Here is a 56,020-nt window from a genome sequence, read left to right on the forward strand (position 1 = left end):
TGAAGGGTTTTACCTACTGATGATCGGTAATATCAGCTGGAGCGAGCTGCTGTTCCAGTTTGGCCTGCCTACGCTGGTGGGTAACGTGATCGGGGGTACCTTTATTTTTGCGTTGATCAGCCACGCACAGATCCGCGGCGACAAGGATCTTTCTTCGCGGACCTAACCTGTCTTTTCCCGGCGGAGCAGGCCGACATCTATCGATGCTCTGGCGGGCCCGCGGGCATGCTCGGGTGAATTGGCTATACTCGATTGTGAAGACCCCGCATAACAACAACGTGGCTCAGGAGGTTCTGATGACCCTAAAGCGTGCCTACTGCCTGCTGGCAGCCTTTTATAGCCTGTTACTGGTAATCGGCATTATTGCCGTGCTGATGGGGGGCGGTACGCTGCTCGCGGCGGTGTATCTGGTCGTCGGTTTTTTTGCCGTGCTGGGGCTATGGGGGATAAGCCTTCAGCGCAGCATGATGAATCCGCGCATGTGGCGACCGTTGGCGGTTGCCCTGGCCGTCGGTGCGGTCGTGCAATTCGTGGTGATGCTGCAAATGTCGGTGTCAGGCGTCACCCTGACATGGGTACTGACCAGCAGCATCTTTGCCATTCTGTTGGCGATTATGCTCTATCACTACGGTAACCGTGATCAGCCCCTGTGGGCCACGGAAGACGAGAGAAGTGATGCCAACCGATTGAGGGTCATGCTCCAGCAGCAAACAGCGCTCACCGCGGTTCACCGCGAAGGTGAGCGTGAAAACCATGCCAATGTGTTCAAGGTAGGTAACGAGTACGAGGCCAATATCACTCGCCACTCGCCGGAGGGACAGGAAGCTTTCAGCGAACGCTTCCGCCATCCCGAGTCCTTGGTGTTCTTCCTGGAAAAGTTTGCCAGTATCACAATCAACGACTTTCAGCGGCCTGCGACGCCCGGCTAATTCGGGCGTCTTCTACAGACGGCTTGCGGGTACTTATTCCACCAGTTCCAGCAGGCGGTCAGGGTAGTTGGTGAACAGGCCGTTGACGCCCATATCCATCAGACGCTCCATTTCCTCGGTTTCGTTGATGGTATAGACGTGTACCGGCAAGCCGTTTTCCTGGGCTTGCTGGATAAAGTCGGCGTCAATGACTTCCCGGCCGTCATAAATGTAGTTCGTGCCGATGCCCACGGCATAATCGGCGACTGCCTGGAAGTCTTCATCGGTAATCTCGGCGGGCCCCGGCGTCACGCCTGTCCACTCCACCAGTTTCGAATCCTCTTCTTCGCTCGGGTAATACCACACCAGCTGGATCAGCGGCACGTCATCGTTTAATGCCTGCACTTTCAACAGGCTGTCCTGCTCGAAGGACTGCACCAGGACGCGGCCGCTCTCGATCATGTCGTGTTCTTCCAGCTTTTCCACCAGAGCTTCTTCCAGGCCCGGGTTCAACTGGGGCGACTTGGTCTCGATATAGTAGCGGGCATCGTGACCAAAGTGCTCGAACAGCTCATCCAGGGTGAGCATCTCTGCCCCTGCAAAGTCATCGCTGGCGCTATCGGGGTTTGCCTCGTTGAACCAGGTACCGGTGTCCAGCGCTTTCAATTCTTCCAGGGTGTAGTCGTTGATCGCACCTTCGCCGTCGCTGGTGCGCTCAATGGTGTCATCATGAAACACCACCACTTCACCGTCGGATGAAAGCTGGGCGTCCAGCTCCAGGTAATCGACGTTCCAGTCATGGGCCATCTCAAAGGCTTCCATGGTGCTCTCCGGCGCATGGCCGCTGGCGCCCCGGTGGGCGATGACCTGGAATTCTTCCAGATCTTTTAGCTGCTGCTCCAACGGCGAGGTATCCGCCAATACGGCGGTCGTGGCAGCACCCGCGAAAAGACCTAGCGATACGGCAGACACTAGCGGAAGACGTTGCATAATTGTTTCCCTTTATTGAATGTGCGTTTAATAACACTACCCGCTTTCGAGGGTTATTCCAAATGAGTGACGTTGTGATGCCTATGCAGAATAGAAAAGTCGCTGATCTCACTGTATTAAACAGAAGCTGCTAGTCTGTGAGACTGACAAGTTATCTCATCTTCCGAGTAAATTGATGACCAAACCATCAGGCATATTAACCAGCGTTATCCCTTTTATAGTCGCGCTGCTGGTAGGCGTGGTGTTGGGTAGCGTGGTGCAAACCCAGTTCAATCTTGCCGCGCTTCAGGCGCTGGGCGTCGATATTCCCCCAGGGACGCGTATTGCCACGACCCTGCACGACCTGGCCAGCTTTGCGCCGCTGTATGCGGTGCTGTTTTCGGTGGGCTTCGTCGTGTCGCAAAGTGTGGCGGTGGCACTGTCATGCTGGCTGGGCGGCCGTTTTTCAGTGTGGTTATGCACAGGTGGTGCGGTCGTGGGTTTGTGGGCGACACTTTGGCTGGTCAATACGCTGGCCCCACCGCCAACCTTGATTGCGGCCACACGAGGAATTGCCGGGCAGGTAGCCATGCTGGCGACCGCGGGAGTAGCCGGGGTTGTCTTCGCGGGGCTGCGTCGTCATGCCCAAGACGCCAAACGTCCGCGCGGTTTTTCCGGTTTCGCGGTGTTTCTCGCTGTCGGTAGCCTGGCTGTACTGCCTGCCATAAGCCAACCGGCCCAGGCCGACCTGCCGTATCATATTGAAACGCTTGCCGACGATTTGGCGCACCCCTGGTCGCTCGCTTTTCTACCTGACGGGCGCATGCTGGTCACTGAGCGCCCTGGGCGACTTCGGCTATTGAGTAATGATGGCGAAACGCTGGTGCAATCGCTGGCTGGCGTGCCAGAGGTATTTGCCGCCGGGCAGGCAGGGCTGTTTGATGTGGCGCTTTCACCGCAGTTTGAAGACGACCGGCAGGTGTATCTCAGCTACGCCTGTGGTACTGCGCAGGCCAACCACACCTGTCTGGCCCGGGCTAAACTGGCAGACAATAGTCTGGAAAACGTCAGCGAGATATTTCGCGCCCAACCCGCCAAGCAGGGCGCTGCCCACTTCGGCGGGCGCATCGCCTGGCTGCCGGATGGCTCCCTGATACTGACCCTGGGCGATGGCTTTGATTACCGCGAGGAGGCACAGAACCTGGGCAATCACATCGGCAGCATTGTGCGGCTAAATCCGGATGGCAGCGTGCCCCAGGACAACCCCTTTGTGTACTACGGTGAGGCTCGCCCGGAAATCTACAGTCTTGGTCACCGCAACGTACAAGGGCTGGTATTCGATGACCAGCATCAGCGGCTGATCGCCCACGAACACGGCCCGCGAGGCGGTGACGAGATCAACATCATTGAAGCAGGGGCTAACTACGGCTGGCCGATCGCCACGGGTGGGCTGGATTACACCGGCGCACGGGTAACGCCGTTCGAAGACTACCCAGGTACCGAACCGCCGACGCTTGAATGGACGCCCTCGATTGCGCCTTCCGGCATGGCGCTCTACAGCGGTGAGCTGTTTCACGAATGGCAGGGCGACTTATTGGTCGGCGCGCTGGTCAATAAAGAAGTGCGCCGCGTGCGGTTATCCGATGACGCTTCAAGTGCCAAAGACGTAGAAGGGCTGTTCGGCGAGCTGGGGGAGCGCATCCGCGACGTTCGTCAGGGGCCGGAAGGGGCGATCTACCTGCTCACCGACAGCCCGGAAGGCAGGCTGCTGCGGGTGATGCCAACCCATTTATCTCCGCCAGACAATTGACGAATCTTTTATCGCCCCTGGGTTGAATGTCGTCTTTTTTGCCAGCACCTAGTCTATACAGGCAATTCACAAGGAGACGTTATGACGGCGTTAGTGATTGGCGCGAACGGACAGATTGGCAAACAGTTCTGCGAGCTGGCCCAAAAAGCGGGCACGCCCATCAAGGCGATGATTCGCAGCGAAGAGCAGGTGCCGTGGTTCAATGACAGAGGTATCGATACCGTCATTGCCGACCTGGAAGACGACTTTGAGCACGCCTTTGAAGGCTGTGACCAAGTGGTCTTCACTGCCGGTTCAGGGCCGCACACCGGGCCGGACAAGACCCTGTTGATCGATCTTTACGGGGCCATTCGTGCCGCCGATATCGCCAAGCACAAAGGTCTCTCCCGCTACCTGATGATCAGCGCAATACGTGCCGAAGACCCCATGCAAGCGCCTGAGAAGCTGCGCCCCTACATGGCCGCAAAATTCGCCGCCGATGCCCATCTGCGCAACAGCGGCGTCCCCTACGTGATCCTCAAACCTGGACGTTTGACGGATGACGCCGCCAGCCAGCAGTTCGCAAGCTCAATCGACGAGGCCGGAAACAATCAAATCTCCCGCGCCAATGTCGCCCATGCATTGCACTACGCGCTGCAAAGCAGTGTTAGCAACAAGGAGTTCGCGTTGCTGGACGGCAAGCGGTCGATTGACGAGATTATTCGGTAAATGATGAGGTGTTCGCCAACGCGGCTGTGAGTGAAGTTTCAACAGTCCCCAGTCAATATGTGTTTGCACGTCATATTTCACATGCTTCAAGTAAGTAGGAATATTATGATGTATCAAAAGGTGGCTGTTGCCACCTTTTGATACTGATATTTCAAAAATCAGGTGCTGGTGCCGAGAGCTTGAGCTGGCGAGCAGGCTGCTGCGTTGCGCATTACTAAACTCACGCTAATGAATACGGCCGTATTGACTACTAATCCGCAGAATCCAGCATGCCATCCGAATGGGGTGCTAACACCAAATTGGAATAGTAGAGTCAATGCAGCGCCTATTGCCAAGCCAGCGAAAGCGCCAGCACGGGAAGCGCGGCGCCAGAACAATGCGCCGAGCAGCATGGGCAGCAACTGCACCACGATGCCATAGGCGCCGAGCAGTAGGTCAACCAATGAGCCGGGGTTGACTAGGGCAAGTAGGTAGGCTGCAAGTGAGATTAGCACCACGCCGTAGCGAGTCAATTTGAGCGCCTTATTGTCTGGCATGTTGCGCAGTGCTGGTAAGTGCTGGCCTACGTCGCGTATCAGAATAGTAGCGGAGGTATGAGCTAGGTTTGCAGCAGTAGACATGGCAGCGGCCAGGGCGCCGGAGAGAGCTACGCCTATCAGCCAAGCCGGGAAGTCAGCTAGCTCAACTACCAGCGTTAGCAATACCCGATCGGCGGACTCAAGCGGGCTATCCTCCAGCAGTAGAACCCCAGCAAAACCAATAATTAGTAATGGTATCAACAGATAGCTGTAAAGGGGGTAGAGCACGAATACTCGCTTTAGGGTTCGCTCACTGCGCGCGCTATAGAACTTCATGAAAATATGCGGCCACATTACGCAGCCTAGAGCACTTACCAGAATAGCCGTAGAGAATGCGCCCCAGCCCATGCCGCCTGCGCCGGGCATGGTTAGGTACTCTGGGGCTTCTCTCTGTAGTTCGCGGAACATCTCGCCGACTCCACCAAAGAATTGGTCAGCCGTCGCCAAGCCCAGAAACCACGCCACAGCCACCATCATCACGCCCTGAAGTAGGTTGGTCCAACCGATACCTTGCAAACCGCTTGCATAGACATAGGCAGCTACCACGCCACAGGCGAGTAAACTGCCGAGCCAGAAAGGAATAGTGCCAGAGGTAGCAGCCTCGAAGAGAAGTCCTGCACCGGCGATCTGAATGGTCAAATAGGGAATCATTGCGAGCACGCTAACCACGCCAATAAATAGGCCCAGAAAGTTGCCGCGGGTTGGATAACAGGCAGAGAGGAACTCCGCCTGAGTCAGGAATCCATGGAGGCGGCCGAGTCGTGAGATATAGGGGGCGATCAACCACCACACGATTACGGCCAGCGCTAGGTAGGCGATAATATAGAGTGCCGGGGCTCCCTTGCTGTAGGCCCAGCCAGGTGCACCCAAGAAGGCGAAGGCAGAGAATATCTCTGCCCCAAGAATAAAGAACAGCACCAGTAAACCTATGTGTCGGCCACCGGCTACATACCCTTCTAGAGAGGAGCTCTGATTGTGGCGAGCGCTTAATCCTACTATTAGCACAATCAGTAGGTAGGCCAGGGTAATAGTCGTGATCAGCAGTGAGTCATTCATCGTCCACCTCCTGTGGGGCATCCTTGCGATAAGCAATGACCAAGCCCACAAATAGGGCAAATACCCAGGCCACATACCAGAACAGGAAAAAGGGCAAACCGATTATCATAGGTTCAATACGGTTCGCTATCAGTGCACCGGGCCAGACCATGGCCAGGGCACAGATAGCAAAGTAAATCAGCATTAATCTGGAAGGGAACGTGGGTCGAGATTTCATATGCATACCTCGTTTCTTGAAATTATGTGGGCTATTTAGTTATCCCTTTATAGCGTTATGGGTAGTGGCGTTAGCCTTAGTTACTTCGCCGCGAGAGCGTTAAGGCCTATCGTCAAAAGCAGTCGGCAACCTGTGGGAATAATGTCGTCATTGAAATCATAACGAGCGTTATGAAGTGGCGATGCGGAGCCGCTTTTCGCTGTACCCAGGAAGAAGTAGGCCCCTGGGCAGTGTTGCAGCATGAAGGAAAAGTCCTCACCGCCGAGGCTTGGATCAACGTCACGTACTAGGGCCGATTCACCGAGCGTTTGCACAATGCAGGCTTCCACATGACGGGTTTCCGCCTCGGTATTGATCGTCGCTGGAAATATGCGCTGGTAATCGATCTCAATGTCACCGCCATGGGTGATTGCCACCCCTTCACAGACGCGGCGAATCGCATGCTCCATACGGTCTTGCGTATCAGCATCAAGGCTTCTTGCTGTTCCGCTTATACGTACTTCATCGGGAATGATTGCGAAGCCGTCCAGGTCGCCACCCTGCAAACCGCATAGGCTCAAAGCGGCGGGTGAAAGTGGATTAATATCACGTGCGACCACAGAGTGCAGATTTTGAATAAGGGCGCCCGCCATGCGGACTGGATCCGTCGATAGGTGGGGGTTGACGCCGCCGTGGCCTCCTTTGCCGCGCACTCGGATATCTAGGCGGTCGGTGGCTGCCATGATCGCGCCGGGTCGAATAGCCACTTGGCCTGCAGGTAGCGAAGGCCAGTTATGTAGTGCATAGATCGCTTGCATGGGAAAGCGCGCAAATAGGCCCTCTTCAACCATTGCGCGGCCGCCACCCAGGCCCTCTTCGGCTGGTTGGAAGACGAGGTGAAGAGTGCCCGCGAAGTCACGATGTTCGGACAAATAGCGAGCGACGCCGAGTAGCAGAGTAGTGTGACCGTCATGGCCGCAGGCATGCATCCGGCCAGGCACTGCTGAGGTATAGCTGTGTTCGCTTAGCTCTTGGATAGGCAGTGCGTCCATATCAGCACGTAGGCCAATATGTCGTCCGTTGTCAGGTCGTTCACCCTTCACGGTAGCAACGATGCCAGTTTTACCGAGGCCAGTTTCAAAGGGTAAGCCGAGACGTTCTAGCTCTGTCGCGATGAGCTTTGCCGTTGCGTGTTCCTGAAACCCTAGCTCCGGGTGGCGATGTAATTCGTGTCGTATCTGAGTCAGTTCGGCGTGGTGGCGCTCGAAGAAGTTGGGATCAATGAGTCTTGTCATAGTCAATGCGCATAGCTGAGGGTGGCCTTTTCATATTGGTTGCTTCTTTCGTATAGAGAAAATAGTTTTTTTATTAGTTTTTCATACTAATATTGGATGGAATGGCGGCTAGATGTTGTGGCTAAGGGGTCCCAATGGATTTCAAGCGTTTAAAATATTTCCAGATGGTTGTGGAGGAAGGCGCTATATCATTGGCGGCCCGTCGGGTACCTCTTGCCCAGCCGGCACTGTCCCGTCAATTACAGTTGCTTGAAGACGAAGTTGGTACGACATTGCTGATCCGTTCGCGGCACGGCATTCGACTGACCGCCGCGGGTGAAGCGTTCTATCGTGATACCCGGCGCTTGCTGGGGGAGTTTGAGCAGTCTAAGCGTAATGCACGCCGCATAGCAGATGGTCAGTTCGGTCAACTGCGACTGGGAGTCACCGTCATGCATTTATGGGTGCCGCAGATCATCGGCTTGCTAAATCGCTTCCGCGAGCGTTATCCAGAAGTCACACTGAAAGTAGAATCATTGCTTTCCGGGCCCCAGATTGAAGCCATTCGACATGGTCGACTCGATGCAGGCATGCTGTTTTTTCCGCCAGAAGACGATAATAGCCTGTGTTGCCATTGCCTTTATGAAGATCATCTCGTATTGGTCACCAGTGCCACCTCCCGTCTAGCGCATAACCCTCCAAAGTTTCTTGCTGAGCTTAACGACGAAAATTTCATTTGGTTTGACCGAAGTGCCACTCCGGTCTATCACGACAAGCTAATTCATGCCTTTCAGCGAGAGGGTTTTACGCCACATGTGGTGCAAGAGGGTGCCGACAATGCGACGATGCTGTGCTTGGTGGCTGCAGGTATGGGCTGCAGTATCCTACCGGCAATGACAATGGCTGGAGCGCCAGAAGGCGTAGTGAGTCATCGCTTAGAAGACCTCAATCTGACCTTACCTCTGATGCTGGTTTGGCGGCGAGACTCGGGACTGTCCGCAGTACGCCGCCTCATCGAAATGGTAGAAACTGAATCCTTAGCGACCCATGAAGTGAAGGAATGAGGTTTTATCCTGCAAAGATGGTTTTTGCAGCCATGGGGGAAAACTCGTTCAGGTTTTCCGCCCAGCGTATGGCTTGCTGAGTTAAAACTGCATTAGCCTCGCCATTGGCTGGCTGCAACGGCAGGTGATAGTGCACTCACGCATTAACCCCTTTCATGCCTTCCGGCGTATAGCGCTCACCGGTTACCGGAAGGCGCTCGGTGGCCGCTTCAAGCCGTTGCTGCTCATCGGCGTTCAGGGTGATGGACGCTGCAGCCGCATTCTCTTCAAGGTAGCGCAGACGCTTGGTGCCGGGAATCGGCACAATGTTATCGCCTTTGGATAACAGCCAAGCTAGCGACAGCTGCGCCGGGGTGCAGCCTTTATGGGTGGCCATTTCACCAATCACGTCGGCGATTCGGCGGTTGGCATGCATGGCCTGTTCAGAGAAGCGCGGCAGGTTAGGACGAAAATCACCTTCGCCGAAGTCGGTATTCTCCTGAAGTTTGCCTGTCAGAAAGCCACGGCCCAGCGGCGAGTAGGGCACAAAGCCGATGCCGAGTTCCTTGCAGGTAGGCAATACCGCTTGTTCAACGTCCCGCGTCCAGAGCGAATACTCGGTTTGCACCGCGGTGACCGGGTGCACCGCGTGGGCACGGCGCAAGGTGTCAGCACTGACTTCACATAGGCCAATGTGGGCGATTTTTCCCTCTTTCACCAGTTGCGCCAAGCCCTCCATCGTCTCCTCAATTGGCGTGTCGGGGTTAACGCGGTGGACGTAGTAGAGATCAATCTGTTCGATGCCCAGCCGTCGCAGCGATGCTTCGCAAGCGTTGCGTGCATACGCGGCGCTGCTGTCCAGGCTACGTTGATATTCTCCAGGGTTGCGCACAATGCCAAACTTGGTGGCGATACGGACCTTAGGCTTGTGACTGGCGAGAAAGCGGCCAATCAACGCCTCGTTATGATGCGGCCCGTACATATCCGCCGTGTCGAAAAAGTCGATACCCAGTTCTACCGCCCGGGCTAATACCCGTAGCGACTCGCTGTCGTCCCGAGGGCCGTAAAACTCGCTCATCCCCATGCAGCCTAAGCCGATAGCGGAAACGGTTAGATCGATGCCCAGCGTTCGTTTTTGCATGATATGTCTCCAGAAGTGACGCGTTCTTGAGTGGCGCCTTAACAGCGTGGCACTATCCGTTAATGAAAAAAATTAACGAGTTCGATAAGCCAATTTCCGATTATGAAAAACACATGCCGCGTGGTTGGGTATGGGACGACACGCGCACCTTTCTGGCAGTGGCCCGCCACGGCACGCTGAGTGGTGCCGCCGCCGAGCTGAACCTGGGCATCGCCACGCTCTCCCGGCGTATCGAACGGCTGGAAAACGCTTTAAAGCTGCCGCTGTTTGTACGCCAGCAGTCTGGCTATCAGCTTACCGAGGAGGGAGCGGGGCTAATCGAGAAAGCTGAAGCCTTGGAGGCGGCAGCGGCGGCCTTTTCCAGCGGGGTTTCCAATGCTGCGCAACTGAGCGGCAGAGTGCGTTTAGCGACCGCTGAAAACCTGGCCACGGCTCTGATTCTGCCCGCATTGCCGCAATTTCATGCGCAGTACCCCGGCATCACGCTTGAACTGGTGACCGATATCACCACCGTCAACCTGCACCGTCGCGACGCCGATCTAGCCCTTAGAATGGTCAAGCCCGAGCGGGGCAATGTCACCCTTCGACGCTTGGGTATGCTGGGGTTCGGACTTTACGCGAGCCCCGGCTATACAGCGCAGCGCAAGGCTCATGATGACGCGGGCGATTATGACACGGATGCCTTTATCACCTGGGGGGATACGCAAGCGCACTTGCCCGCTGCCCAGTGGGTTGAGCGGATGCTACGAGGTCGCGAACCGGCGCTGACCACCACATCATTGGCGACCCAGCTAGCGGCGGCCAAAGCGGGGCTGGGGATCGCGGTGTTGCCGCACTTTCTGGCGCTGGAGGCGGAGCTCGTCTGCCTCGAGTCCGATATCGGCGTGGATCAGCCCATCTATCTCGTCATCCAGACGGATCTCACCCAATCAGCCCGTATCCGGGCCGTGGCGGATTTTCTGGCGGAACGGGTAGCCAGTAACCGCGAGCGCTTGAGTGGGTGAGTAGAGGTAAAAAGGCGGCATAAAGCTGTCTCGGCATGCTTGTTGAGCAGCATGGAAGTGTTGGGCTACCTTGCGGTTTGAGTAAAAAAGGAATAATTTATACTCATGAGCGACTTTGAGTATGATGATGACAAAAGCGTAGCCAATCGGATAAAGCATGGAATTGACTTTCTAGATGCTCAGGCGCTTTGGAATGATCCTGATTTGCTGGAAATGATGATGAGCCGTGTTTTCTGATGATAGGGCTGATTGATGATAAACACTGGTCTGCCGTCATCACCTACCGAAATGAAAAAATTCGACTCATTTCGGTAAGGCGCTCGCGTAAAAGAGAGGTAGAGCTCTATGAAAGCTAACGACTTTGACCAAAAATTTGACCAGGGTAGCGAAGACATCGTTGACGATCTTGATTTATCCACTGCACACCGTGTTAATCAAGATCCGAAGCGTATCAATGTCGACTTCCCCGCTTGGGTGGTTGAGTCCCTGGATCGTGAGGCCGCCCGTATCGGCGTTACGCGTCAATCTATTATCAAAGTTTGGCTGGTTGAACGGTTGAAAGCCGAAGCGGTTCACAAGCTTCCGGATAACACGCAGCCTCACTAATTTTTTAGATTTATCTCCCAAGCTCCCCCTTAAGCCATTCCGCCAGCGGCTCGCTTCGGCGGGGGTGGGTGAGTAAGTCCGCCTGACTGGGCAGCCACAGGCAGAGGCGGGCGGGTGTTTCGATGCTGCCCCAGGGGGCGACCAGTCGGCCACTCTTCAGGTCGTCTTCCACCAATAGCGTGGGGGCAATCGCCACGCCTAACCCCGCCACGGCCGCTTCCATCAGGTAGTAAAGGTGCTCAAACCCCTGGCCTTGGTGTAGCGCCGCTTCAAGCTGTGACTGCTCAAGCCCATGTGCGCTGGCCCAGTGCGGCCAGGCCTGAGGGCGTGAGGCGGTGTATAGCAGCGTGTTGTCGAATAGCGTTGCCGGGTCGGCGGGGTCGCACTGCGCGGCCAGTGGCGGGCTAACCACCGCGCATATCCGCTCTGGAATAAGCTCGACGACGTCCACCTCCGCGGGCCAGGGCGGCTCGGAAAACGCCAGGGTCGCACTGGCGTCCGTCTGCTTTTCAGGATGCTCACTTTCGCTGACCACCACTTTCAGCTTGAGGTCAGGCAGGTCGCGGTGAAGGCGGTCCAGCCGGGGAATCAACCAGCGGGCCAGCAGGCTGCCGGGGCAGGCGAGGGTGAAGGGCGCATCCTCCACATCACGTTTGAGCGCTGCGCAACTATCGCGCAGTTGGGCAAAAGCATCGCTCAGGCCGCTTTGCAGCTTCTCGCCGTGGGGCGTCAGCACAATGCCGCGGCCCGCTTTGGTAAACAGCGCCACGCCAAAATGCTCATCCAGGCTTCTTAATTGGCGGCTGACGGCGCCGTGGGTCACGCTCAACTCCTCGGCAGCGGCAGTCACGCTGCCCAGCCGGGCAGTGGCCTCGAAGGCGCGCAAGGCGCTAAGCGGTGGCAGGCTATTGTGCATTGATGTGTGACTCCAGATCACAGGTTGATGACATCTTATCGATTTTTATCTTCACGCGCTTGCCTTAACGTCATCACATACTCAACACGCATGCAGAGGTCGTGATGAATCAACCTGTAGACATATCTCAGAGTTTGCCCGATGCCAACGGCCTGTTTGGCAACTTTGGCGGCCGCTTTGTCGCCGAAACCCTGATGCCGCTGATTCTGGAGCTGCAAGACGAATATACCACCGCCAAAAACGACCCCGAATTTCAGCGTCAGTTGGCCTACTTTCAGGGCGATTACGTAGGGCGGCCCAGCCCGCTCTATTTCGCCGAACGGCTGACCGAGCATTTCGGCGGAGCGAGCATTTATCTCAAGCGCGAAGAGCTCAACCACACCGGCGCGCACAAGATCAACAACTGCATCGGCCAGGTGCTGCTGGCCAAGCAGATGGGCAAGAAGCGCATCATCGCCGAAACCGGCGCGGGGATGCACGGCGTCGCCACTGCCACCGTGGCGGCGCGTTTTGGTTTGCCCTGCGTCATCTACATGGGCACGACGGACATCGAACGCCAGCAGACCAACGTCTTCCGCATGAAGCTGCTGGGCGCGGAAATCGTCCCCGTCACCTCCGGCACCGGCACGCTCAAGGACGCCATGAACGAAGCGCTGCGTGACTGGGTCACCAACGTCGACGACACCTTCTACATCATTGGCACCGTGGCCGGTCCGCATCCGTACCCCGCCATGGTGCGCGACTTCCAGGCTGTCATCGGCCATGAAACCCGCGCCCAGATGCTGGAAAAGGAAGGCCGCCTGCCGGATTCGCTGGTGGCCTGCGTGGGCGGCGGCTCAAATGCCATTGGGCTGTTCTACCCGTTTCTGGATGACCCGGACGTTCATATGGTCGGTGTGGAAGCGGGCGGCAAGGGCGTCAAAAGCGGCCTGCACGCTGCCAGCCTGAACGGCGGCACCCCTGGGGTCCTGCACGGCAACCGTACCTACCTGCTGCAAGATGAAGACGGCCAGATTACCGACGCTCACTCGATTTCCGCCGGGCTGGACTACCCCGGTATCGGGCCCGAGCACGCCTGGTTACACGAGCAGAAGCGGGTCGAGTACGTCTCGGCCACCGATGACGAGGCGCTGGAGGCATTCCAGGTTTGCTGCCGTAAGGAAGGCATTATTCCCGCCCTTGAAACCGCCCATGCGTTGGCAGAAGTGGCCAAACGCGCGCCCCAGCTTCCCCGCGAGCACTTGATGGTGATCAACCTGAGCGGCCGTGGCGACAAGGACATGACCAGCGTCGCCCATCACCTTGGCGATAAATTCGGAGTGAAAAACGTATGAGCGCGATCCAGGACAACGCGATGAACACTATCGCGAATCAGACCATGCACAACCCCACGCGTCTTGACCACTGCTTCAGCACACTCAAGCAGCAAAACCGCCCGGCACTGATCAGCTACCTGACCGCCGGTGACCCGGATGCCGACACCTCGCGCCGATTGCTGCACGGGCTGCCCGCCGCCGGGGTGGATATCATCGAGCTGGGCATGCCGTTCAGCGACCCCATGGCCGATGGCCCCGCCATTCAAAAGGCGGCCCAGCGCGCCCTTAACAACGGCCAGACCCAGGCCAAAACGCTGGAGATGGTGCGCCATTTCCGAGAAGAAAATAGCACCACGCCGATTGTGCTCATGGGTTACTACAATCCCATTTACCGCTACGGCGTTGAGCGCTTCTTGACCGATGCCGCCCGTGCCGGGGTAGACGGCCTGATCGTGGTGGATCTGCCCCCCGAGCACGACGAAGAACTCTGCCAGCCTGCGTTTCGGCACGGCATCGACTTTATCCGTCTGGCCACCCCAACCACCGATGCCAAACGCCTGCCGCGAGTGTTGGCGAACGCCTCCGGGTTTATCTACTACGTCTCTGTAGCGGGCGTGACCGGCGGCAGTGCCCCCACATCGGAACGGCTGGAAGCCTCAGTTTCGCGCCTGCGGGAAGATACCGAACTGCCCATCGCCGTCGGCTTCGGCATCCGCACCGCCGAGCAGGCGGCAACCATTGGCCGCTATAGCGATGCGGTGGTGGTGGGCTCCGCACTGGTCGACTGTATTGAACACGCCACGACGCCTGATGAAGCCGTGGAGCGGGTACACGGCTTGGTGAGTGAGCTGGCGGAAAGCGTGAGGGCGTGTCGGAGGTAGATAGGCTGTGATCTTATTGGGCAGCATCACAAAGCAAAAAGAGCTAATATGGCGAAAAGATAATAGTTGAGATACCTTCAGTCTGAGCCATTCATGAGGTGAGACTATGAACATCAAAGAGCTTGTCAGCGAAGCAGAATCATTACCCGTTGAAGAGCGTGTAAGAGTCGTCGATGTGTTGCTGCGTAGCCTCAACTCCCCTGAGGCTGATATCGACAAGCAATGGGTCGACGTTGCCCGCAGCCGCTTAGACGATATACGGTCGGGTAAAGTGGCTACGGTTTCAAGTGAGCAAGTATTCGCTAACCTTCGGGCAAGGCTTGAGAGATGAGTGTTCGCTTTCACCCTGAAGCGGAAGCAGAACTAGCTGAAAGTACAGAGTATTACGAAGACATTGAACCAGGCTTGGGATGGGACTTTGCGCTTGAGGTATACTCAGCCATCGAACGTGCGCACAGACATCCAGAAGCATGGACATTACTGGAGGGGGATATCCGCCGTTCATTGGTACGCCGTTTCCCTTACGGTGTGCTTTATGCTCTTGAGAATGACGATGTTTTTGTACTTGCCGTCATGCATTTACATCGAGAGCCAAATTACTGGAAGAACCGACTATAGGTTAGGTTTCCAATTTTGGGCGCATAAATCCGATGGTTTGGAAGCTTTACGCATAGACATCAGCTCAGGACACAAGTGGCACCCACACATGCTCGACACCAATCGATATCGCCACGGCGACCAGTAGCCCCGCCATCAGCCAGTTGAAGCCCTTCACGACCCGCGTGCTTTTAATACGCTCACCCACCAGACTGCCGATGACCACATAGCTACCGGGGGCGCCCGCCGCCATGGCGGACAGCCCCAGCGCCCAGACCACCAGGCTGACGCCCTGAATACCCGCCGCCGGGAACTGAAGGGTGGCTATGGGCAAGGTCGTGACGATGGCCTTCGGGTTGAGCAGCTGCATCACCAGCCCATCGCGAAAGTTCAGCAGGCGCGGTGCATGGCCAGGCTCGTCCAAGTCCGCGTTGGCGCGGGCAATCTTGACGGCCAAGTACACAATGTAGCTACAGCCCAGCGCACTCACCAGGATCAGGGCGTTACCGCTGATCCAGGCAGCGCCCGCCCAGCCCAACACCAGCAGGTACACAAGCATGGCCGTTCCCACGCCCAGGCAGAACCCCACCGACTGTCTGGCCTGGCCATTGATGCCTACGTTCAGGCCGAGCAGATTCACAGGCCCAGGGGTGTACATGACGCCCAGGGCATAGGCGACGATTGCTAACATGTTGGAACCTCTAAGTAGGGTGTGGCTAACGGGTGATATCGCGCTGGTATTGGTGGGGCGTCATGCCGTAGATGCGCTTGAAGCGGCGATTGAAATGGCTAAGGTCGGCAAACCCAAACCTCAACGCCACCTCATTCAGCGGCGCCCCCTGATCCAGCGCTGCACGGGCCGCATTGATCCGGCAATTAATCACGTACTGGTGAGGCGTCATGCCGTAGTGCTGCCGAAACAGCCGCAAAAAGTGGTACTTGGATAAATGCGCGGCCTGGCTGATGTCGTCCAGCGACATATCGGTTTCCAGGTGGGCGTGGATATACGCCCTGGCAAGGTCCAGCAGGGCATCCGGCCGTTGCGTGACGCGGCTGGGTTGAACGTGGCCGCCTAGCTGAACGGTTCGCTCCACCACCTGATAAAGCGCATTCTCCTGGTCAATGCAGCTACCGGCGTGGGTACTCACCAAACGGGCCAGCTCGATAATGGCACGGCGCAGGGGCACATCCTGAATTAGCGTTTGGTCGGAACGGAAGCCGGCGGCGCTTGCGCGGCCAAGCACCTCGGCGAACAGCGGCGTCACCTGTTCCGGGTGGGCATACACCATCAGGTAGTCCAGCGCTTGTGCGCCGCCCGAATGCCCGTCGTGAACTTCCTCCGGGTTGAACAGAATCACGTTGCCCGGCGGGCTGCGGTGAAACTGCCCACCGCTGAAAAAGTCCTGACGCCCGGCCAGCGTAACGCCAAAGGCATACTCCTCATGGGCATGCGGGTCGTAGCTGAAATCCTCAATCGCCGCCTTCAGCACCGTCAGTGTCGGCACATGATGACTCTTGAAGAACTCAAACCGGCTAGCGTTGCTCATGCCGACCTCCCCTGATGAAACCCAACACCTCGAAACACACCCCTAGCTTATGCCGACAATGTCATTGATGCTTGTACATAATTGCTCATTGACTGTGCAATGATGGGCTATCGCTAGCGAACACCACCAAGGAGTTGGTATGAGAAAACTCTTTTCATTGATGATGGTGCTGTTGTTGACCGGCTGCGCCGTCATGGAGCCGCAAGCGGAACGTGACGCTCAGCGCGACGCCGGTCTGGCCATCCAGGAAGTCTACGAACAGGCGCTGCCGACGCTGTCCGAGGACAAGCAGCGCCACTTTGCCCAGCGGCTCTACCGCCTGACGGGCGAGCAGCGCTGGCGGCCCCTCAATCGTGCCTACGGCGAGCGTCTAATGGTGCGACTCGAGGAAGACATCGTCGGCCTGGCCGAGCCCGGGTACGCGGCTACCCGCAGCCGGGCGATCGTTGCCGACTACTCCCAGCGCACGGCCAAGCAGCGCGCTCGACGTGCCATGCTGGGGGAGTGGGGGGAAATCGCCTTCGCCCGGTCGCTGCTGTTCCGGCTGGTCCAGGCCGAGTACCACGGCCTGCTGCCAGCCGTTGAGGACTACCAGCGGGCGCTGGACTACCAGGCCGAGGTCGACTGGGAGTCCTTCCTGACCGACCCCGCGGTGATTGAGGTCTATGCCGCTCAGGTGGCCAACTATGCGTACTTCCTGCACCAGCTCGGCGTGATGGACCTGCGCCGGGAGGTGGAGGCAGCCTTCCGGCGCCACTACCCACCCGAGCGAGTCGCCGAGCTCGACGACGCCGAGTACCGTAACTGGCTCTATGGTCTGACCCACTTCGTCATCGCTGACAGCCGCTACTACCAGCGGAAGGTGGAGCCTGAAGTGCACGCTTGGGTGCTGGAAGCGCTGGAGCGGGAGGCAGACGGTATCATGGCCCGGGCCTCGGCCGACATCCAGGCCGAAGTGGCACTGGCCTTCCAGCTTGCCGGTCGCGACGACCACCCGCTGGTGGGCCGGGTGCGCGAGGCGCTGGTGGCGGCGGTGGACCCGGCCAGCGGCATCATCCCCTCGCCCTCGGGGGAAAAGGGACTGGCGGGAGGTGAACACCGCAACGTTCTGGCGATCATGGTGTTACGCTGGCCGGGCCACCTGCATCCTGGCCCCGACCTCTCGAACGAGGTGGGCAAGCGCTGAAAAGCCCTGACGCCAGCATGGTGCCAACGTCATACGCTTGAGGAATTTACATGGGAAAGCTCTTTTCACTGATTGTACTGGTAGCGCTGGGTTACGCTGGCTTGTACGTCTATTACGGCGTTGCCGTACAACAGGAAGTTGAACAGCAACTGGAAGATCGCGGGCTGTCGTCCATCAACGTCGATGACGTGACGTACGGGCTGACGGCGCCGGTCAGCACCTCAGCCAATATCGCCATTGCCCTTTCGTATCAGGGCGCTCAAGCGACCGTGGATATGGCCGTTCAGGGGCACCCGGTGTTCTCTGACGAAGTCAGTGTCGAATTTGACGGTCTCCAGGCGCTGCGCCTGGGGATCAACTTTGGGCAGTAAAGGAGCCTTCATCATGTTGACCGGCCTGAGCGCATTTCCGCTAACCCCCATGAACGAGCAGGGCATTAACGAGCATGAGTTTACTCGCTTGGTGGCGCGCCTGGCGGAAGCCGAGGTGGACTCCATCGGTGTGCTGGGCTCGACGGGCAGTTACGCCTATTTGAACAGTGCCGAGCGCGCCCGCGTGGTCAAACTGAGCGTGGAAAGGGCCGCCAGGGTGCCCGTCATCGCCGGTATTGGCGCGCTACGCACCCGCGATGTGCTGATCAATGCCGAACATGCCCAGCAAGCAGGCGCAAGTGGCGTATTGCTGGCGCCGGTGTCGTATCAAAAGCTCACCGATGAGGAAGTCTTCAGCCTGTACGAAACGGTCTGCCGCTCGCTGAGCGTGCCGCTCTGCGTTTACGACAATCCCGGCACCACGAACTTTCACTTCAGCGACGAACTGCACGGGCGCATCGCCCAACTGCCCCAGGTGCGCTCGATCAAGATACCGCCGGTGCAAAACGACCTGGCCGCTGCCAAGGCACGCGTTGCAGGGCTGCGCGGGGTAATCCCTTCTGATGTGACCATCGGTATCAGCGGCGACCCGGCCGCCGCTACCGGGTTGCTCGCCGGGTGCGATGCCTGGTACTCGGTGATCGGCGGGCTCTACCCGGACATCGCACTGGCGCTCACCCGCGCCGCCCAGGCAGGCGATGCCGAGCAAGCGATGGCCCGCTCCCAGGCACTCGAGCCGCTATGGGCGCTCTACCGTGACTACGGCGGCAGCCTACGAGTCGCCGCCACCATCGCCGAACTCACCGGTAACGTCAGCCAACCCTGTTTGCCCCAGCCGCTGAACACGCTGCAAGGCGAAGCCCGTGAAAGAGTCAAAGCCGTTGTGGAAACGCTTGCGTTAAGCTGAGGGTATTGGCGCCTTCAACGAAACCGTTACCCAGTGAGAGCTTTATAAATGCACTACAGTACCTGCTGCGCAACCTCGGCCTGAGATTTGTGGCAGAAGTGGAAGGGCAACTGATAGGCACGATCATGGCGGGCCACGACGGCAAGCGTGGCTATGTCCAGCACTTATCGGTGGCAGATTCCCATCGCCGCAAAGGTATCGCCACACAATTGGTAAGCCTTTGCCTGAAGCTACGTGAAGCCGATTGAAGGGATGGAGGCGATCGCTGATCGCTGACAAACGAACCCAAGAACTCTACTCCAGGGGCAAGTCAAAGAAATTTCCTGCGGATGTTGCACCGAGAGCCGCTAGAAAACTTGAATACGTGGATCTGGCCGTACAGCTTGAGGATTTGAAAGTGCCGCCCTGCAATCGCCTTCACCCACTTTCCGGAAACAGGCAGGGGCAGCACGCAATCTCAATCAATGATCAGTGGCGTATTTGTTTTCGTTTTGAAGACGGCGATGCTTATGAAGTCGAAGTGTGTGACTACCACTGAGTGAGGTGATAACTATGGCTATTCTTAATACTGCCGGTATGCAGCGCAAACCGACTCATCCTGGCGAAATGCTGAGGGAAGACTTTCTTCCTGACTATGGCCTTACCGTTTCTGGGTTGGCTGAATCTCTGGGCGTCTCTCGTCAGTCAGTTAATGAATTACTGCGCGAGCGTCGTGCTGTAAGTCCTGAAATGTCGCTCCGGCTTGCTCGTTTGTTTGGTAATTCGCCGGAATTCTGGCTGAATGCGCAGCGATCTGTTGATCTTTGGAAGGCAGCTCAGTCGGTCAAGGAAGAAGTGGATCGAATCAAGCCGCTACATGCTGCATAACCAGGCCGGATACCAAAACCTCCACTTCGCTCTGGTTTTGCCACCGGTGATGGCGGGCGTTAATCAGAACTCCCGCAACGTCAGCTTCAGGCCGATTTCTGTCTATATCGGGGATGTTTACCTGACAGATGCAGCCATTCCCTTCAGAGCTGAATACTGTTTGTTAGTAAGGAAAAACGTCTTCCGCTTCACCTTGGTCGGTAAGACAGGTGGGAGGTTACTTTTGCTTCTTTGACTCCGCCATGCGCTCTAAGGTGCTGTTTGGAGACTATAAAAATGAAGTATAAGAGGCACAGTTAAGCCGTACTCACGAATTTTTTGTTTAAGTTGCTTCAAGAACGCCATCCTTGAAGCAACGGCTATGTACTTATTGTTGTTCGATGTCGGAACAAATGGCTCGGGTCATATCCTGCGTGGTCGCAGTACCTCCAAGATCCATTGTTTGTTGGCCTGAGGCGGTTAATCGCTCTATAGCCGCCATAAGTCTCTCAGCTGCCGTCAATTCCCCTAAGTGTTCCAGCATCATGGCTGCCGTCCAGAAGGCACCCACGGGGTTGGCAATGCCTTGGCCTGCAATATCAAATGCTGATCCATGAATCGGCTCAAACATGGAGGGAAACGCTCTCTCTGGATTAAGGTTGGCTGTGGGTGCTATGCCTAAACTGCCTGAAAGAGCGGCGGCCAGGTCCGACAAGATATCGGCATGGAGGTTAGTCGCCACAATAACATCCATCGTCTCGGGTTTAAGTACCATACGGGTAGTGGCTGCATCGACAAGCTCCCTATCAATCGTCACGTCAGGAAAGTCTTTTGCAACCTCGAAGAACACTTCATCCCACAGCACCATGCCGTATCGCTGAGCGTTGGACTTGGTGACCAATGTGAGTTTTTTCCGCGGGCGACTTTGGGCGAGTTTAAAAGCGAAACGGTGAATGCGTTCTATCCCTCTTCGGGTAAATATCGCCACCTCCGTGCCGACCTCTTCGGGAAGACCGCGATGAGCACGGCCACCGTTACCTGCATATTCACCTTCACTGTTTTCTCTAATGATCACCCAATCAATTTTCTCGGCTCCCTTTAAGCGGCTATTAACACCAGGGAGCACACGGGCAGGGCGTACATTGGCATATTGATCAAACCCCTGACAGATAGCGAGCCGAAGGTCCCAAAGCGATACATGGTCGGGAACCTCTTGGCTACCTACTGCACCGAAGTAGATAGCATCAAATGTTGAAAGCTTCTCTAGTCCGCCCTCTGGGATGTATTCACCCGTCTCAAGGTAGCGCTTAGAACTCCAATCAAAATCTTCGAATTCAAACTGAAAATCGTCACTTTTCTGCGATAACGTTTCCAGTACCTGCTTACCCGCTTCAATAACTTCAAGGCCTATTCCATCACCCGGTATAACAGCGACACGGTGATTACGCATATCGTAAGCTCCTGCTTTTATAAAAAGCTTTGTTGTAAATTGTTGTGTCTGAGTGGCTAGGGAGTTAACAGTACCGCTCAGCGGAGATGCTTATCGAAGACTTTCATGAGCTCTCTTTTATCCTCGAAACCAATGCCGGGCATCGCCGGGATGGCAACATACCCTCTCTCGATGGGTGTCGAGTCGGCGAAGCCGCCGAACGGCGCAAAAACTCTCGGATAGGACTCATTTCCTCCCAGCTTGAGGCCGGACGCGATATTGAGAGCGAACTGATGGCCACCGTGCGGAATACATTGTCTCGATGACCAGCCATGTTGCTTCAGCACCTCGAGCATGCGCAGGTATTCCACCAGCCCGTAGCTGAGGACGGGATCCATCTGCAGAATGTCGCGATCAGCGCGCATGCCGCCGTAACGCAGCAGGTTGCGAGCATCCTGATGAGAAAATAAGTTCTCGCCGGTGGCCATGGGGGGCGCATAGTGCTCACCCAGTTGCTGCTGCAAGGCGTAGTCGAGCGGGTCGCCAGCTTCCTCATACCAACGAACCCCATAGGGAGCCAGGCCTTCGGCGAAGGCCAGCGCGGTCTTGAGATCGAAGCGGCCGTTGGCATCGACGGCAAGTCGTGAAGCGTCACCGACGACGTCGATCGCCGCCTCGACCCGTTGGAGGTCTTCGGCCAAGGGCACCCCGCCTATCTTCATCTTGGTGCAGGTATAGCCAAGGTCGAGATAATCACGCATCTCGTCCTTGAGGGCACTGACCTGCTTACCTGGGTAGTAGTAACCGCCTGCCGCATAGACCGATACTTTCGCATCGGCCGTTCCATCGCCATGACGCTCGGCCAGTAGCTGTGCCAGGGACTTGTTCTCCGTCTTGGCAACGATGTCCCACACCGCCATGTCGATGATGCCCACCGCCACCGAACGTTCACCGTGCCCGCCGGGTTTCTCGTTGGCCATCAATACGTTCCAGACCCGGAAGGGGTCGAGATTGGCCCCGCTGTCATCGACCAGGGCCGTGGGGTCGGCTTCACGCAGGCGAGGCAGGAAGCGCTCGCGCAACAGGCCACTCTGCGCATAGCGGCCATTGGAATTGAAACCGTAGCCCACTACCTGACGGCCATCGACCCAGACATCGGTATAGATCGCCAGGACCGATACATCCATCTTCGCGAAGGAGATATAGGCGTTGGCAATGTCCGAGGCGATTGATACCCGCGCCTCACGAATATCGGTGATTTTCATGCATCACTCCTACTAAAAGAACAGACCCGTCGGCAGGCGCACATTGAGCACCTCCGTGAAGGTCAGGTAAAAGACGCCGACTAGCACCACAATGATGGGGCTCCACTTCAGCATGCGCTGCCAGCTAACCACCGTCTCGACCCTGGCGAGGTACCAGGTAAGCGCGAAGAAGGCGATCAGCGTCGTGAGCAGAAACCCCAGCAGGTCGACCAGGCCCCACCAGAGAAAGAAGCCGATGATCACCGTGACCAGGCGCAGTGGGCTGCCGGTGATCTCGACTTGGCGGCCACTCGGCTTGACGAAGCCCTTGACGATCAGGGCGACCGAAATGAGAGTGAGGATCAGCAGGACGGCACGCGGAAAAATGATGCTCAGTCGGCCGATATCCGCCCGCGGGAACCACAGCGCGGCACCAAAAGTCAGGCCGAGAGCGCCTGCGGCGATGTCGGTATTGAGGCGCACGATCATGACGAGCCTCCGCTATCCTCTTCGACCTTGTCCAAAAGCCCCTTGCGGGCCAGCCACATGGGCACCAGTGCCGTGGCGGCGCCCAGCAGCACCATGCAGGCCAACACCATGGAAAGCGGATTGCTCACCAGCCGCAGCCAGGGAATCGGGTCGACGACCGCCGCCATCAACGTCTGCACATAGCCCTGTTCGGCAATGCCTCCCAGGATCAGGCCAAGCACGATGGGGGCCGCCTGGATGCCGATCAGCCGCAAGAAGTAGCCAGCCGTGCCCAGGATGAGCATGATGCCTACATCCAGCATGCTATTGCGCAATGCAAATGTCCCAAGGATGGTCACCATGGCGATGCTCGGCACCAGGAAATAATAAGGCGTGCGAATGACCACACGATGGATCAGGCGCCCGCCCAGCAGCCCCACCGGCAACAGCATCAGCGCCGATAACCCCATGGAGAGAATGAAGCCGTTGGTCAACACCCCAGACTCGGTGAACAGGTCGAGGCCCGGACGCAGCCCATGCATCAGCAACACCCCGAGAATGATGGCATCGGGAGGCGCCCCGGGAATGCCCAACGTCAGCAGCGGCACCATGCTGCCAGCGACCATCACGTTGTTGCTCGACTCCGAGGCCACTACGCCATCGATGTTGCCCTTGCCGAAACTCTTGGGATCCTTGGAGAAACGCCGTGCCTCGTTGTAGGCCACCAGGCTGGTGACGTTTCCTCCGGCCCCCGGAATGATCGCGATAATCTGCCCGATCAGGCAGGAGCGGATCAGGTTGACGGGCTTGATGAAGATATGCCGGGCGATCCTGGCGATGGAAACCTCTTTCTTGCGCAGCTCGCCACCACCGGGCAATGCCCCGCGCCCCTCAGCCGCCATGGTCAACAGTTCGGGGACCACGAACAGCCCGATCAATGCGACGATCAGCTCGATGCCGCCTTGTAACGGCGGATAGCCAAAGGTGAAACGGCTCTCTCCCCCGACCGGCGACACCCCGATCGTGCTAAGCAGAATGCCAATACAACCCGCCAATAACCCTTTCAAGAGCGAGTCGCTGGACAGGCTGGCGACCAGCGTCAGCCCTAACATCGCCACCCAGAACATCTCTGAGGGGCCGAAAGCAACCGCCAGCCGGGCAAGCGGCGGCGCGAGAATCAATAGAAAGATGACCCCGATGATGCCGCCCACCACTGAGGCAATGGTCGCTGCTGCCAGGGCCTCATAGGCTCTGCCCTGACGTGCCATGGGGTAGCCGTCGAACGTGGTGGCAATGGACGATGGGGTACCGGGGGTATTGATCAGGATGGCCGTAAAAGCACCGCCATAGATAGACCCCATGTAGACCGCCCCCAGCGCGATCAACCCCTGCAGAGCTTCCATTGAGAACGTGAAGGGGAGGAGCATGGCAAGCGCCATCGTGGCCGTCAGTCCTGGCATGGACCCAATGAAGAGTCCCGCTGAGACGCCCAGCAGTACTGTGAAGATACTTTCAAAGGTAAGGAGGGAGGTCAGCGCCTCCAGTAACATCTCCATGAGTCACCCTCCCAGTGGCCACGCGTGTGGCCATCATGGTTCAAGAAAAAGGGGCCCACTCAGGAGCCCCACGGAGGGAAAGGTGTTACTCGGCCTCTTCGAGGATGGGGCCGTAGGCCTCACGCAGCATGGCCATGACCTCGTCAACTTCATCACCGGTGATGTATTCCATCACGAAGCCCAGCGGCTCCTGTTTTTCGGTGATCTGACGGTTGGCCTCTGCGAAGGCTTCTTCGAGGGTTGCAACCACCTCGTCAGGGGTGTCCTTGGGCACCGCAACGCCGCGATAAGCACCGCCCACGATGTCGTAGCCCTGCTCCTTGAAAGTGGGGGCATCAGGCAGCGCCTTGACGCGCTCTTCGGCGGCCACGGCCAGGACCTTGACGCTATCGGCCATCTCGGTGCCCAGCATGGTGTAGTTAAAGATACCGGCGACATGGCCACCTTCCAGCGCCCCTTTCAATGGCCCGGTCCCCGAGAAGGGAATGTAGGTCAGATCGATATCGGCTGCTTTCTCGAAGCGCAGCATGTCCAGGTGATTAGCGCTGTAGGTACCACTGCCGCCCAAGGTAATCGCCTCTGGGTTCTCCTTGGCGTCCTCGACGAGATCTTCCAGCGTGTCGTAAGGGCTATCGTCGGAGACGATCAGCGCGTTGGGAGTTGAGTGGAAGAAGGTGACGATTCTCCAGTCGTCGGTCTCGTAACCGGCGTCATTGCGCTGGATCGGCTGGCCGATGATATGCGGAATATTGACCCCGATGATCTCGTAGCCGTCAGGCTCTGCGCTGTTCTGGAATTCACTCCAGGCCACGGCACCCCCGCCACCCGGCCGGTGAGTCACATTGACCGACACGCCAAGCTCCTCTTCCAGGATCGGTTCCTGGAAACGCGCCGTCACATCGGATTCACCGCCTGGATCGAAGGGAATGATGTAGGTGATGTCTTCTTCCGGGTACTCAGCCTGGGCCATTCCGGCAAGGCCCATGGTGGCGATTGCCGTTACGGACATCGCGAGCGTCTTGTAGGTAAATGTCATAAAGTGGTGCTCCGAAGTAGTTGTATTATTTTATCTACGTTTCTTCGTCGTTATGGGCAGTGACGCGAATCAGGGCCGTGGTGTTTGTTTTTATATTTCTCGGCCTGCGTCCTACGGGGCCGTTACACACCTTCATTCGCCAGCGTGAACGACCTTACAGTTCAAGCTAGTCGAGTTGTAAAAGTTGTCAAATCCCTATCCTTCGAAGACGCGCCGACGCGAACTGCTCAAGTGATGCTGCATACAAAAAGCGGCACGCTCAGGGTCTTCCGCAAGGATGGCGTCGTGGATGTCACGGTGTTCGACCTGTACTTCGGGGACATGGCGCTCTGGGCGTCGCAAGCCCAGGCCGCGGGCCATGTTTTGGCCATACGTGATGGCGGGCTTAAGCGACAGCAGGGTATCGGAGAAAAACCGGTTATGCGTGGCGTGAGCGATGGATAGATGAAAATTGAAATCGGCATCCACGCCCAGCTCATTGTCGCGGATACGCTGCTCTAGCAATGCCAGCGCTTGAGCCAGTGCCACGCGTTCTTCGTCTGTTGCCTTGATGGCCGCGAGTCGTGCGGCCTCGGTTTCCACGGCGATTCGGAACTCAAAACAGCGTTGGATATCGGCCAGGCTTTCCAGCGGAGCGAACTCAAGCATGGCACGCTCGGGGCGCCGCTGGACGAAACTTCCCGCCCCACGTTGTGAGCGAATTAATTCATCATCGCGCAGCCTGGCCAACGCTTCGCGCACGATTGGACGCGACACACCGTAATAGGACGCCAACTGTTCCTCTGATGGAAGCCGCTCACCCTCACCGAATTCACGCTGAATAATTCGGTCGACAATATCGCCGTAAACCCGGTCGCTAAGCTTCTGGCCCTTGCCATCTGGCATCTCCCTGGAAGGGGGCGCTGGCGAGACTTTTTCCATGGATGGAGGCATGCACTTTCCCCAAAACTGTTAGTCGTCACTGTTTATTCAATACCAGCATACGCCAGCAAAGTGTTGTGCCTCCATCTTCAGCGCGGTTCAACCGTTATCTGGAGAACCCGAATAAGGATCTGCACCCGGATGCTGACGTTTGCACAGGCTTCAAGGAAAGCTTCAGCCGCCAGCCGAGGATTCATTTCATCGGTATATGGGATACCGTTGGCGCGCTGGGCGTGCCCGGCACCAACCTGTTTAAAAGCCAATACGATTGGCACGATACGGAGCTTTCCAGCATTGTCGACCACGCTTACCAAGCGGTGGCGCTGGACGAGCACCGGGAGACCTACAACGTCTCGCTCTGGACCAGCAAGGACGGCAAGCCCAAAGCCGGCAACCGCGACGTAGAGCAGCGCTGGTTTATCGGCGCCCACGCCAATGTAGGCGGCGGGTACGGCGCGAATGACACGCTGCCCGACATACCCTTGAACTGGATGTTAGGCAAGGCGGAAAAGGCTGGCCTGAAAGTGAATCCATTCGACGTTGCCGAGGATGCCTGGAAGACAGTGCCAAGAGATTCTTTCGCCGAATTTCTGAAGGGGTTCTACGCCAGATTCAAACGCCTTGGAAAGGAAGGTGACGGCCGATTCTACCGGCAATATTCCCAAGGGATGCAGGGACAGCCTGCGGTCAATATTTCAATCGATGACAGTGTCTGGAAGCGTTGGGGCGATACAACGTGTGATTACCGGCCACGCACCTTAACCGATGCCAAACTGACCCCACCGGATCAATAGGCAGGGCGGGCAATCTTCATTGGCACCATTCGCCAAGGCCGCCAGGGCGCAGTATCATAGGCTGCTAATCAAACCACTGAAGCCACTACTATGTCGTGCCCACCTTGCCCCCGTTGTCAGTCCGAATTTGTCTACCAGGATCGAAGCCTGCTCATCTGCCCGGAGTGCGCCCATGAATGGAACCCCGAAGAGGCCGCCGCTGAAGACGCGGTCACCGTCAAGGATGCCAACGGCACCCTGCTGGCAGAAGGCGACAAGGTCACGCTGGTGAAAGACCTCAAGGTGAAAAGCAGCTCTATCGTGCTCAAGATTGGCACCAAAGCCGTGATCAAACGGCTCAAGGAAGGCAAGGACCACCAGCTGGACTGCAAGGTCGACGGCGCAGGCGACATGATGGTCACCGCCCAATTCGTGAAGAAAGCTTGAACCCTACCACCAATCCATCCGCTACCGACTAAAAGCTAAGCTGCGAGGGTGTGTTTAACCTAAGTTAACTGCTAGGCTAATTTTACTAGAGCGAAAATCGCCGCAGGGAACAACTTAATGCCACATGCCCCACGCATCGAGCTTCATCCCGTTAACCAGCGCGTGCAGGTGCATGTGGATGGCAAGTTAGTTGCCGAGTCTACCCAAGCCCTCGAACTCCGCGAAACCGGCTACCCGCCACGCCATTACATCCCACGTGAAGACGTGCGGATGGATTTGCTTACCACCTCAAAAACGACCACCCACTGCCCGTTTAAAGGGCATACGGTGTATTTCTCGCTGGGCGATCACAAAGATATTGCCTGGAGCTATGAGCAGCCGATTGAAGGGATGGAAGCGATAGCGGGTAGGGTGGCGTTCGAAGAGAAATGATACAATTAAATTATTCACGAGCCTGTCTTGTCGAATTCTTGATCTTAAAGTTAAAAGCTTTTTATTTATGTTTGTTTGCTGTAATTAAGTAGTGAAGTCCATTGTTGTTAAAATTTATAATAGTTATGTTGTTTCTTGCAGGGGTTTAAATGCTTAGCCAATCTTTCACATCTAAAAATTTACGAATTATCTACGATAAAGAGAATCGAAAAGGGGACTATATTGAAAAAGGGTTTCCGGCTGAAGTAAAAGAATATTCTTTGATTATAAAACGACTTCGTCGTGTTAGGAGTAATTTGAATAAAAGAAAGGAAAAGTATTCAGAGGAAGTTTTTAATTACCGTTTCCATAAGTTGAAAGAGTCAATAAAGGAGAACGATTCTAAACGTGATGAGGTAATTGATTCACATTTGGAAAAGATATCTCAGGCCATTGCTAAGAGAACTTTCAAAATAAGCATTGAAAGAAATAACTCGCCTCATCATCATAAAGAAACTTATAGAATTAATAGCGAATTAGAATCTTTTTTTGCAGAAAAGAAAATACAGCAAAATATTAAATCCACATATAATGTAAAACAGGCTAATAGAGATATTGTTATATCACAGTTGAAGTCTGTTCTTGATGATGCTTTTCCAAAGCAAATAATTAAAACCGATATTTCTGGGTTCTATGAAAGCATTGATAGTGATATTTTAAAAAGCAAAATAAATAGCAATCCTAAGCTTTCATTAGCTTCTAGGAAAATTATTTCACAGATATTAAATCAGTATAGATCTATCACTGGCAGTAGTAAAGGAATTCCAAGAGGAATTGGTATAAGTGCTTATTTGTCAGAGTTATATATGAGCGAGTTTGATGAAAAAATTAAATCCATGCCTGGAGTTGTATATTATACAAGATATGTAGATGATATTATTGCTGTTTTTACTCCTTCTGATTTTTTTACTGCTGACGATAGGCAGAGAGAAATTGCTGAGCTAATGTTAAATATTGGTCTTTCATTAAATAAAAATAAAACGAAAATAATTAATTACAACAAGGGGGTAAGTTATAGTATAGAATATTTAGGGTACATAATTCGACAACATGGAGGTAAACTAGGTATCTGCGCAAGTGAAAGAAAAGTAGATAAGTACAAAGATAGATTAAACACAGCTTTTGATAAGTATAGTAAAAGCTATGGATCAGATAATGATAAGAAACTGTTGTTAGCTAGAGTTAGAATGCTTACTGGAAACACTAAGCTAACAAATAATAAAGGTGGGGCGTTTGTTGGCATCTACCATTCCAATAAATGGGTTGATAACCTTGAGTTCTTAGATCAGCTTGATCATTGTTTGAATATAAGAGCCTTAGATTTGAACTGTGATACCTTGAAGAGAAAAGTCATGAAATTTTCTTTCAAAAGAGGTTTTTTGAATAAAGAGTTTAGGAAGTTCTCTACTCAAGACTTGAAAGAAATCACTCGGGTTTGGAATCAATAATATGAAAAAAAAGGTAAAATTAACTACCGATAAAGAAAGGGCTGTAATCTCTGATGTATTACCTTATGAAATACCCTTAACTTTTTCAAATCGCTATTTTTATGATTTTTTAAAAGAAAATAGTGTCGAATATAAGGAAGGTGGGTTTGAATGGTATCCAACTTCAAGTGGAGCACATTTGGCGATACAGCTCTTTTTAGGAATTGAAGAGCCGAATATTGAAGGTTTTGAGAAAAAAGAAAAAAATAAATTGAAATTTCAAAAAGGGCTTACTACAACTATTCCATTTACTTATGGAATTACCCATAAGATGGATGAGTTAAGAGTTTTATCTTTTGCGCACCCCAGGAACCAAATTAGGCTAGTGTCCTTTTACGATAATTATAAAGATTTATTAATTTACCATTGCCAGAAAAGTAAATTTAGTCTTCGTGCTCCTTACAAGCCTGCCCGTCTTATCTATTGGGAGTCTAGGAATAAGCTTGCAAAAAATGAGGATCATGAGCCATCTGGTTTGATCGAAGAATACAAAAAAGAATATAGCAGTCTGAAATCTTTTTTCGTTTATAAAAAGTACAGTAATATATTTAAATTTTTTGAATCCGTTGAATATCATCAGTGCGAAAAAAAATACAATAACTTAGCCAGATTAGATATTTCAAAGTGTTTTGATAGTATTTATACACACTCAATTGCTTGGTCAGTTTTTGGGAAAGAAACTGTAAAAGATGTTATGGCTGGAACTATAAAAGGAGGATCTTTAAAGGGATGCTTTCCAGAGGAATTTGATGAACTAATGCGTTCGGAAAACTATGGTGAAACTAACGGTATTCTGATTGGTCCAGAAACATCAAGAATATTCGCAGAAATAATCCTTCAGAATATAGATAAAAATGTTTATGAAGAACTAGATTTCCAGGGTATTTTTTATGGGGTGGATTATGAGATCTTTAGATATGTAGATGATTACTTTGTTTTTTATAATAAGGAAGATATATATAGAAAAATACTTAGCCAGCTACAGGCTAGTTTGAAAGAATATAAGCTTAACCTAAACACTGAAAAAGAGAAAATTTACCAAAAACCTATTATAACAGAAATAACTATAGCAAAAAAACAAATTTCTAACTTGCTTAATGAGAAGTTGAAATATGAGATAGTCGAAACTGAAGTGCTCCAAGACGACGTTAATGCTAAAGTTAAGCATGGGCATATATTTATCAAGTCTTCACCTTTGATTACAGAATTTAAAAAAATAATTAAAACTAGCGGTGTGGAATACAAAGATATACTTAATTATTCTCTGGCAATTGTTGAAAGCAGATTGAGAAAAATTATCGAGAACTTCAAGGAGGTTGATAAGGAAAATAGATCTTCAAAATCACTTTATTATGCCATTATATCAATAATAGAGTTTTCTTTTTTTATATACTCAGTCTCTCCAAGAGTAAACACTACTGTTAAGTTAGTCAGGGTTTTGTACGTTATAATTTCTTTTCTCAGAGAAAAGAATTCTGATAGAGATTATATGGATGCTGCATTCAAGCAAATTTTTGAAAATATCTATTTCATAGCAAATAAAATTACTATTCAGAGGCATACGCAAGTTGAGACTTTATACCTTCTTACAGTATTGTCTGAGCTAGGTAAAGACTATAGGGTAGAAGAGCAGGTGTTAGCAAAATATTTTGGCGGAAAAAAAGAGGAAGCCGACAGCTTTTACGTTTTTGATAATAGTTTAAATCTTTTTTCTATTACCGTTGCGTTGTTCTATGTTGGGAACAAAAAAAGATATGATTTGTTTCGATATTCGATAGAGAGATATATTTTAGATAAGATGAAAGATAATAAAAACGTTCTTTCTAAAGATACTGAAAAAACTATTTTACTTTTCGACTGTTTAGCATGTCCCTATATTCGTGAAAGCTTAAAGAAAGAGTTGTTGTCATTATTTGGCGTAAAAAATGAGGAAGATCAAAAAGCTCTCATAAACCTTAGGACTGAATGGTTTACGACCTGGATTGACTTTGACTTTGGTAAGGAGCTTGACGCTAAACGAAGCTTCGAAGTATATTAAACGTTCCCATGCATCATCCAGCCGCTAATAGCTGTAGGCAGCCCACACACTCGCATGGGGGTTATCGCGGTCCAATGCACGGAGGCGATGACTGGGGTGGTCCGGATGAGCCACCCACCCATTATTTATAATAATTAAGTTTTATAAATGATCATATGAATATAACTTCACTAATTTAGATATTTTTTTAGTACCGTGTTGTCTTAATCTAGCCCACTCACCCTCATCACCTCCCTCGTCACTGCATCATTCAATATTCCGCGTTTGGCTTCCATCACTGTGAGCCATTCGCGGGTGCGGGTGATGCCGGTTAGACCAGCTCGCGTGTGAGTATGGGGTTGGGCGTGGGTGGTATTAGTGGGGCGGTGTGCTGAGACTCCAAACCTTGGGATATCGTGAACACGGGTTCAATGCTTGCAGCTAGCAGAGTTTACGGTTTGACGGCTATCATTTGCGATCACTGGGTTTATAAAGTGGGCGTGCGATAGCGACTATTCTGTCACTATCGATTCAATAGGAAGAACGCAAATGTCATTAACGCAACTGCTGGTTCCCACCTATACACAAATGCTTGGTGCGCTTTCGAACTGGCTGACAAATGCGCAGGCTCAGATGCCTGAAGCTAACGCACATGCGCTGCTTTCTGCACGTCTCGCACCAGATATGTATCCGCTGTCGACTCAGGTTCGGGTTTCTTGTGTACAGGCTCAAGAGGCGGTCTACCGGCTTCAAGACAAGGCGCTGCCACCCACTATCACGATACTGCTCGATGAAGGGCGAAACGCCGGAGAGCAACCCGGCTCACTCGCGGACGCGCAAGCGCGTATTGATGAAACTATTGCGTTGCTCGACGACCTTTCCCACGATGCGTTGGATGTAGACGCGGAAAAGCCCTTGGTGCACGAGCTTCCCAACGGCATGGTTCTCGATTTAACGGCTGAACAATATGCGCGGGATTGGACACTGGCTCAGTTTTATTTTCACATCATGACCGCCTATTCCATATTGCGCAGCGAGAAGGTCGAACTTGGAAAAGCCGATTATGTAGCGCACCTGTTTCCGTATATTTGCCCGGAAACGATTCCTAAAGCTTAAATGCTTGGTTATGAAGTGCAGTATGACAGCGTAAACGTTGAGTGAGCTCTGCATACAGCCAGCGAATGTTCTCTGCTGGTTTTACTCCGCGGACCCACTCACTCTCAAAACCTCCCTCGTCACTGCATCATTCAATATGCCGCGTTTGGCCTCGATCAGCGTGAGCCATTCGCGGGCGCGGGGAATGTCGGTAGAGCGCTTGCGTGTGAGGATAGGTTGGGTGTGGGCGGAAGCAGCAGGGCGATGTGCAGGGAGTCCGAGCTCTGTGATTTGTGTACCGACACCGTAAAGATGGTTTCCACTGCATGCATGCAAGGAGGCAGTATTCAACAGATGGGCTTTTTCGGGTTGCTGCTTCGCTAAGATATGGGCGACCTAATAAATCGCTGACCTTATTGCGTGCGGCTTATGAGACGTCTTCTCAAATATACAACAATCTAATATATTAAATGTAGGCACGGGTTTAAAGGTTCACAAGCATGATAGGCGGGTATTAGCATGGAAATTAAAGATGATGTGGATCGCCAGATTATCGAAATTCTCAAAATCAACGCCAGAGAGAGATTTTCTGATATTGCGCGTCGTGTCAATCGGTCAAGGACTGCAGTAGAAAAACGGATTGAGCGCTTAGAAGCGGATGGAATTATCCAAGGCTATAATGTTGTATTGGCCAGTGATAACGTGAAATCAGAAAAGCTCGGTGGCTTTGTTATTATTACCCACGTAGATGGTGCGCAATGTGAAAACTTGTTAGATGATCTGTCGATCTTCGGTATTATTAAACGAAGATTATCGGTATATGGAGAAATGGACCTGGTTCTGGAGATAGAGTACAAAACACTCGAAGAGATGATGGAGCTAAAGTACTATCTTATGGAACATGCCAAGGTCAAGACTGTGACAATTTTACCTGTAATCAAGGAGTGGGTGTGACTCCACTCCTAACGTCATTAATACACCCTGGCTTTTTTTTGCCTAGCTTTTAGGAAAAATGTCGATACAGAAAGAGCCAAGATAATAAGTGGGTAAATGATGCTGAAGCCTTGCAGGGTTACAATGGCCATGCAAACGAATATCCCAAGAAAAGCAATCATTTTTTCGAGGAGCCTTTCCGCCAGCTTGACCAGGACTAAGGCAGAAAGCCCATAGAGAATTATGAAGTTTTGTCCTGCTAACGACAAGAGATTGTCGACTCCCATGAATCCTAGCCAATCTAAAATAACAACAAGGCTAAAGATAAAAATAATGCTAACAAGCGAATGATAGGGTTGACCCTTTGTCAGCCTCAGTAGAAAGGGTGGCGCAATGCCTTCTTGAGCTAGGGAGTAAAACATTCTCGAAACTCCCCATCCGGCCGCACTGAGATTCGCAAATATTAAGGTTATAGCGACAACTCCAACCACATTTTTTCCGTATGCGCCCAAATGGTTATTTATGATAGTTGCAAAAGGTGATTCATAGGCGTTACCGAGGTCTGCGCGTTGAACAACGTAAGCCATTACCAGATAGAGTGCTACAGCAATGACGAACGAAAGCCACATTGCTAATGGAAGGTCTTTCTTAGGGTTCTTAAACTCACCAGTAATACTTGCCCCCACCTCCCAACCGGTGAATGCAAAAAAGATCATAGGAACAGCGACCCAAATCATTTTCATTTCACTGAATGAGCTGGGCATTGCAAAGGAGTGTGTGGTGGGTTCGTTTGAAACGAGGAATAACGATAAAAGAGCCAGTCCAGTAAGAAATGCTACAAGAACCCAGGAAAGCCATTGGTTCAGCTTACCTGCCGCCTCAACTGACTGTAGATTAAGTAAAAGTACTGAACCAAGGATCAGTAGCGCGTGCATGTGTGGCTGACCACCAAAGGTATTGCTTGCATAGTATCCTCCAGTCAATGCAATCGCTGGCAACCCGAGTAGTACCGCTCCAAGGAACATCAATGAAGCAATTATGTAAGCAAGCCTACCGTAGGCTTGCTTTACGTATGATGCTATCCCTCCCGGTCCAGGGTACCGGCACCCCAGAATGATGAATATGATGAACAAAGGAGAAGCCAGGACAGCACAGAGAATCCAGGAGATCATCGAAAGGTCACCGATCTTCTGCACCGTCAGTCCTGGAAGCACCAATAATCCTGCGCCAAGAACGATATTTATAAAGAGTGCTGCTCCCCGCCATGCGGAGAGAGTTTTCTGTAATTCAGCCATATGAGTTTCTCCGTCCAGAATTTAGCTAAGCCAGTTAAGAACATCCCGAAAGCAGATCGTGTAGACGCACCCTTCATTTGAAGCCGTTGACTTATGCAACGTTCCAGCAGGAAGAACCACATACTCTCCAGGACCGCAGGTTACTTCTTTAGATTCGATACCAAAGGTGATGTTTCCTTGAATAATAATTAGAGTTTCATCTGTCTCATGTTTGTGCCAATTATGAGTGTGTTTTGGACCGTCCCTCTGAAGCTCAACGCACCCTTGCTCAGGAAGAAGAGAAATTAACTTCGAAAGACTGATATTCTCAATTGATCCACTAATGAATTTTTTCATTGCTAGTCTCCCAGATGCTTAAAAGGACATTCTTTTGTCTTGTTTATATCGTCTAAGAAGTATTGCCGTGATTCTAAAATACCTGGGTCACCATACATGCCTAAGTCAGGCGATAAAGGTGTTGCATCATACTTTTTAAGTATATTGCGAACTTTTAAGAAAGCTTTTTTGGCTTGTTCTGGTGAGCCAAGAATATTGTCGAAAACCCAACGTGGCTGAAAAGTTAACATGAAGTGTGTTGAATGCCTGCTATACCGCATAACATGTGATGGCGTATTACAAACAACGAATATCGGTTCTCCTGCAAAGCAAAATTCCCATTTTGGGTCGTCGGTTGCTTTCGGTATTTCAGCAGGCCATGGTTGAGAGTCGTTTTCGGTTAGACCTTTAAGGGTGTCCCAAAAAATACTGTGATATTCATCTATTTCGAGTCGCTGGTCGATATTCGTGAAAAGGACCAAAGAGGTGTTGTTTCCAAAGTTTCGGGAGTTTTTTACATATTCCCGTAGTTGTTGGCTTAGTAATGCTATCTCAATATGACTATGAAATAAAAACCTCAAATGTCCCTGCTTAAGACCATGTGCGCCAAATACGCACGGAAAAGGCGACTCTTTGTTAGTCATTGTCTCTTCGAAATCATTAAAGGCCTTCCTCTGCCAAGAGCCTTTCTGGTAGATTTCAGTGACGGAGTGTTTGTCATGTATGGCATGATCAGTATTTATTAAATCCATTGTTTCCATGGTATCCATTCCTCCCGCCGAAATATGATGATTAAGCCAGAGAGCTATATAATAGCTAACCAAAAAAACAATGGAATTTTTAAAGTGATAAATTAAGTTTTTGTTTTCTGCTTTTTAGGAAGGAAAGTGCCGCATGCATCGTTAATATTAAAAGTCTATGGTGTGTTTTTTACTAATTCATATGTCGTATTTACTACTCGTGCTTGAATGAGAGAAGCTCCGATAAAACCATCGATATTGCCTATACTGTGGCAGTGCCCCCTCTTGGGGCTCATTCCAGCTGCAGAACTCTCTATAGGTACCGTTATTTCCTTGGTATGAGAGTAAAAAGTAGGAAGCAGACCACTATTGAACGTCTTGGTAGCCAGTTTGCTAGTGCAAAGGGGGCGGCTGGAGCAATTGTTTGCAGACTGTAGGTCTTTGGCCCTTTCAAGGAGAGAGACTTGGCGACCTGCTAACTCTCAGTTTTTATAGTTGTTTACTCCCGGTGCTACACCCGAGCGTTAAAGCTTCGTTCTAAGCCATAAGAGGAAAGGAGGAACTTTGCTTCTCAGCGGTCGATTTATAGGTGAATACAGCCACATCTCGCAATCTCCTTTGCTAACCCCCAACCCCACTTACTCTCATAACCTCCCGCGTCACCGCATCATTCAAAATCCCGCGTTTGGCCTCAATCACCGTAAGCCATTCACGAGCGCGGGTGATGCCGGTATAGACCAGCTCTCGAGTGAGGATGGGGTTGGGTGTTTGCGGTAGCAGCAGGGCGGTGTGCAGGAACTCCGAGCCCTGGGATTTGTGTACCGTCATGGCGAATACGGTTTCTACCGCGTGCAGGCGGGAGGGCAGCACCCAGTTGATGGGCTTTTCTGGGTCGCTGGTTGGGAAGGCGACGCGGAGTAATGATTTACCCGGCGTGCGCGGGTCCGGCACCGCCAGGGTGATGCCGATATCGCCGTTCATCAGTTTCAGGCCGTAGTCGTTTTGCGTCACCAGCACCGGGCGGCCTTCATACCAGCCTTTTTCCAGCATGTGGTCGCTGCCGAACAGCAGCTTTTCGCTGCGCAGCGTTTTGGCGATGCGCAGGTTCAGGCCTTCTACCCCCCAGGGGCCTTTGCGCAGCGCGCACAGTAACTGAAAGTGGCTGTAGGCTTTGAGTACCGCGCCAGCCCAGTCGTTATACGCCTCTTTATCTTCCTCAAACGCCAGCCCCTGCGGGCGCTGCGCTTTTAGCGTGTTCAGGTAGTGGCGGTAGCCTGTGGGCGGGGCGATGGGCGTGCCTTCGTGGTCGGTGCGGCCTTCGCCCGCGTTCGGAAACGCATCGGGGCTGCCGTGAATTACCAGCTTGTCCAGCGCGGTGTCTTCCTCGCGGCTTTTGGCGTGACTGCCTAGTACGAGGTGGTGCAGGTCCGGGTAGCCGTGGCGCAGTACGCCATGCACCGCCTGGTGCTTTTCGCGTTCGCTTTGGGCGTGGCTTGGCTGGTTGATCGCCTGGGCCAGTTGGCCGATGCCGCTTTCGGCGTTAAAACGATGGCTGACACGCAGCATGGTAATCGCCTGGTCGAGCGGCTGGCCGTTGGCGTCCAGGTAGTGCTTGGGCAGCGGCTGGCCGGTGGCGTTTTCCAGCCATTGGGCGGTTTCCGGGGTGTAGTGGGCGGCCTCGGCGCGGCGGCACAGGTCGCCGAGCACGGCACCGGCTTCCACCGAGGCCAGCTGGTCTTTATCGCCCAGTAGTACCAGCTGCGCCTGGGCGGGCAGGGCGCTGAGCACGGCGGTCATCATTTCGATATCCACCATCGAGGCTTCGTCGATCACCAGCACGTCCAGCGCCAGCGGGTTGGCGGCGTTGTGGCGAAAGTGGCGGGTGTCGGGGCGTGCGCCTAATAAGCGGTGGAGTGTAGTGACTTCAGTTGGGATCGAGGTTTTTAAAGACTCTGTGCCGCAATCATCGCCGATATGTCGGACCACCAATGAATCGGGCTCCAACAAAGTGCTTAAAGACTCGAATGGCAAGAGGCTTACCTGTCCGGCGATGGATTCATTCAGCCTTGCGGCGGCTTTGCCGGTGGGCGCGGCGAGGCGAATGCGCAGCGGTTGCGTGGGCGCTTTGGCCAGCTGCAGGGTTTGCAGCAGGGCGAGCAGGCGCACCACGGTGGTGGTTTTACCGGTACCGGGGCCGCCGGTAATTACGCCGAAGCGGTTGCGGGCGGCTAAGGCGCAGGCGGTTTTTTGCCAGTCGAGGGTGGTGGTTTTTTTAAATAGAACGTTTAGGGCTTTGGGGAGTAGATCGGGATGACTGGCGTCATCCATCGCCCGATGAATCGGGCTCCTACAAGTGCCAGTAGGCTCCGTGCCGGTATCCATCGCCCAATGAATTGGGCTCCTACAAAAACCCTCTTCGCCGGAGAGGCGGTTGGCGATTTCCTGGTGCAGGGTTTGTTCGTATTGCCAGTAGCGGCGCAGGTAGAGGCGGGTGGTGTGTTCGCTGTCGCTGCGCACTAGTGGCGTGTTGCCGGGGCCTTGGCTGATCAGCGTGGGGTGATCAAGCGCGGCTTGCCAGTCGGTAAGGGTGAGCGTTGCCAGCACCTCGCTGGGCAGCGGCGGCGGGTCGGTGAGGTCGTCGCCTTCCGGGGGTAGCGAAAGCGCGAAGTCCGGCGCGTTGAGCGTGGCGTTGATATCCAGGCATACGTGGCCGCGGCCGAGCTGGTGGCTGGCCAGCGCTGCGCCTAGCAACAGCAGCGGCGGGGCGTCCGGTGCTTCAGTGGCCAAAAAGCGCACCAGGGCGCGGTCCAGGTCGCGCAGCCAGCCTCGGGCGACCCAGTGCTCGCATAGCGCCAGTAGCTCGCCGGTATCGCTTAGCGCGGGGTGAGCGTTCACTTGCGCTGGGGCGCTTGGCTGGTCGGCTTCGGGGGTGTCGCCGAACAGGTCGGGCGTGTGGTGGTCGTGTGGTGAGCCGCTCATGCGGTGGCCTCCTGTGCCGTACCTGTAAACAGGCCATCCAGTGCTTCAATCAATGCCACGGGGGCGGCTTCGGTATACACGCCGCGTCCTGGGCTGCGGCTGCCGCGCAGGAACACCGTCATCGAGCCGCCCAGGTGCTGGTGGGGGTCGTAATTGGGCAGGCGCGCCTTGAGCAGCCGGTGCATGGCCAGCAGGTAAAGTGCGGCCTGCAGGTCGTAGCGCTTGGCGAGCAGCGCGTGGCGCAGGGCGTCCGGTTCGTAGGCGCTGTCGTCCGGCCCCAGGTAGTTGGATTTCCAGTCGAGTACGTAAAAGCGCCCCTGGTGCTCAAAGGCGAGGTCGATAAAGCCCTTGAGCATGCCGTTCAGGCTGTCGGCATCCAGCGCGGGTCGTTCGTAGCCCGGCAGTAAGTGCTTGCTAACAAGCGCATCGATGGCCTGGGTGCTCACCTGCTTGGCGGCCAGCCAAAACTCCAGTTCGACCTGGTAACTGGCAAGCTCGGTGAGCGCGACGCTCTGCTGAGAGGCCAGCGTCAGCGGGGTGGTGAGCAGTGCGGTCAGCCAGCCGGAAAGCGGCTCCTGCCACTTCTGCCAGCCGCGCAGTTGCACCCGACGCCAGAGCATATCGTCGAGGCTCTCAGCGTCGCTCGCGGCGGCGTCAAAACCTTGCTTGCCCGCCCATTCCAGTAGCCCGTGCAGGAAGGTGCCGGGGCCGGGGCCTCTGGGGAATTTATGCAGATGAAACGCCTCCGGCTGGGCGAGATCCTGGGGTTCGTCCAGCACCTCGAACGCCGTGGCTTCCTGGGCGGTGGTGGGTTCCAGCGGCGTGGTGACCGGGGCGGTCAGCGTGCCGGAAAGGCGCAGCGCCGAGTAGCTGGCAATCCACCAGTGTTCCTTGGCCGGGCGCAGCGGCGTGCGGGCGTGGCCCAGGGCGGCGGTGTCCTTGGGGGGCGTCAGCCGCTGAGCGGTGGGCGCGGGCGGTTCGCCAACGCGGATCTTGCTGCCTGCGGCAAGGTCGGCAAGTTTTGCGCTGAGCGTGTCCGGCGCCATGGCTTCGCCGCCGTTGATCAGGTGGCCGATGGCGCTGTTCTCGAGGCCTTTGAGCGGCGCGAGCCCCAGCCAGGTGGCGTGGCGGGCGCGGGTCAGCGCGACGTAGAGCTTGCGCAGGTCTTCACCCAGGCGTTCGCGGTCGGCGGTGGCAAGCGTGGCCTCGTCGGCCTCCAGGCTAAGTTGCAGGTTGCCTTCGCCGTCGTGCCAGCGCAGCGGTACGTCGCCGGCTTTCACCGGGCGGTGGTTGGCGATAAACGGCAGAAACACCAGCGGGTACTCGAGCCCCTTGGATTTGTGGATGGTCACTACCTTGACCAGGTCGGCGTCGCTTTCCAGGCGCAGCTTGTGGCTGTCGCCGTGGCTGTCAGGGTCGGCGATGGCGTCGTACAGGAAGCGAATCAGCGCGTGTTCGCCGTCCAGCTCCTGGCTTGCCTGCTGGAGCAGTTCGCCCAGGTGCAGTAAGTCGGTTAGCAAGCGCTCACCGTCCTCGAACTCCGCCAGCAGGCGGGCGGGGATATCGAAATCCACCATCATGCGGCGCACCAGCGGCAGCACGCCCTGGCGCTGCCACAGCCGGTGGTAGTGGCTGAACTGCTCCACGCGTTCTTCCCAGGCCAGCTCGCTTTGTTGCAGGTGGTCCAGGTCGGCCAGCGTCAGGCCCAGTACCGGCGTGGCCAGGGCCGCGCGCAGGTGGGCTTCGGCCTGGCGGGAGCTCGCCAACGGCTCGGCGCAGGCGCGCAGCCAGCGTTCTACCTGGGCGGCCATGGGTGAGCTGAATACCTTGTCGTGGTCGGAAAGGTAGACGCTTTTGACGCCACGGCTGGCCAGCGCCAAGCGAATCGCGCGCGCTTCCTGCAGGCCGTTGACCAGCACCGCCATGTCGGAGGGCTTGAGCGGTGTGAGGGCGTCGCCGTCTTGAAAGCCGCTTTCTGCCTGCTGGCCTGCCTCGAGTAGTTCCGTCATGTACGAGGCGCAGCGCTCGGCCATTTCGGTCTGGTAGGCGGTCTTGGAGAGCGGCTCGTCGCTTTCAAGCGGCCAGAGGGTCATGGCGGGCAGCGGCTGCCCCTGGTGCACCAGCTGTTCGTCGCGGCCTTTGGCGCCCACCGGGTTGAAGGGCAGCGGGTTGTCGTCGCCTTCGCGGAACAGGAACGCCCCGGCGGAGTGCCGATCGGCGTAGCGGAAGCAGTGGTTGACCGCCTCGACCATGGCGCGGCTGGAACGGAAGTTGGTGCCCAGCGTGACGTGGCGACCGGCGGTGTCCTGGCGGGCCTGCAGGTAGGTGAAGATATCCGCGCCGCGAAACGCGTAGATGGCCTGCTTGGGGTCGCCGATCAACAGGATGGCGGCATCGCGCCGGGGCTTGGCGACCTCGAACACCGCGTTGAAAATGCGGTACTGGATGGGGTCGGTGTCCTGGAATTCGTCGATCAGCGCCACGGGGAACTGGCGCAGAATCTGCGCGGCCAGGGCTTCACGGTTGGGGCCTTGCAGGGCGCGGTCCAGGTGGGTGAGCAGGTCGTTGGGGCCCATTTCGGCGCGGCGTTCCTGCTCGCGTTCCAGGCGCACCTTGCACCACTGCACGGCGTGAATCAGCAGGTCGTTGCGTGGTTCCGGCAGGGCGTCGAGGGCGGCGGGCAGTTCGGCCAGCGCTTCCCAGGCCGCCGGGCAGGGCGGTGCGCCGTCTTTCCAGATCTCGGCCATGCCCTCCGGGGTGAGGCGTTTCCAGGCGGCGGGCGTCAGCGCGGGGCGTTCCAGGTCGCTTTCGCTCCATTCGCGCAGCGCGCCCAGCCAGTTGGCGCGGCTGCGGGCGTTGAAGCTCTGGCCTTTGAAGGCCTTGCGCTTGGCGGCGTCTTCCAGTGCGGGCACCAGTTCGTCCAGCCAGGCGGGCCAGGGGGCTTTCAGGGTGCTGAGGGTTGCCTGGCGTTCGGCCTCGGCGGCGCTCAGGGTGTCCGCCGGGTCGGGGCGCTGGCTGCCCAGGGCCTCGCTTTCGGGCAGCAGCCGGGCGACCTGGGCGTGCAGTTCGCCGGGGGATTTCCAGTAGCGGGTAATGTGGCCGAGTGCCTCGGCGTCCAGCGGGTAGTAGAAGGTGCGCCAGTAGTCGCGCACCACTTCCTGTTCCAGTTCGTGCTGGTCGTTTTCCAGGTCGAGGGAGAACAGGCTGCCGCTGTCGAAGGCGTGTTCGCGCAGCATGCGGTAGCACCAGCTGTGGATGGTGGAGACGGCGGCTTCATCCATCCATTCGGCGGCCAGTTCCAGGCGGCGGGCGCAGGCGGGCCAGGTGGCCGGGTCGTATTGGTCGCGGAGCTGGAGGAGCAGTGAATCAGCTTCCTCGTCGGGAGTGTCAGCCCGAAACACCCCGGCAGCTTCTACCAGCCGGTTGCGGATGCGTTCGCGCAGTTCCTGGGTGGCGGCGTTGGTGAAGGTGACGACCAGGATTTCCGGCGGCGTGAGCGGGCGCACAAAGGCGGTCTCGTCGTCGCTGTGTTGGCCGCCCAGTACCAGGCGCACGTATAAAAGCGCAATGGTGAAGGTTTTGCCGGTGCCCGCGCTGGCTTCTATTAGCCTGCTGCCGTGGAGGGGGAGACGTAATGGATCGAGTGGTGCGGGCTGGCTCATAAGAAGATACTGTCAAACTCGGTGGAGAAATCCTGGCTCATGCTGCTTCCTCACCATCAATTGGCGTCGACTGGCTCAGGGCTATCGCCTGGAAGGGCGTTGGCTCATCCGTCGAGACGTAGGTCACGATATCCACAGGTAGTTGCAGCCGCTCCTCCAGCGCCATTTTGAGTTCGGCAGAGGCGAGCAGAGGAATCGCTGTCCTGGAGATCAGTAGCAGGTCGATATCACCGCCTCGCTTTGTGTCGTCCAGACGCGAGCCAAATACGTGGACGTTGACGGAAGGCCCAATGAACTCACGGACACCAGAGACGATCGTGGAGCGCTGTGATTGAGTGAGTCGCATGGAGGCCTCTCCTTTCCTTTGAGCCTGTTTATAAAGTCTAGCACTGTATCGAGTCTAACCCTTTACCGCATAAAACAGCGGGGCGTAGAGCGCCTCGGTGAGCGTAGCGAAGCGGTGGCCGTGTTGGGTTTGCTCGTTGAACAGCCGTTCGAAGCGGGGCCACTGGTGGCCGAGGTAGGCGCTTTGGGCGACTTCGCCGGTCTGGAAGCGGCCGCCGTCATAGGCGCCTTCGGCGGCGGCGTAGGCGTCGCTTTCCCGGCCTTTTTCTTCGGCGATTTCCGGCGTGCCTAGCTTGGTCAACCAGGCAAACGCCGCCTGGGGGGCCAGCGGTAGCGGGGCTTCAAGGCCTGCTTGCCAGGCGGTCATCTGGGTGTCCAGGTGGGCGCGGGCGGTGTCGGCGGCGATGGGGTCCAGCGTGATGTTGCCCGCCTTGGAAAGTAGCTGGGTGGTCATCGGGCCGCTGAGGTTGCCCGCCAGGTGGGCGACCCAGGGGCGCAGCAGGTGGGTCCAGCGGTACTGGCCGCGCCCGCTGCCCTGGCTGATCAGGCTGCTGCTGAGCAGCAGCAGGCGGCAGCGGTCACCGGCCTCGTTCTGGCGCAGCTCGTTCAGCCAGTCTTCCAGCACGATGCCGTCGGCACTTTCTACGCGAACCGGTTCCGGCGCGGGCAAGGCGATGGGCCACTGGGCCAGCGCGTCCTGGTAGGCGCTGAACAGGTCGTCCATGGGCTCGGCCAGGGCGTTGCGCATGCGCTCGCCAAAGGCCCCCATGGCGAGCACGCCCTGGCCCTGGAAGCGTTCAAGCTGGGCGTCGAGGGCTTCCAGGCGTGGCTCGCCGTTGTCCACCGCGTGGCGCTGGGCGGCGATGAGCCGGTCCTGCAGCTGCCAGTTCTGCAGGCCGTCCAGGGCGAAGGGTTCGGCGTCTAGCTCGGCAATGGCTTCCTGCTCGAAATACACTCCCAGCCGGGTATTGAAGAAGGTACGCACGGGTTCGCGTAGAAAGCCGCCCAGTTGGCCGAGGGACACGCTGGTGGGGGCGTTTTCCGGCGGGGGGAGCTTTTCTGGCTGAGACCGTGGCGCTCTTGGGGCTTGATCGTCTCGCCATTCATGGATCCCACGCCACTCATGGATATAGGTGAATAGCTGGAAGGACTCGGTGCTGTCTTCGAAATAGCGGCGGCTGAACGGTTGCAGCGGGTGTTCGGTGGTCAGGGCGTCGAGCAGCGGGGCGCCGTGTTCAAAGTGCCAACCGGCGGCCAGGTGGTCGCGCAGCTGGCCGACCAGTACCGAGGGCGGCAGCGGCGTGTTGTCGATCTGGCTGCGGCCAACCCAGCTGACGTAGAGCTGGTCTCGGGCGGAGAGCAGTGCTTCGAGAAACAGGTAGCGGTCGTCTTCCCGGCGGGAGCGATCGCCGGGGCGGTAGTCGCTGCCCATCAGGTCAAAGTCCAGCGGCGGCTGGGAACGGGGGTATTCGCCGTCGTTCATGCCCAGCAGGCAGACGCGCTTGAACGGAATGGCGCGCATGGGCATCAGCGTGGCGAAGTTGACCGCCCCGGCCAAGAAGCGCTGGGAGAGGCTGTGCTCATCGATCTGAGCGAGCCAGTGTTCGCGCACCATGGAAAGCGGCAGCGGGTCTTCCAGCTGGGCTTCGCGGCTGCTTTCGAGGATTTGCTGCAGGCCGTTTTCCAGCTTGGTGAGCATCACGCTTTCCTGGGCGTCATCGGTCAGGAAGAAGGTTTCCAGCAGGGTGCGGAGTCGTTCCACCCAACTGGCGGCATCGGTGGGCTGGCGGAAGGTCTCCCAGGTGGCTTCGAGCTTTTCCAGCAACGTCGCCAGCGGCCCGGCAAGGCCCGCTTCCAGCCCGCCGATATCGTCGAACGGCTCGATGCCCTGCCAGGCGTCGCCTTCGCCAACGGTGTAACCCAGCAGCAGGCGGCGCAGGCCAAAGGCCCAGGTGTTCTGGCTGAGCCCGCCGGGCAGTTCGAGCGTTTGGCGCTGTTTGGCGTTGAGCCCCCAGCGGATGCCCGCGCCTTCCATCCAGCGCTCCAGCACCGGCAGGTCGCGCTCTTCCAGCCCGAAGCGCTGGCGCAGGGCGGGCACGTCGAGCAGGTCCAGCAGGTCGCTGACGGACAGGCGCAGCTCCGGCAGGCGCAGCAGCTTTTCCAGCGCAATCATCAGCGGCAGGCGGTGGCGGCTGGCCTGGTCGGAAAGCGTGTAGGGGATGAAGCGCGGGTCGTCGCCTTGAAGCTGGCCGAATACTGCGTCAATGTGCGGCGCGTAGCGGTCGATATCCGGCACCATGACGATGATGTCCCGCGGGCGCAGCTCGGGGTCGGCGCTGAAGGCGGCCAGCAGCTGGTCGTGGAGGATCTCGACTTCCCGCTGGGGGCCGTGGGCGATATGAAACACCAGGGAGTCATCCGCCGGGGCGAGGGCGGGCCAGTGGGTTTGTGTCTCGGCCACCGGGCGCAGCTCGCGGATGTCGTCCTGCAAATGGCTGAGCAGGCAGCCGCGTTCGCCGGAGAACGGCTCGAACATGTCGATGCGCAGCGCCTGCTGCTCGAACAGGGTCTGGTAGTCGCCGGTGTCGTCGTGCTCGTCCAGCAGGCGCAGGTAGTCGCGGCCCTGTTTGCCCCAGGCGGCGAGCAGCGGCTGGGCGTGGAGGTGCAGGGCATCGTCAGCGTCGCCGGTGCCCAGCACGTCCAGCGCTTCGGGCATTCCGGTCTTGCGCCGCTGGCGGTAGCGGCTGGCGCGGAGTAGGTCCTTGTGCTCGATGATATCCGCCCAGTAGAACTGGCAGGGGTTGTGCACGCAGAGCACCACCTGGCAACAGCGCGAGAGCGCCGCCAGGGCTTCCAGCGTCTGCTGGGGCAGCGACGAGATGCCGAAAATGATCAGCCGCCGGGGCAGGCCCGGCGGGCAGGTCTGGCCGTCCAATTGCTCGGTGGCGTTCAAAAAGCGCCGATGCACCTGGGCGCGGCTGCTGTCGAGGCCCGCATCGCCCTGGGTGGCGGCCACGTCGTCGCGCAGAATGCGCCACAGGGCGGGCTGCCAGCGCTGGTGGTCTTCCAGCGGGCGGGACTCGCCGCGGGCGGTGATCAGCACGTCGTCGCCGTTGGCCCAGGCGTCCAGCCAGTCGGCGCGGTAGACCTGATACTGGTCGAACAGGTCCGCCAGCCGCTCGGCCAGCTGGTAGTGCTTGCGCTGGTCGCGGTCGACTTCCAGAAACTGCGCCAGCGGGGCAAACACGTCCTGCTCCGCCAGGGTGGGCAGCAGGCGGAGTAGCCGCCAGACCAGGCGCGATTTATCGAACGGCGAGGTTTCCGGCACGGCGTCTTCGTTGTTCGATACGTGAGTCAGCACCGTGCGGTAGGCCTGCCACAGGAACCGCGCGGGAAGCATCACGTCCAGCGCCGCCGCGATCCCCGCGCCGCCGTTGTCCGGGTCTTCCGCCAGCGCCAGCTTCAGCCACTGCCCGATGCCGTTGCTCTGCACCAGAATGGTTTCGTTCTCCAGCGGCCCCAGCGGGTGCAGGCGCATCCATTCCACCGCCAGCCCGCGCAAATCTTCCAGGCGATTGCCATGCACCACCATGAACCCGGGCGTTAGCGATGTTGGCGAAAGCAGCGAATTGGCGGGCATGCGCGAGATTCCTTCACGGCGGTGGTGGTAGCTAAAGGTATGGTGCCATAAGTGGTTGTCCAAAGCTCAATGCGTTAGCATCTTGGTTTTTAACTGCTATGATGAATATATGTTGTTTTTTGGTTGCATAAGCGCAGCAGGAGGCTTGTCATGGCGACGGCAATAGAAGAATCACATAGCGAACCGATGGGCTATCAAGCACCAGACTCCTTCGCGCGATTTCTTGCTGACTTGAAAGGCGTCGCTCGAGAAGAGCGCCAGCCGCTCATCAATCCTAAGCTGTTTGCCAGCGCGCTGAGCATGGATATTCAAACGTTGGCCAGTCACGCGCACGTGCATCGCACTACTATCTCCAGGGCGCAGGGCGCGGAGAAGCTCCAACGCTTTCTGCGTGATGCACTTCGGGTATTAGGTGCGGCGGCTGATATTAATGGCGACTTCCACGATGCATTGTTTTGGTTTCGCAATGAGCCTATCGGTGCCTTTGATTATAAAACGCCTGAGCAATTAGTGAGCGAAGGCCGCGCCGATGACCTTCTTCGTTATGTCAAAGCGCTGCAAGCGGGTGTGGTGGGATGATTGTACTGCCAGAGTTAAATACTCAGGCTTATCGAGTGCATGTACCGAAATGGGCATTCTCACCCACTAGCGGCGCTGGAGCGAGAGAGCATGGCGGTCGATTAAACCGCCCCGGCGTGGCTGCTTTGTACTTAGCGCTTGATGATCAAACAGCATTGGCCGAGTACAAACAGCTGTCTGCCTTGATGCCGCCAGGCCTAATCGTCAGCTATACAATAAGCGTTACTCAGCTTGTCGATTTTCGTAACGGTTATGGCATGCAATGGGATTCACTCTGGCAGGAACTTTATTGCGACTGGCGCAAGCTTTGGTTCGATGAACTTATTGAGCCACCTTGCTGGCTATTAGGCGATATGGCGTTAGCACAAGGGGCGAAAGGCGTTCTGTTTCCTTCTTTAGCAAACCCGTCAGGTATGAACCTTGTGCTCTATACCGATAATCTGGCAGAAAGTGATGTATTAGAAGCCTACGATCCGCGCGGTGATCTGCCTCATGATGCTCGCTCCTGGCAATAATGGGCATAGGATAATGAACTTATGTCCTTTTTAGCCTTGCGCGAAAGTGATGGCATCGCCAAGCTATGCCGATACCGTGAACAAAGCTGAGAGATCTATCCCCATGACCGAGTCATCACAAAATTCCCGCCGTCATTCTTCCGCCGTGGTCGATGGCCCAGGTAAAGCCGCCAGCCGCGCCATGCTGCGCGCGGTGGGTTTTAACGACGACGATTTCAAAAAGCCCCAGGTCGGCGTTGCCTCGACCTGGAGCATGGTGACCCCCTGCAACAGCCACATTGGCGAGCTGGCTGAACATGCCCGCGACGGCGCGGACGCGGCGGGTGGCAAGGGTGTGATCTTCAACACCATCACCATTTCCGATGGCATCGCCAACGGTACCGAGGGCATGAAGTACTCGCTGGTGTCCCGCGAGGTGATCGCCGATTCCATCGAGACCGTGGCGGGCTGCGAAGGCTTTGACGGCCTGGTGGCGATTGGCGGCTGCGACAAGAACATGCCCGGCTGCGTGATGGGCCTGGCGCGGCTCAATCGCCCCAGCGTGTTTGTCTATGGTGGCACCATCATGCCCGGCGAAGGGCATACCGATATCGTCTCGGTCTTCGAGGCCATGGGCGCCCACTCCCGCGGCGATATCGACCTGATCGAGCTCAAGAACATCGAGGAAACGGCGATTCCCGGCCCGGGGTCCTGTGGCGGCATGTACACCGCCAACACTATGGCCTCGGCGATTGAAGCCCTGGGCATGAGCCTGCCAGGCAGCTCGGCCCAGAACGCCATTTCCCGGGACAAGCGCGACGACTGTGAGGCGGCGGGCGAAGCCGTGCTGGCGCTGCTGGCCAACGATATCAAGCCTTCCGACATCATGACCCGCGAGGCGTTTGAAAACGCCGTGACCGTGGTCATTGCCCTGGGCGGCTCGACCAACGCGGTACTGCACTTGATTGCCATGGCGCGCACCATTGGCGTTGAACTGTCGCTCAAGGACTTCACCGAGATCGGCAAGCGCGTGCCGGTCGTCGCCGACCTGCGCCCCAGCGGCCATTACATGATGAGCGAGCTGGTGGCGATTGGCGGTATTCAGCCGCTGATGAAGATCCTGCTCGACGCAGGCCTGCTGCACGGTGACTGTCTGACAGTCACTGGCAAGACGTTGGCGGAAAACCTCGCCGACGTTGAGCCGTACCCGCTGGACCAGAAAATCATCGCGCCGCTGGGTAACCCCATCAAGGCCGAAAGCCATCTGCGTATTCTCCATGGCAACCTGGCGCCGGAAGGCGCGGTGGCCAAGATTACCGGCAAGGAAGGCACGCGGTTCAGCGGCTCGGCGCGGGTATTCGGCTCCGAGGAAGAAGCCCAGGCGCGGATCAACGACGGCACCGTGGTCGCCGGGGACGTGATAGTGATTCGCTACGAAGGCCCCAAGGGCGGCCCCGGCATGCGTGAAATGCTCACGCCGACGTCGGCCATCATGGGCCGTGGGCTGGGCAGCGACGTGGCGTTGATTACCGACGGCCGCTTCTCCGGCGGCAGCCACGGTTTCGTGGTGGGCCACGTGTCCCCCGAGGCGTTCGAGGGTGGTCCGTTGGCGCTGGTGGAAGATGGCGACACCATCACCATCGACGCAGTGGCCGATACTATCGAGGTAGCGATCTCCGATGATGAGATGATTCGCCGCCGTGCCGCCTGGCGCCAGCCGACACCGCGTTACCGCCGTGGCGTGCTGGCCAAGTACGCGCGACTGGTCAGCTCCGCGAGCACAGGCGCGGTCACCGACAACGAAGAGTAAGCCTAGCGCTGTCATCTGCTTGTCAAACGCCAGGGATAACCTGGCGTTTTTATTGGCGTAAAGGAAACGTTTCAATGACGACGCAAGCGAACTCCAAGACGTCACGGGTCAGCGAGGTCTTCAAGGCGTTTCTGCTGCTCGGGCTCACCTCCTTTGGGGGGCCGGTGGCGCATCTGGGTTACTTCCGCACCGAGTTTGTCGCGCGCCGGAAGTGGCTGACGGAAAGCGCCTACGCGGATCTGGTGGCGCTGTGTCAGTTTCTACCCGGCCCGGCCAGCAGCCAGGTGGGCTTCGCCTTGGGGCTGATGCGGGCGGGCCCCTGGGGTGCGGCCATGGCCTGGCTGGCGTTTACCCTGCCGTCGGCCATTGTGCTGGTGCTGTTTGCCTTTGGCGCTGCGGTGCTGGAGGGGCCGATTGCCAGCGGTATTATTCATGGCTTGAAGGTCGTCGCCGTGGCCATTGTTGCCCATGCGGTGTGGGGTATGGCGCGCAATCTCTGCCCGGACCGTACCCGTGCGGGTATTGCGCTGGTCGCCGTGTTTGCCGTGGTGGCCATCAGCGGGCCGCTGGGGCAGGTGGGCGCCATTGTGTTGGGTGGCATCGCCGGGCTGTTGCTGTGCCGCGGTGTGGCCGCGACCGCTGAGAGTGAGCCGCTGCATTTCCCGGTGTCGCGCCAAGTCGGCATCATCGCCCTCGTGCTGTTTGGCGGGCTGCTGGTATTGCTGCCCCTGCTGGCGGGCATGGCGGCCTGGCTGGATATCACCGATGCCTTTTACCGCTCAGGCGCGCTGGTGTTCGGCGGTGGTCACGTAGTGTTGCCGCTACTTGAAGCCGAGGTGGTGCAGTCGGGCTGGGTTTCCGCCGACGAATTTTTGACCGGCTACGGGGCGGCTCAGGCGATTCCGGGGCCGCTGTTTACCTTTTCGGCCTACCTGGGCGCGCTGATACCGTCAGGCGGTAGCTTGCTGACCGCGACGCTTGCGCTGCTGGCGATTTTCCTGCCGGGGTTCTTGCTGTTGGTGGGCGTACTGCCGTTCTGGAATCACTTTCGTCAGTGGCAGTGGGCGCAGGCGCTGATGCGTGGTGCCAATGCGGCCGTGGTCGGGATATTGGGTGCGGCGCTTTATGATCCGGTATGGACGAGTGCGATTGTTGGCGCTCCCGAGTTTGCGCTGGCGCTTACCGGCTTTCTGCTGTTAACCGTCTGGAAGCTTCCTGCCTGGGCGGTAGTGATCGTGGTGGCATTCGGCGGTGTGTTGATTGCGCCCTGATACTGTTGCATGAAGCGGACATAAAAACGGCCGCTGCAAGGGCGGCCGGTGATAGCGATAAAAAGTAATCCGATAGGAGAGGTAAAGGATCTATTCGCTATGGCACCTCCACTTCCAGGGTGCGACGCAAAACGTGGAGCTCATCCACGTTAAGGTGCTCAAGCTTTCCAGCGAGCAGGTCGCTGACCTTCTGAACGGGTAACCCCGCTCGGCGGGCGATTTCACGGCTTCCCATGTCTGATACCGCAATCAGGCGCGTGATAATACGCATCAAGCGCGTACGTCTTTCGAGTTCCCTGACATCGAGGTCAGGGCTGCTTCGCGGAGGGTCGTGCAGATCCGCGTGGGCAGTTGAGCGTGCCGTACTCATGAGGCTCCATCAGTCTGAAATGACAAGGACACAATGCCGCCAACCGAGGGGCATTTCAATACCTTTTTTGAGGAAAATTTCATGGTACGCAAGGCCCCCCGCAAAGGGCCTGGCTCTGGTAGACTAACCCCTTAATTTTTCGCCTGTCCTCTTGCATGAGGCAGGGTATATTGAGCGTATTGATAAGGCCACGGGCCGGGGAGTGATGGCATGTCATCGAACAGCGCACCCAAAGTGGGTGTGATTATGGGGTCCAAATCGGATTGGCCGGTCATGGAACACGCCGTCTCCATGCTGGAGCGTTTGGGCGTGGCCTATGAAACCCGCGTCGTGTCGGCGCACCGTACACCTGATCTGCTGTTCGACTATGCCAAGGGCGCTGCCGAGCGCGGCCTGCAAGTCATTGTGGCGGGCGCGGGCGGCGCGGCTCATCTGCCGGGCATGGTGGCCTCGCAAACGCCGCTGCCGGTACTGGGCGTGCCGGTAGAATCCAAGTCGCTGAAAGGTCTGGATTCGCTGCTCTCGATTGCGCAGATGCCGGGCGGCATTGCGGTCGGTACCCTGGCGATTGGGAAGGCGGGCGCGACCAATGCAGGGTTGCTCGCGGCACAGATCGTCGGCTTGCAGGACACCGAGGTGCGCAATGCGGTGGAAGCGTTCCGCGCCGAACAGACCCAGAAAGTGCTCGATAACCCGGACCCACGCCCCGACCCGGAAGCCGAATAAGGAGGCCTGCGATGACGTCTACCATTCCAAGTAATATCGGTGTACTGGGCGCAGGCCAATTAGGCCGCATGCTGGCGCTGGGGGGCTACCCGCTGGGCAATCGCTTCACCTTCCTGGATACCACGGGCAACCCCAGCGCGGGCATCGGCGAGGTGATCGTCGACCCTGACAATCAGCACCTGGCGGCATTTCTTGAAAAGGTCGACGTGGTGACCTACGAATTCGAGCACCTGCCGGTTCAACTGGTGCGCGACATTGAACAGCACAAGCCGGTGTACCCCAGCAGCCGCGCCATCGAAGTATGCCAGAACCGGGTGGAAGAGAAGGCGCTGTTTGACCACTTGGGGATTCCCACGCCCGCTTACCGCATCGTCGAGAGTGCCGAGCAGCTTGAAGCCGCCGCCCGTGAGCTGGGCTGCCCGGTGGTGGCGAAGTCCGTCACTGAAGGCTACGACGGTAAAGGCCAGGCGGTGCTCAAACAGCCCGAACAGGCGGGTGACGCCTGGCGCGATATCGGCCACCGCCAACTGATTGTCGAAGCCTTTGTCGACTTCGTTCGTGAAGTGTCGATCATTGCCGTGCGTGGCCGGGATGGCGAGGTGGTGTTCTACCCCATGGCGGAAAACCAGCATGTGGATGGCATTCTGCGCTACTCGGTCGCGCCGCTGCCGGACATCGACGATAGCGTTCAGCAAACCGCTGACCGCTACATTCGTTCGTTGCTGGATGAGCTGGACTATGTGGGTGTGCTGGCGCTGGAGCTCTTCCAGGCTCGCGATGGCAGCCTGCTGGCCAATGAAATGGCCCCACGGGTGCATAACTCGGGCCACTGGACCATGAACGGTGCAGTGACCAGCCAGTTTGAAAACCACCTGCGCGCGGTGCAGGGCCTGCCCTTGGGCAGCCCTGAGGCGATTGCGCCTACCTGCATGATCAACGTCATCGGACAGGAGGGCGATAGCTCGGCTTTGCTGGCGTTGTCTAACACCCATCTGCACCGTTACGACAAGACCGAGCGGGCCGGGCGTAAGCTGGCGCATCTCAATATAGTGGCGGATACCCACGCCGAGCTGCTTGAAAAAGTGCGTGCCTGTCAGGCCCTGTTGCCGGGGGCGCCGCCTGTCTCGTGGAGTTTTGAATCAACTCTTTAAGCCGAATCGCCGCCTTTCAAGGCGGCTTTTTTATGCGCAAACGCGCCAATCGCTAACTTCAGTCGCAAAGCACTAGAAAATCGGCTAAAAAGGGTGAGACTGATTAGGCAATAAGACTGGCAGGCAAGCCAGCTCGGCAATTTTCAAGGGATTTTGTAATGCCACAGCCTTTTAATGCGGCTATCGCGTCAGGTCTGCGAAGCCGTTTTAAGCGTGACCACCATGTCACATTGAAAAGCCTGCGCAGCGAAAAAGTGCGCTTGTTATATGACAACTTGTGGTCGCCTGTGCTTGCCAGCGTGCTGGCTGGGATATTGCTGGTGGCTGCGCTCTGGCCGGTCGTGGCGCACTGGAAATTAATCGGCTGGCTGGCACTGTTAGTCGCGGTCTCGGGCTTTCGTCTGAGCCTGGCCTATCGCTTTCAGCGCTTACCGGCCTTGGAGCAGCGGCGCCAGCGTTGGCTGCGATGGTTTAGCATGGGCGCCATCTCCGCGGGTGTCGTATGGGGCCTGGGCAGCTTTGCACTGTTCACCGGCGACCACCCTGGCCAGGTGGCGGCGCTTTCCATTGTAGTGGCCGGTATCTCTGCGGGTGGGGTGACGACGCTTTCAGCTATCTGGTGGGTAGCGCTGGGGTTTGTTTTGCCTATCATGCTGCCGTTGATGCTGCAGTTTTTGCTGCTTGGGTCGTCGCTGTCGTTACTGATTGGCTCGATGCTGACGCTGTTCCTGGGGCTGATCGTCGTGACCAGCCGCCGTTTAAGCCGCATCATCCACGATAATATTTCGCTGCGCGTCAACATGGCGTCCCGCGAGGCGCAGTTGATGGAAAGCGAAGACCGCTACCGGTCGATTTTTGATCAGTCGCCGCTTGGCGTGCTGCACTTCGACGATCAGGGCACCATTACCGACTGTAACGGCAAGCTACTGGAGATTCTTGGCGTTGAGCGTGGTCAACTGATTGGTTACTGCATGCTGGCGCCAAGTGCGGATAAAGCGGTTGCCCGGGCAGTCAGCGACGCCTTGAGCCAGGGCACCGGCTACTACGAGGGGACTTATCAACTCCCCAACGCCTCTGCAGGCACGCCGCTGCGCGCCTTTTTCAACGGGGTGCATAGTACTCGCCAGGAAATGGTCGGTGGGGTGGCCATGATCGAAGACTTCACCGAGCGCAAGCAGCACGAGGCGATTATTTACCGCCAGGCCTACTACGATGCGCTGACCGATCTGCCCAATCGGCGCATGTTTATTGAACGCCTGGAAACGCTATGCGCTGATGATCAGTATGCCAGCGGGCTGCTGCTGTTCATGGACCTGGACCGTTTCAAACTGATCAACGATACCCTGGGTCACGCTGCCGGTGACGACTTGCTGATCCAGGTGGCACGCCGCCTGGAGGGATGTCTACACGAAGGCGACATGGCCGCACGGCTGAGCGGCGATGAGTTCGTGCTCTTGGCCTTGACCAATACCACCATGCCCAAGGCGCTGGATGACTGGGCTGAAGACTATATGCAGGCCGTCCAGTTAGCCCTGTCAGCGCCTTATCGGTTGGAAAGCCACTCGGTAGAGGTGACACCGAGCATGGGTTACACCTGCTTCCAGGCCAGCGGCTGCGACCATGGTGAGTTGCTGAAAGAGGCCGACCTGGCCATGTACCAAGCCAAGACGGAAGGGCGCGCGCAACGCCGACGCTATCAGCCCTGGATGCTGGATGAAGTGCAACGGCTGGCCAGTTCCCAAGCGCCTGCTGGCGAATCGACGAGTTGAATGGCCCGTTGAATTCAGACACTAGTTTTTATCGCCAAGCATTCACAAATCCCTTAAAAAGGAGAGGGTGGCCGATTGATAACATAGGCTCGATAGCCAAGTCGGCAATGTAGGGGACATTTTTAAATGCCACAGTTGTCTAGTGCGGCGATCCTGGCGGGGCTGCGCCGCCGGTTTGAGGGTGAAGATCCCGATAAGGACTGGGCCCTCACCAGCGAAAAAGTGCGCATCCTCTACAGCAATCTGTGGCAGCCCGTCTACGCCGGTATTCTAGGGGCAGTGCTGTTAGTCAGCATTATGTGGGAGGTCGTCGCCCCCGCCGTTTTAATCAGCTGGCTCGTGGCCATTATCGCCATCTCCTTGGTTCGCTTGCGTCTGGCTTCCCTGTTTCTGCAGTCCGACGCATCATCGCAAGCGCACCCGAAATGGATATTCGGATTCGCGTCCACCGTCTTTGTAGCCGGATGCGTTTGGGGAACTGCCGGTGCGCTTATGTTTTCCCCGGAGCATCCTGAATATGTCGCAGCGCTGGCGATTATCCTGACGGGTGTTGCGGCGGGCTGCGTGACCATGATTTCGGCTATTTGGTGGATAGTACTCTTATTCATATTGCCGATTGCCCTGCCTCTGCAATGGAGGTTCGTGACGTCCGAGGTGCCTACCCATACCATGATGGGCATCATAATGACGGTGCTTTTAGGACTGTTGATTGTCACCAGTCGGCGCCTGGGGCTGATCATTCACGACAATATTTCACTCCGGGTCAGCATGGCTGCCCGCGAAGCGACGATTTACCACCAGGCCTACTACGATGCATTGACCGACCTGCCAAACCGGCGCATGTTCATCGAGCGGCTTGAGACGCTTTGCACCGATGAAAAGTCCGCCAGTGGCCTGCTGCTGTTCATGGATCTGGACCGTTTCAAACTGATCAACGATACGCTTGGCCACGCTGCCGGTGACGATTTGCTGATCCAGGTGGCGCGCCGTCTGGAGGGGTGTTTACACGAAGGCGACATGGCCGCTCGACTCAGCGGTGATGAATTCGTACTGCTGGCGTTGACCAATACCCCCACGGCAAAGGCGCTGGACGACTGGTCTGAAGCTTATATGCAGGAGATACAGCATGCGCTTTCG

At 56.3% G+C, this 56,020-nt stretch carries 56 protein-coding genes and 1 pseudogene (2 of these 57 running past the window's edge); 34 read left to right on the top strand and 23 right to left on the bottom strand.

Features of this window, described 5'->3' with window-relative positions; all coding sequences use genetic code 11:
• Positions 1 to 166, top strand: partial view of a formate/nitrite transporter family protein gene (locus ADS46_RS15750; RefSeq protein WP_082926115.1) — the 3' portion only. Its footprint begins 752 nt before the window's first position; 166 of the gene's 918 nt are visible here — the last part of the coding sequence; the start codon falls outside the window, past its left edge; it ends in the stop codon at positions 164 to 166.
• A gap of 130 nt (positions 167 to 296) precedes the next feature.
• Positions 297 to 929, top strand: coding sequence for a hypothetical protein (locus tag ADS46_RS15755; RefSeq protein ID WP_066321611.1), 633 nt, complete (start codon positions 297 to 299; stop codon positions 927 to 929).
• Positions 930 to 962: 33 nt separating this feature from the next.
• On the opposite strand, the gene ADS46_RS15760 is transcribed toward ADS46_RS15755, so the two are convergent.
• Positions 963 to 1,898 carry a glycerophosphodiester phosphodiesterase family protein gene (locus ADS46_RS15760; RefSeq protein ID WP_066321613.1) on the bottom strand — a complete coding sequence of 312 codons (936 nt, stop codon included), beginning with the start codon at positions 1,896 to 1,898 and terminating at the stop codon, positions 963 to 965.
• Positions 1,899 to 2,073: 175 nt separating this feature from the next.
• On the opposite strand from ADS46_RS15760, the gene ADS46_RS15765 reads away from it, so the two are divergent.
• Positions 2,074 to 3,687 carry a PQQ-dependent sugar dehydrogenase gene (locus ADS46_RS15765; protein WP_082926116.1) on the top strand — a complete coding sequence of 538 codons (1,614 nt, stop codon included), beginning with the start codon at positions 2,074 to 2,076 and terminating at the stop codon, positions 3,685 to 3,687.
• Positions 3,688 to 3,768: 81 nt separating this feature from the next.
• A complete protein-coding gene (locus ADS46_RS15770) occupies positions 3,769 to 4,395 on the top strand; it encodes an SDR family oxidoreductase (RefSeq protein WP_066321615.1) in 627 nt (208 codons plus the stop codon).
• Positions 4,396 to 4,553: 158 nt separating this feature from the next.
• Here the strand turns inward: ADS46_RS15770 and ADS46_RS15775 are convergent, their stop codons facing one another.
• The 3 genes from ADS46_RS15775 to ADS46_RS15785 all read right to left on the bottom strand — a co-directional run bounded on the left by ADS46_RS15775 (position 4,554) and on the right by ADS46_RS15785 (position 7,520).
• Entirely contained in the window at positions 4,554 to 6,029 is a 1,476-nt protein-coding gene (locus tag ADS46_RS15775; RefSeq protein WP_066321616.1) for a sodium:solute symporter family protein, read from the bottom strand.
• Positions 6,022 to 6,246 (bottom strand): DUF3311 domain-containing protein, encoded by a 225-nt coding sequence (locus ADS46_RS15780; protein WP_066321617.1) that lies wholly within the window; start codon positions 6,244 to 6,246, stop codon positions 6,022 to 6,024. The genes ADS46_RS15775 and ADS46_RS15780 overlap by 8 nt, the downstream gene beginning before the upstream one ends.
• An 80-nt stretch (positions 6,247 to 6,326) precedes the next feature.
• Complete coding sequence (locus ADS46_RS15785) at positions 6,327 to 7,520, bottom strand: M20 aminoacylase family protein (protein WP_066321618.1); 1,194 nt, start codon at positions 7,518 to 7,520, stop codon at positions 6,327 to 6,329.
• Between the two features lie 134 nt (positions 7,521 to 7,654).
• On the opposite strand from ADS46_RS15785, the gene ADS46_RS15790 reads away from it, so the two are divergent.
• Positions 7,655 to 8,563: a LysR family transcriptional regulator gene (locus ADS46_RS15790; RefSeq protein ID WP_066321619.1), complete on the top strand. Its 909-nt coding sequence runs from the start codon at positions 7,655 to 7,657 to the stop codon at positions 8,561 to 8,563.
• 136 nt (positions 8,564 to 8,699) lie between these two features.
• Here the strand turns inward: ADS46_RS15790 and ADS46_RS15795 are convergent, their stop codons facing one another.
• Entirely contained in the window at positions 8,700 to 9,683 is a 984-nt protein-coding gene (locus ADS46_RS15795; protein ID WP_066321620.1) for an aldo/keto reductase, read from the bottom strand.
• A gap of 62 nt (positions 9,684 to 9,745) precedes the next feature.
• On the opposite strand from ADS46_RS15795, the gene ADS46_RS15800 reads away from it, so the two are divergent.
• The 4 genes from ADS46_RS15800 to brnA all read left to right on the top strand — a co-directional run bounded on the left by ADS46_RS15800 (position 9,746) and on the right by brnA (position 11,293).
• The gene (locus ADS46_RS15800; RefSeq protein ID WP_066321622.1) at positions 9,746 to 10,687 is read left to right on the top strand and encodes a LysR family transcriptional regulator; all 942 of its coding nucleotides are present in this window, start codon (positions 9,746 to 9,748) and stop codon (positions 10,685 to 10,687) included.
• Positions 10,688 to 10,792: 105 nt separating this feature from the next.
• Positions 10,793 to 10,924 (top strand): hypothetical protein, encoded by a 132-nt coding sequence (locus tag ADS46_RS19105; protein ID WP_267886962.1) that lies wholly within the window; start codon positions 10,793 to 10,795, stop codon positions 10,922 to 10,924.
• Positions 10,924 to 11,043, top strand: coding sequence for a BrnT family toxin (locus ADS46_RS19060; protein ID WP_234346856.1), 120 nt, complete (start codon positions 10,924 to 10,926; stop codon positions 11,041 to 11,043). Before ADS46_RS19105 ends, ADS46_RS19060 begins: the two co-directional genes overlap by 1 nt.
• A complete protein-coding gene (brnA, locus tag ADS46_RS15810; protein ID WP_066321624.1) occupies positions 11,033 to 11,293 on the top strand; it encodes a type II toxin-antitoxin system BrnA family antitoxin in 261 nt (86 codons plus the stop codon). The genes ADS46_RS19060 and brnA overlap by 11 nt, the downstream gene beginning before the upstream one ends.
• Positions 11,294 to 11,303: 10 nt before the next feature.
• Here the strand turns inward: brnA and ADS46_RS15815 are convergent, their stop codons facing one another.
• Positions 11,304 to 12,209 (bottom strand): LysR family transcriptional regulator, encoded by a 906-nt coding sequence (locus ADS46_RS15815; protein WP_066321625.1) that lies wholly within the window; start codon positions 12,207 to 12,209, stop codon positions 11,304 to 11,306.
• 104 nt (positions 12,210 to 12,313) lie between these two features.
• Between ADS46_RS15815 and trpB the strand changes: the two genes are divergently transcribed.
• The 4 genes from trpB to ADS46_RS18635 all read left to right on the top strand — a co-directional run bounded on the left by trpB (position 12,314) and on the right by ADS46_RS18635 (position 15,024).
• Positions 12,314 to 13,543, top strand: coding sequence for a tryptophan synthase subunit beta (gene trpB / locus ADS46_RS15820; RefSeq protein ID WP_066321627.1), 1,230 nt, complete (start codon positions 12,314 to 12,316; stop codon positions 13,541 to 13,543).
• 44 nt (positions 13,544 to 13,587) lie between these two features.
• A complete protein-coding gene (trpA, locus tag ADS46_RS15825) occupies positions 13,588 to 14,406 on the top strand; it encodes a tryptophan synthase subunit alpha (RefSeq protein ID WP_066321803.1) in 819 nt (272 codons plus the stop codon).
• A 106-nt stretch (positions 14,407 to 14,512) separates the two neighbouring features.
• Positions 14,513 to 14,737, top strand: a complete 225-nt coding sequence (locus ADS46_RS15830; RefSeq protein ID WP_066321629.1) for an addiction module protein — start codon at positions 14,513 to 14,515, stop codon at positions 14,735 to 14,737.
• Positions 14,734 to 15,024, top strand: coding sequence for a type II toxin-antitoxin system RelE/ParE family toxin (locus tag ADS46_RS18635; RefSeq protein ID WP_082926117.1), 291 nt, complete (start codon positions 14,734 to 14,736; stop codon positions 15,022 to 15,024). Before ADS46_RS15830 ends, ADS46_RS18635 begins: the two co-directional genes overlap by 4 nt.
• Positions 15,025 to 15,088: 64 nt before the next feature.
• On the opposite strand, the gene ADS46_RS15835 is transcribed toward ADS46_RS18635, so the two are convergent.
• Together ADS46_RS15835 and ADS46_RS15840 are read right to left on the bottom strand one after the other, a co-directional pair.
• Positions 15,089 to 15,694 (bottom strand): LysE family translocator, encoded by a 606-nt coding sequence (locus tag ADS46_RS15835; RefSeq protein WP_066321631.1) that lies wholly within the window; start codon positions 15,692 to 15,694, stop codon positions 15,089 to 15,091.
• 25 nt (positions 15,695 to 15,719) lie between these two features.
• Entirely contained in the window at positions 15,720 to 16,550 is an 831-nt protein-coding gene (locus ADS46_RS15840; RefSeq protein ID WP_066321632.1) for a helix-turn-helix transcriptional regulator, read from the bottom strand.
• Positions 16,551 to 16,689: 139 nt separating this feature from the next.
• On the opposite strand from ADS46_RS15840, the gene ADS46_RS15845 reads away from it, so the two are divergent.
• Genes ADS46_RS15845 through ADS46_RS15865 form a run of 6 tightly spaced genes read left to right on the top strand, consistent with a single transcriptional unit; the run spans position 16,690 to position 19,881 of the window.
• Positions 16,690 to 17,736 carry a DUF3541 domain-containing protein gene (locus ADS46_RS15845; protein ID WP_066321634.1) on the top strand — a complete coding sequence of 349 codons (1,047 nt, stop codon included), beginning with the start codon at positions 16,690 to 16,692 and terminating at the stop codon, positions 17,734 to 17,736.
• A 50-nt stretch (positions 17,737 to 17,786) separates the two neighbouring features.
• Positions 17,787 to 18,107, top strand: coding sequence for a hypothetical protein (locus tag ADS46_RS15850; protein WP_066321635.1), 321 nt, complete (start codon positions 17,787 to 17,789; stop codon positions 18,105 to 18,107).
• Between the two features lie 13 nt (positions 18,108 to 18,120).
• The gene (locus ADS46_RS15855) at positions 18,121 to 19,014 is read left to right on the top strand and encodes a dihydrodipicolinate synthase family protein (RefSeq protein ID WP_066321636.1); all 894 of its coding nucleotides are present in this window, start codon (positions 18,121 to 18,123) and stop codon (positions 19,012 to 19,014) included.
• A gap of 5 nt (positions 19,015 to 19,019) precedes the next feature.
• The gene (locus tag ADS46_RS15860) at positions 19,020 to 19,262 is read left to right on the top strand and encodes a GNAT family N-acetyltransferase (protein WP_234346857.1); all 243 of its coding nucleotides are present in this window, start codon (positions 19,020 to 19,022) and stop codon (positions 19,260 to 19,262) included.
• Positions 19,259 to 19,552, top strand: coding sequence for a type II toxin-antitoxin system RelE/ParE family toxin (locus tag ADS46_RS18640; protein WP_234346858.1), 294 nt, complete (start codon positions 19,259 to 19,261; stop codon positions 19,550 to 19,552). Before ADS46_RS15860 ends, ADS46_RS18640 begins: the two co-directional genes overlap by 4 nt.
• Positions 19,553 to 19,566: 14 nt before the next feature.
• Entirely contained in the window at positions 19,567 to 19,881 is a 315-nt protein-coding gene (locus tag ADS46_RS15865; protein WP_066321638.1) for a HigA family addiction module antitoxin, read from the top strand.
• Between the two features lie 367 nt (positions 19,882 to 20,248).
• Here ADS46_RS15865 and ADS46_RS15875 read toward each other — a convergent pair whose 3' ends face one another.
• From ADS46_RS15875 to ADS46_RS15900, 6 genes are all read right to left on the bottom strand, one after another.
• The gene (locus ADS46_RS15875) at positions 20,249 to 21,310 is read right to left on the bottom strand and encodes a tartrate dehydrogenase (RefSeq protein ID WP_066321640.1); all 1,062 of its coding nucleotides are present in this window, start codon (positions 21,308 to 21,310) and stop codon (positions 20,249 to 20,251) included.
• Between the two features lie 77 nt (positions 21,311 to 21,387).
• Entirely contained in the window at positions 21,388 to 22,554 is a 1,167-nt protein-coding gene (locus ADS46_RS15880) for a mandelate racemase/muconate lactonizing enzyme family protein (protein ID WP_066321642.1), read from the bottom strand.
• Between the two features lie 12 nt (positions 22,555 to 22,566).
• Positions 22,567 to 23,022, bottom strand: a complete 456-nt coding sequence (locus ADS46_RS15885) for a tripartite tricarboxylate transporter TctB family protein (RefSeq protein ID WP_066321644.1) — start codon at positions 23,020 to 23,022, stop codon at positions 22,567 to 22,569.
• A complete protein-coding gene (locus ADS46_RS15890; RefSeq protein ID WP_066321645.1) occupies positions 23,019 to 24,557 on the bottom strand; it encodes a tripartite tricarboxylate transporter permease in 1,539 nt (512 codons plus the stop codon). Before ADS46_RS15890 ends, ADS46_RS15885 begins: the two co-directional genes overlap by 4 nt.
• 85 nt (positions 24,558 to 24,642) lie before the next feature.
• Positions 24,643 to 25,593: a Bug family tripartite tricarboxylate transporter substrate binding protein gene (locus ADS46_RS15895; RefSeq protein ID WP_066321646.1), complete on the bottom strand. Its 951-nt coding sequence runs from the start codon at positions 25,591 to 25,593 to the stop codon at positions 24,643 to 24,645.
• Between the two features lie 195 nt (positions 25,594 to 25,788).
• Entirely contained in the window at positions 25,789 to 26,526 is a 738-nt protein-coding gene (locus ADS46_RS15900) for a FadR/GntR family transcriptional regulator (RefSeq protein ID WP_082926119.1), read from the bottom strand.
• Positions 26,527 to 26,591: 65 nt separating this feature from the next.
• On the opposite strand from ADS46_RS15900, the gene ADS46_RS15905 reads away from it, so the two are divergent.
• From ADS46_RS15905 to drt3b, 5 genes are all read left to right on the top strand, one after another.
• Positions 26,592 to 27,308: a T6SS phospholipase effector Tle1-like catalytic domain-containing protein gene (locus ADS46_RS15905; protein ID WP_199825252.1), complete on the top strand. Its 717-nt coding sequence runs from the start codon at positions 26,592 to 26,594 to the stop codon at positions 27,306 to 27,308.
• 90 nt (positions 27,309 to 27,398) lie between these two features.
• Entirely contained in the window at positions 27,399 to 27,734 is a 336-nt protein-coding gene (locus ADS46_RS15910) for a zinc ribbon domain-containing protein YjdM (protein WP_066321650.1), read from the top strand.
• Between the two features lie 117 nt (positions 27,735 to 27,851).
• A complete protein-coding gene (locus ADS46_RS15915) occupies positions 27,852 to 28,166 on the top strand; it encodes a DUF427 domain-containing protein (protein WP_066321651.1) in 315 nt (104 codons plus the stop codon).
• A 149-nt stretch (positions 28,167 to 28,315) separates the two neighbouring features.
• Positions 28,316 to 29,653 carry an antiviral reverse transcriptase Drt3a gene (gene drt3a, locus ADS46_RS15920; RefSeq protein ID WP_066321652.1) on the top strand — a complete coding sequence of 446 codons (1,338 nt, stop codon included), beginning with the start codon at positions 28,316 to 28,318 and terminating at the stop codon, positions 29,651 to 29,653.
• 1 nt (position 29,654) lies between these two features.
• Positions 29,655 to 31,730 carry an antiviral reverse transcriptase Drt3b gene (gene drt3b / locus ADS46_RS15925; protein ID WP_066321654.1) on the top strand — a complete coding sequence of 692 codons (2,076 nt, stop codon included), beginning with the start codon at positions 29,655 to 29,657 and terminating at the stop codon, positions 31,728 to 31,730.
• 203 nt (positions 31,731 to 31,933) lie between these two features.
• Here the strand turns inward: drt3b and ADS46_RS19205 are convergent.
• Positions 31,934 to 32,145: pseudogene (locus ADS46_RS19205) on the bottom strand (hypothetical protein); the annotation flags it as partial.
• Between the two features lie 113 nt (positions 32,146 to 32,258).
• Here ADS46_RS19205 and ADS46_RS15930 point away from each other — a divergent pair.
• Together ADS46_RS15930 and ADS46_RS15935 are read left to right on the top strand one after the other, a co-directional pair.
• Positions 32,259 to 32,825, top strand: coding sequence for a DUF1993 domain-containing protein (locus ADS46_RS15930; RefSeq protein ID WP_066321655.1), 567 nt, complete (start codon positions 32,259 to 32,261; stop codon positions 32,823 to 32,825).
• A 498-nt stretch (positions 32,826 to 33,323) separates the two neighbouring features.
• Positions 33,324 to 33,758 carry an Lrp/AsnC family transcriptional regulator gene (locus ADS46_RS15935; protein WP_066321656.1) on the top strand — a complete coding sequence of 145 codons (435 nt, stop codon included), beginning with the start codon at positions 33,324 to 33,326 and terminating at the stop codon, positions 33,756 to 33,758.
• 17 nt (positions 33,759 to 33,775) lie between these two features.
• On the opposite strand, the gene ADS46_RS15940 is transcribed toward ADS46_RS15935, so the two are convergent.
• From ADS46_RS15940 to recC, 7 genes are all read right to left on the bottom strand, one after another.
• Complete coding sequence (locus ADS46_RS15940) at positions 33,776 to 35,032, bottom strand: APC family permease (RefSeq protein WP_066321657.1); 1,257 nt, start codon at positions 35,030 to 35,032, stop codon at positions 33,776 to 33,778.
• A 21-nt stretch (positions 35,033 to 35,053) separates the two neighbouring features.
• Positions 35,054 to 35,368: a cupin domain-containing protein gene (locus ADS46_RS18645; protein WP_082926120.1), complete on the bottom strand. Its 315-nt coding sequence runs from the start codon at positions 35,366 to 35,368 to the stop codon at positions 35,054 to 35,056.
• Between the two features lie 2 nt (positions 35,369 to 35,370).
• Entirely contained in the window at positions 35,371 to 36,108 is a 738-nt protein-coding gene (locus ADS46_RS15945) for a YqcI/YcgG family protein (RefSeq protein ID WP_199825253.1), read from the bottom strand.
• Positions 36,109 to 36,708: 600 nt separating this feature from the next.
• Positions 36,709 to 39,066: an exodeoxyribonuclease V subunit alpha gene (gene recD, locus ADS46_RS15950; RefSeq protein ID WP_066321658.1), complete on the bottom strand. Its 2,358-nt coding sequence runs from the start codon at positions 39,064 to 39,066 to the stop codon at positions 36,709 to 36,711.
• Entirely contained in the window at positions 39,063 to 42,728 is a 3,666-nt protein-coding gene (gene recB, locus ADS46_RS15955) for an exodeoxyribonuclease V subunit beta (RefSeq protein WP_066321660.1), read from the bottom strand. Before recB ends, recD begins: the two co-directional genes overlap by 4 nt.
• 37 nt (positions 42,729 to 42,765) lie before the next feature.
• On the bottom strand, positions 42,766 to 43,074 hold the full coding sequence (locus tag ADS46_RS15960; RefSeq protein ID WP_066321661.1) for a nucleotidyltransferase domain-containing protein: 309 nt from the start codon (positions 43,072 to 43,074) through the stop codon (positions 42,766 to 42,768).
• 54 nt (positions 43,075 to 43,128) lie between these two features.
• Positions 43,129 to 46,713: an exodeoxyribonuclease V subunit gamma gene (gene recC / locus ADS46_RS15965; protein WP_066321663.1), complete on the bottom strand. Its 3,585-nt coding sequence runs from the start codon at positions 46,711 to 46,713 to the stop codon at positions 43,129 to 43,131.
• A 150-nt stretch (positions 46,714 to 46,863) separates the two neighbouring features.
• Here recC and ADS46_RS15970 point away from each other — a divergent pair, with 150 nt between their 5' ends.
• The 4 genes from ADS46_RS15970 to chrA all read left to right on the top strand — a co-directional run bounded on the left by ADS46_RS15970 (position 46,864) and on the right by chrA (position 50,867).
• Positions 46,864 to 47,292, top strand: a complete 429-nt coding sequence (locus ADS46_RS15970; protein WP_027338149.1) for a hypothetical protein — start codon at positions 46,864 to 46,866, stop codon at positions 47,290 to 47,292.
• Positions 47,289 to 47,807: an RES family NAD+ phosphorylase gene (locus tag ADS46_RS15975; RefSeq protein ID WP_066321664.1), complete on the top strand. Its 519-nt coding sequence runs from the start codon at positions 47,289 to 47,291 to the stop codon at positions 47,805 to 47,807. The genes ADS46_RS15970 and ADS46_RS15975 overlap by 4 nt, the downstream gene beginning before the upstream one ends.
• Positions 47,808 to 47,910: 103 nt before the next feature.
• Positions 47,911 to 49,596, top strand: a complete 1,686-nt coding sequence (gene ilvD, locus ADS46_RS15980) for a dihydroxy-acid dehydratase (protein WP_066321665.1) — start codon at positions 47,911 to 47,913, stop codon at positions 49,594 to 49,596.
• Between the two features lie 74 nt (positions 49,597 to 49,670).
• On the top strand, positions 49,671 to 50,867 hold the full coding sequence (gene chrA, locus ADS46_RS15985; protein ID WP_066321666.1) for a chromate efflux transporter: 1,197 nt from the start codon (positions 49,671 to 49,673) through the stop codon (positions 50,865 to 50,867).
• A gap of 97 nt (positions 50,868 to 50,964) precedes the next feature.
• Here chrA and ADS46_RS15990 read toward each other — a convergent pair whose 3' ends face one another.
• Positions 50,965 to 51,237 (bottom strand): XRE family transcriptional regulator, encoded by a 273-nt coding sequence (locus ADS46_RS15990; RefSeq protein WP_066321667.1) that lies wholly within the window; start codon positions 51,235 to 51,237, stop codon positions 50,965 to 50,967.
• A gap of 210 nt (positions 51,238 to 51,447) precedes the next feature.
• Here ADS46_RS15990 and purE point away from each other — a divergent pair, with 210 nt between their 5' ends.
• From purE to ADS46_RS16010, 4 genes are all read left to right on the top strand, one after another.
• Positions 51,448 to 51,963, top strand: a complete 516-nt coding sequence (gene purE, locus ADS46_RS15995; RefSeq protein ID WP_066321668.1) for a 5-(carboxyamino)imidazole ribonucleotide mutase — start codon at positions 51,448 to 51,450, stop codon at positions 51,961 to 51,963.
• Between the two features lie 11 nt (positions 51,964 to 51,974).
• Entirely contained in the window at positions 51,975 to 53,114 is a 1,140-nt protein-coding gene (locus ADS46_RS16000) for a 5-(carboxyamino)imidazole ribonucleotide synthase (RefSeq protein WP_066321670.1), read from the top strand.
• Positions 53,115 to 53,272: 158 nt separating this feature from the next.
• Entirely contained in the window at positions 53,273 to 54,883 is a 1,611-nt protein-coding gene (locus tag ADS46_RS16005) for a sensor domain-containing diguanylate cyclase (protein ID WP_066321671.1), read from the top strand.
• Positions 54,884 to 55,009: 126 nt separating this feature from the next.
• Positions 55,010 to 56,020, top strand: partial view of a GGDEF domain-containing protein gene (locus ADS46_RS16010; protein ID WP_066321672.1) — the 5' portion only. 231 nt of this gene lie beyond the right edge of the window; the window shows 1,011 of its 1,242 coding nt (coding positions 1-1,011); the start codon lies at positions 55,010 to 55,012; its stop codon lies beyond the right edge, outside the window.

It is taken from the genome of Halomonas sp. G11, assembly GCF_001663515.1.
GTDB lineage: Bacteria > Pseudomonadota > Gammaproteobacteria > Pseudomonadales > Halomonadaceae > Vreelandella.

Coding starts and splice junctions, on each gene's coding strand:
- trpA (WP_066321803.1), top strand. CDS start 13,588: ATGCACAACCCCACGCGTCTTGACCACTGCTTCAGCACACTCAAGCAG.
- ADS46_RS15800 (WP_066321622.1), top strand. CDS start 9,746: ATGAAAAAAATTAACGAGTTCGATAAGCCAATTTCCGATTATGAAAAA.
- ADS46_RS19060 (WP_234346856.1), top strand. CDS start 10,924: ATGATAGGGCTGATTGATGATAAACACTGGTCTGCCGTCATCACCTAC.
- ADS46_RS15850 (WP_066321635.1), top strand. CDS start 17,787: ATGGGAAAGCTCTTTTCACTGATTGTACTGGTAGCGCTGGGTTACGCT.
- ADS46_RS15960 (WP_066321661.1), bottom strand. CDS start 43,074: ATGCGACTCACTCAATCACAGCGCTCCACGATCGTCTCTGGTGTCCGT.
- ADS46_RS15755 (WP_066321611.1), top strand. CDS start 297: ATGACCCTAAAGCGTGCCTACTGCCTGCTGGCAGCCTTTTATAGCCTG.
- ADS46_RS15945 (WP_199825253.1), bottom strand. CDS start 36,108: ATGGAAACAATGGATTTAATAAATACTGATCATGCCATACATGACAAA.
- ADS46_RS18645 (WP_082926120.1), bottom strand. CDS start 35,368: ATGAAAAAATTCATTAGTGGATCAATTGAGAATATCAGTCTTTCGAAG.
- ADS46_RS15780 (WP_066321617.1), bottom strand. CDS start 6,246: ATGAAATCTCGACCCACGTTCCCTTCCAGATTAATGCTGATTTACTTT.
- ADS46_RS15990 (WP_066321667.1), bottom strand. CDS start 51,237: ATGAGTACGGCACGCTCAACTGCCCACGCGGATCTGCACGACCCTCCG.
- ADS46_RS15940 (WP_066321657.1), bottom strand. CDS start 35,032: ATGGCTGAATTACAGAAAACTCTCTCCGCATGGCGGGGAGCAGCACTC.
- ADS46_RS15815 (WP_066321625.1), bottom strand. CDS start 12,209: ATGCACAATAGCCTGCCACCGCTTAGCGCCTTGCGCGCCTTCGAGGCC.
- recD (WP_066321658.1), bottom strand. CDS start 39,066: ATGAGCGGCTCACCACACGACCACCACACGCCCGACCTGTTCGGCGAC.
- purE (WP_066321668.1), top strand. CDS start 51,448: ATGTCATCGAACAGCGCACCCAAAGTGGGTGTGATTATGGGGTCCAAA.
- ADS46_RS16005 (WP_066321671.1), top strand. CDS start 53,273: ATGCCACAGCCTTTTAATGCGGCTATCGCGTCAGGTCTGCGAAGCCGT.
- ADS46_RS15890 (WP_066321645.1), bottom strand. CDS start 24,557: ATGGAGATGTTACTGGAGGCGCTGACCTCCCTCCTTACCTTTGAAAGT.
- ADS46_RS15855 (WP_066321636.1), top strand. CDS start 18,121: ATGTTGACCGGCCTGAGCGCATTTCCGCTAACCCCCATGAACGAGCAG.
- ADS46_RS15885 (WP_066321644.1), bottom strand. CDS start 23,022: ATGATCGTGCGCCTCAATACCGACATCGCCGCAGGCGCTCTCGGCCTG.
- ADS46_RS15830 (WP_066321629.1), top strand. CDS start 14,513: ATGAACATCAAAGAGCTTGTCAGCGAAGCAGAATCATTACCCGTTGAA.
- drt3a (WP_066321652.1), top strand. CDS start 28,316: ATGCTTAGCCAATCTTTCACATCTAAAAATTTACGAATTATCTACGAT.
- ADS46_RS15930 (WP_066321655.1), top strand. CDS start 32,259: ATGTCATTAACGCAACTGCTGGTTCCCACCTATACACAAATGCTTGGT.
- chrA (WP_066321666.1), top strand. CDS start 49,671: ATGACGACGCAAGCGAACTCCAAGACGTCACGGGTCAGCGAGGTCTTC.
- ADS46_RS15865 (WP_066321638.1), top strand. CDS start 19,567: ATGGCTATTCTTAATACTGCCGGTATGCAGCGCAAACCGACTCATCCT.
- ADS46_RS15770 (WP_066321615.1), top strand. CDS start 3,769: ATGACGGCGTTAGTGATTGGCGCGAACGGACAGATTGGCAAACAGTTC.
- ADS46_RS15790 (WP_066321619.1), top strand. CDS start 7,655: ATGGATTTCAAGCGTTTAAAATATTTCCAGATGGTTGTGGAGGAAGGC.
- ADS46_RS15910 (WP_066321650.1), top strand. CDS start 27,399: ATGTCGTGCCCACCTTGCCCCCGTTGTCAGTCCGAATTTGTCTACCAG.
- ADS46_RS19105 (WP_267886962.1), top strand. CDS start 10,793: ATGAGCGACTTTGAGTATGATGATGACAAAAGCGTAGCCAATCGGATA.
- ilvD (WP_066321665.1), top strand. CDS start 47,911: ATGACCGAGTCATCACAAAATTCCCGCCGTCATTCTTCCGCCGTGGTC.
- ADS46_RS15900 (WP_082926119.1), bottom strand. CDS start 26,526: ATGCCTCCATCCATGGAAAAAGTCTCGCCAGCGCCCCCTTCCAGGGAG.
- brnA (WP_066321624.1), top strand. CDS start 11,033: ATGAAAGCTAACGACTTTGACCAAAAATTTGACCAGGGTAGCGAAGAC.
- ADS46_RS15795 (WP_066321620.1), bottom strand. CDS start 9,683: ATGCAAAAACGAACGCTGGGCATCGATCTAACCGTTTCCGCTATCGGC.
- drt3b (WP_066321654.1), top strand. CDS start 29,655: ATGAAAAAAAAGGTAAAATTAACTACCGATAAAGAAAGGGCTGTAATC.
- ADS46_RS15975 (WP_066321664.1), top strand. CDS start 47,289: ATGATTGTACTGCCAGAGTTAAATACTCAGGCTTATCGAGTGCATGTA.
- ADS46_RS15970 (WP_027338149.1), top strand. CDS start 46,864: ATGGCGACGGCAATAGAAGAATCACATAGCGAACCGATGGGCTATCAA.
- ADS46_RS15785 (WP_066321618.1), bottom strand. CDS start 7,520: ATGACAAGACTCATTGATCCCAACTTCTTCGAGCGCCACCACGCCGAA.
- ADS46_RS16000 (WP_066321670.1), top strand. CDS start 51,975: ATGACGTCTACCATTCCAAGTAATATCGGTGTACTGGGCGCAGGCCAA.
- trpB (WP_066321627.1), top strand. CDS start 12,314: ATGAATCAACCTGTAGACATATCTCAGAGTTTGCCCGATGCCAACGGC.
- ADS46_RS15895 (WP_066321646.1), bottom strand. CDS start 25,593: ATGACATTTACCTACAAGACGCTCGCGATGTCCGTAACGGCAATCGCC.
- ADS46_RS15875 (WP_066321640.1), bottom strand. CDS start 21,310: ATGCGTAATCACCGTGTCGCTGTTATACCGGGTGATGGAATAGGCCTT.
- recB (WP_066321660.1), bottom strand. CDS start 42,728: ATGAGCCAGCCCGCACCACTCGATCCATTACGTCTCCCCCTCCACGGC.
- ADS46_RS15845 (WP_066321634.1), top strand. CDS start 16,690: ATGAGAAAACTCTTTTCATTGATGATGGTGCTGTTGTTGACCGGCTGC.
- ADS46_RS15915 (WP_066321651.1), top strand. CDS start 27,852: ATGCCACATGCCCCACGCATCGAGCTTCATCCCGTTAACCAGCGCGTG.
- ADS46_RS15760 (WP_066321613.1), bottom strand. CDS start 1,898: ATGCAACGTCTTCCGCTAGTGTCTGCCGTATCGCTAGGTCTTTTCGCG.
- ADS46_RS15880 (WP_066321642.1), bottom strand. CDS start 22,554: ATGAAAATCACCGATATTCGTGAGGCGCGGGTATCAATCGCCTCGGAC.
- ADS46_RS15935 (WP_066321656.1), top strand. CDS start 33,324: ATGGAAATTAAAGATGATGTGGATCGCCAGATTATCGAAATTCTCAAA.
- ADS46_RS15775 (WP_066321616.1), bottom strand. CDS start 6,029: ATGAATGACTCACTGCTGATCACGACTATTACCCTGGCCTACCTACTG.
- ADS46_RS15840 (WP_066321632.1), bottom strand. CDS start 16,550: ATGAGCAACGCTAGCCGGTTTGAGTTCTTCAAGAGTCATCATGTGCCG.
- ADS46_RS15765 (WP_082926116.1), top strand. CDS start 2,074: ATGACCAAACCATCAGGCATATTAACCAGCGTTATCCCTTTTATAGTC.
- recC (WP_066321663.1), bottom strand. CDS start 46,713: ATGCCCGCCAATTCGCTGCTTTCGCCAACATCGCTAACGCCCGGGTTC.
- ADS46_RS15835 (WP_066321631.1), bottom strand. CDS start 15,694: ATGTTAGCAATCGTCGCCTATGCCCTGGGCGTCATGTACACCCCTGGG.
- ADS46_RS18635 (WP_082926117.1), top strand. CDS start 14,734: ATGAGTGTTCGCTTTCACCCTGAAGCGGAAGCAGAACTAGCTGAAAGT.